This window comes from Bradyrhizobium sp. LHD-71 (assembly GCF_031157255.1).
Taxonomy (GTDB): domain Bacteria; phylum Pseudomonadota; class Alphaproteobacteria; order Rhizobiales; family Xanthobacteraceae; genus P52-10.
The window spans coordinates 1-56,194 of the sequence record NZ_JAVIFX010000020.1 but is presented as its reverse complement, the minus strand read 5'-3'; the positions used below and the strand labels follow the sequence as shown (position 1 = coordinate 56,194).

Genomic DNA, 56,194 nt, shown 5'->3' with positions numbered 1-56,194 from the left:
ACCTTCGAATACACCAGCGGAGTTCCGCTACAGACTTCATCCGGATTCATGACCGGCCGCTATCAGATGGTCACTGATGGCGGCGAGCGTTTCGAGATCGACATCCCGACATTCTCGCTGGACAGTCCGAGCGTGGCGCGAACGCTGAACTGACGCCGCCGTCGCTAGACCGCGCCAGCCTCTTCCGGCGTGAACTCATAGACGGAGGAGCAGAACTCGCAGGTCACCACAACCTTGCCGTTCTCGACCATATCGGCGCGGTCCTTGGGCGTGAAGCGCGCGAGCATCGCTGCGACCGCCTCGCGCGAGCAGGAGCATTTCGCTTGCACCGGCTGCTCTGCGAACACGCGCACCCCGCGCTCATGGAACAGGCGGAACAGCAAGCGCTCACCCGACAGATCCGGATCGATCAGTTCCACGTCCTCGACCGTCTGCATCAGCGACTGGCCCTCGACCCATGCATCGTCCTCACCAACGACGTGCGGCGCGGTGCCTTTCGGCGCATCGCCCGGATCGAGATCGGCCTGACGCGCGCGCTCCTGCGACTTGGGCAGGAACTGCAGCAACAGGCCCCCGGCCCTCCAGCGATGTCGCGGGCCGCCCTGTCCGCGCAGCTCCTCACCGACGGCGAGCCGCACACGTGTCGGGATCTGCTCGGAGCGCAGGAAGTACTCGTGCGCCGCAGCCTCGAAGTCGCCGCCATCGAGCGCCACCAATCCCTGGTAGCGGCTCATGTCCGCGCCCTGGTCGATGGTCATGGCCAGATGGCCCTTGCCCAGCAGTTCGCCCGAGGTTTGTCCGGGCTTCAGCCGGCTCGCATCGAACCGGGCATAGGCGCGCAGGCTGTCCGGCGCCGTGAAGTTGACGACGATCATCGAGACCGGACCGTCCGTCTGGGTCTGCAGGATGAAGCGCCCGGCGAACTTCAGCGACGATCCGAGCAGGGTCGTCAGCACAATCGCCTCGCCCAGCAGCTTGGAGACCTGCGTCGGATAGGCATGCTTCGCGAGAAGCTCGTCCAGCGCAGGGCCGAGCTTGATCAGCCGTCCCCGCAGATCGAGCGAAGCGACTTCAAACGGGAGCAGCGCGTCGTGCAGCGGGGCAGCCGACGGCGCTCGAACGATACTTTCATCAGCCATTACGGCATCGCCGCGTTAAGGCACCAGGCCAGAATACCCTTTTGCGCATGCAAGCGGTTTTCGGCCTCATCGAACACCACCGACTGCGGGCCGTCGATGACCTCGTCCGTCACCTCGTCACCACGATGCGCGGGAAGGCAATGCATGAACAGGGCCTCCGGTTTCGCCAGAGACATGAGCTGGGCGTTGACCTGGTAGCGTCGCAACAAATTGTGACGATGCTCGCCGTCCTTGTCGCCCATCGACACCCAGGTGTCGGTGACGACGCAGTCGGCGTCGCGCACCATCTTCTCCGGATCGGAATGCAGCTGCACCGGCGCATTGTTCAGCTTGATCCAGTCCTTCAACGGCTTCTTGGGCGCCAGTTCCGGCGGAGACGCGACGTTGAGCTGGAACTCGAACCGCTGGGCCGCATGCACCCAGGAGGCGAGCACGTTGTTGTCGTCGCCAGTCCAGGCAACGGTGCGGCCTTTGATCGGTCCGCGGTGCTCCTCGAAGGTCATCACGTCCGCCATCACCTGGCAGGGATGCGACAGCCGGGTCAGGCCGTTGATCACCGGCACGGTCGCGTGCTCGGCCAGTTCGAGCAGCGCGTCGTGGCTGAGGATACGGATCATGATCGCGTCGACGTAGCGCGAGAGCACGCGGGCGGTGTCGGCGATGGTTTCGCCGCGGCCGAGCTGCATCTCAGCGCCGGTCAGCATGATCGCCTCGCCGCCCAGCTGGCGCATGCCGACGTCGAACGAGACGCGCGTGCGCGTCGACGGCTTCTCGAAGATCATGGCAAGCGTCTTGCCGACCAGCGGCGGACGCTCCGCGGCACCGTTCGCATCCTTGCGCTTTTTTTTCAGCGCGATGCCGGCATCGAGCATCGTGCGCAGGTCGTTTGTCGGCAGCGCACTGATGTCGAGGAAATGGCGAAGCTGCGAGCTCACGTCAGGCTGCCCCTCGCTTCGTGGCCTTGCTCAGCCGCGCACAGGTCTGCTCGATCCGTTTCACAGCCTCGTCGATCTCCGCCTCGCTGACGATCAGCGGCGGCAGCATGCGTACGACGTTCTCGCCGGCCGCCACGGTCAGGAGCTTCTCGTCACGCAGGGCATTGGAAAGGTCCGCCGCCGGAATCACGGCCCTGAGGCCGATCAGCAACCCTTCGCCGCGCACCTCGCTGACGATGTCCGGGTAGCGATCGCAGACGCCGGCAAGCTTCTGCTTCAAAAGCAGCGACATGCGCTGGACATGCTCGATGAAGCCGGGAGCCAGCATCACGTCGAGCACAGCATTTGCCGCCGCCATCGCCAGCGGGTTGCCGCCGAAGGTCGAGCCATGCGTGCCTGCGGTCATGCCCTTCGCCGCCTCGGTCGTCGCGAGGCACGCGCCGATCGGAAAACCGCCGCCGAGCGCCTTTGCCAGCGGCATGATGTCCGGCGTGACGCCGGTCCGCTTGTAGGCGAACAGCTCACCGGTCCGGCCCATGCCGGTCTGCACCTCGTCGAACACCAGCAGCAGGCCGTGCTGGTCGCACAATTCGCGCAGAGCCTTGAAGAACTGGGGCTGCGGCGCGCGGACGCCGCCTTCGCCCTGCACCGGCTCGATCATGATGGCGGCGGTTTCAGGACCGATCGCCTTCTTCACCGCCTCGATGTCGCCGAGCGGCACCTGGTCGAAGCCCGCGACCGGCGGACCGAAGCCCTCGAGATATTTCGCCTGGCCGCCCGCGGCGATGGTGGCGAGCGTACGCCCGTGGAACGCGCCTTCGAACGTGATGATCCGATAACGCTCGCCCTTGCCGCTGGCGTACTGATACTTGCGCGCCATCTTGATCGCGCATTCCACCGCCTCGGCGCCGGAGTTCGCGAAGAACGCAACGTCGGCAAAACTCGCCTCGCAAAGGCGGCGGGCGAGCGTCTCGCCGTCCGGCATCTTGTAGAGGTTCGAGACGTGCCAGACCTTGCCGAGCTGCTCAGTCATCGCCTTGACGAGGTACGGATGGACATGGCCGAGCGCGTTGACGGCAACGCCGCTGCCGAAATCGAGATAGCGATCGCCATTGGTTGCGATCAGCCAGACGCCCTCACCGCGCTCGAACGCGACATCCGCCCTGGCGAATACGGGAAGCAGATGAGACTGGGAAATCTGGCTCATGGCGACCTGGCTTTGGTTTAGGGTTTCACGCGGGGCGCGCACCGCACGGCCGGCGCATCGATCGCGCCGGGTTTGGCGTATGCCGGAAATAAAAGTGCCGCCCTTCCAAGGCGGCACGTACAGGAACATTCTATTGGCGGCCCGCAAACTGTCAACACCGCGCGGCAGGGCCGCACCGATCCCACGGAGTCGCAGAAAAAGCCGATTTTACTGGTTTCTGCACAGATCATGTGGGAATTCACAGGTTCGGACTCTTGCGCCCGAGTCACGCCATATTGTAGCGTTTGCACCATCAGACACGACATCTCGTGCAGCGTTTCTGCCCCCTTTTTGTCGCTTGAGTCAGGCGTAACGTCCGGTTCGTCATCTAACGATTCCGGCGAGGGAGGAAGGATTCAGCCGCCGGGGCTGGCGAGTTAGGGAAGATTCATGACGATGAAAGATGAACTTTCGGGATGGACTGAGCCTCGCGTGGAGCAGCTGAAGAAGCTCTGGGAGGCCGGGCTTTCAGCAAGCCAGATCGCGGCGGAACTGGGCAACGTGACCCGCAACGCGGTCATCGGCAAAGTGCACCGGTTGGGACTCTCGGGCCGCGCGAAAAGCCCCTCCTCGTCGGTTCCGCGGCCACGTAAGGCGCGTCCGGCCCAGCACATCATGCGCATTTCCCGTCCGGTCTCGCGCGGCAACACCGCGCTGGCGCATGCATTCGAGATGGAAGTCGAGGCCGATCCCATCGCCTACGACAATGTCGTGCCGATGAGCCAGCGCAAGACGCTGCTGGAGCTCACGGAAAACACCTGCCACTGGCCGGTCGGCGATCCAGGCGGCGCGGACTTCTACTTCTGCGGCGGCAAGTCGCTATCCAGCCTGCCGTACTGCGCGCATCATTCGCGCATCGCCTATCAACCGGCGGGCGACCGCAGACGGAACCCGCCGAGGACTCGCTAAGGTCTCCGACTGCACCGTCCGTTCATTCAATTGTCAAACAGCCAAGTCTGAGCCCGCCGCAACCAGCTGCGCCGGATTGCTTTGTCGCAGCCGCCTCATGAGGGTGGTTTCAGATATTCTCGATCTTCAGCACCGATGCCGTCTCAGCGCGGATACGGCGGCAGGCATCAGCATCGGTCTTCAGGTCGATGCCGTAGGTCGGGATCATCCGTTTGAGCGTCGGCAGCCAGCCATCCTGGGTGAGGCGGTCCGCGAAGCAGGTCTGGAGCACCTCCATCGCGATGAAGGCGGCGGTCGAAGCGCCGGGCGAGGCGCCGAGCAGCGCGACCAGCGATTTGTCCGTGGCTGGTACGAGTTCGGTGCCGAACTCCAGGAAGCCACCTACCTCCTGATGATAGGGCTTGATGATCTGTACGCGCTGACCGGCAACGGCCTCTTTCCAATCGGAGCGCGATGCCTTCGGGAAGAACTGCTTCAGCGCAGCGAATTGATGGGACGAGCTTTGGAGCACCTGCCCGATCAGGTATTCGGTCAGCGCGATGTTGTTCTTTGCGACGTCGAGAAGCGGCAGGACGTTGTCGAAGGTGATCGATCGAAACAGATCGCTCAGGGATCCGTGTTTCAGGAATTTCGACGAAAAACCCGCATAAGGGCCGAAGAGCAGCGACTTCCTGCCGCCGACGATTCGCGTGTCGAGATGGGGGACGGACATGGGCGGCGAGCCGGTCGCGGCCTTGCCGTAGACCTTGGCTTCATGTCGTGACACGACCGCGTCGACATCGCAGCGTAGCCAGATGCCACTGACAGGAAAACCGCCATAGCCGCGCCCTTCGGGAATGCCGGACATCTGAAGGAGATCGATGGAATCGCCGCCGGCGCCGATGAAGACGAATTTCGCCGAGGTGCTCTGGCGCGTTCCGTCATCCGTGTCCTCGACGGTCACACGCCAGCGGCCGTTGACCTCGCGCTCGAGCCCGACGACCTGCCGGTTGTAACGCACCTGGAAGCCGGTCAGCCGAGAAAGCTGGGCGACGAGAAGATGCGTAAGCGCGCCATAGTCGACATCAGTGCCCGTGATGATGCGCGTCGCGGCAATCCGCTCGTCAGGGCCGCGCCCCTCGACGATCAACGGCGCCCATTGTGCGATCATCGCCGGATCCTCGCTGTACTCCATGCCATGGTAGCAGTGATGTGCCGACATCTCCTTGTGGCGCTCGCGGAGGAACGCGATATTGGCGTCGCCCCACACGAAGCTCATGTGCGGACAAGGATGGATGAAGGCGCGTGGATCCGGAATCGCGCCCTTGCGCACCAGATGCGCCCATAGTTGCCGGGAAGTATCGAACTCGGTGTTCACCTCCAGCGCCTTGGAGATATCGACGGTGCCGTCCGGGCGCTGCGGCGTATAGTTGAGTTCGCAGTTGGCGGCATGACCGGTGCCGGCATTGTTCCAGGACTGTGAACTTTCCTGCCCGCAATCGGCGAGACGCTCAAACATGAGGACCGAAAGCGACGGTTCAAGCTCCTTCAGAACGGAGCCGAGCGTTGCGCTCATGATGCCCGCGCCGATGAGCACGACGTCGGGATTCTCAACAAACTTCGTTGGCATAGAGGGGCTCCCGGCCATCAGCTTGCACGTTTGGAAGGGACAAAGCCGAGATCGGCGCCTTCCTCGTAGACGACATAGGCGCGCCGCCACGGATCATCGCCGATCAGGCGCCACTTGTGGCCGGAGCCGGTGTTGTCCTGGGCGATAAGGACGTCACCCGGGCGGATGGTGAAGGTCGCACCGGACCTGGTTTCAAATTCGAGAGTGCCCGAAAGGGTAATGACGAAGCGTGGGACCGGATCCTGGTGCCATTCGAACGAGCCGCCGGAAGCGGTCTCACGGAAGGAGATGTTCTTCGCCGCGGTCAGCTTGCCGATGAAATCGCCGCGCGCTCCCTCGGCGAGGGCAATGGTGCCTTCCTCAAAGACGGAGGAGCCGTCCTCGCCAGTCCACATTCTCACGCATCGGATCATGGTTTGCTCCCGTGTTTCACGCGCCGGCGAGACCGTGACCGACCATGGCAAGGGGTTTGATGGTCTTGTCGAAGAGCGCGGCGTCGACCTTGCCGGAGGCCAACGCTGCCTCGCGGAGCGTCGTACCTTCAGCGATCGCCTTCTCGGCGATATGAGCGGCGTTCTGGTAGCCGATGATCGGCGAGAGCGCCGTCACGAGCATTACGCTATCCTGGACATATTCATCGATCTTGTTGCGGTTCAGCTCGATGCCTTCGACCGAGAACTCGCGGAACCTCGCGCAGCCATCGGCAAGGATGCGTGCCGAATGCAGGAAGTTGCTGATGATCACCGGCCGCATCGCATTCAGCTCGAAATTGCCCTGGCTGCCGGCGAAACCGACGGCGGCGTCATTGCCCATGACCTGGATTGCGATCATCACGATGGCCTCGCACTGGGTCGGATTCACCTTTCCAGGCATGATCGAGGATCCGGGCTCGTTCGCAGGAAGCAGCAGTTCGGCGAAGCCGCAGCGCGGTCCTGAAGCCAGCCAACGTATGTCGTTGGCGATCTTCATCAGCGACACAGCAAGACCGCGCAGGGCGGCGTGCGCCCGCACCATCGGGTCCAGGGAGCCCTGGGCCGCGAACTTGTTCGGCGCCGTCACGAACGGCCTGCCGGTGAGTTCAGCGATCTTCGCAGCAACATCCTTGGCATAGCCGGCAGGCGCGTTGAGGCCGGTGCCCACGGCGGTGCCGCCCACCGCGAGTTCGTAGAGTCCCTTGCGGCTCACCTCGATGTCAGCAAGCGCTGCGCGGATCTGCCCAGCCCATCCGTACCACTCCTGTCCGACGGTCAGAGGCACGGCGTCCTCCAGATGAGTGCGGCCGATCTTGACCACGTCCATCCAGCCATCGGCTTTGCGCTCGATCGTCTCGGCGAGTCTCTTCACCTCGGGCACAAGCATTGTGTCGATTGCTTCGACCGAAGCCACGTGCATGGCGGTCGGAAACGTATCGTTAGACGACTGGCCCATGTTCACGTCGTCGTTCGGGCCTACGGGCTGCTGCGAGCCGAGCTTGGCACCGAGAAGCTGGATCGCGCGGTTCGAGATCACCTCGTTCACGTTCATGTTGGACTGCGTGCCCGATCCAGTCTGCCAGACGAAGAGCGGATAGTGGTCGTCGAGCTTTCCAGCGATCGTTTCCTCGGCCGCGTGGACGATCACGTCCCGCTTCCAGTCCGGCAGCCGTCCAGCTGCGGCGTTCACGAGAGCGCAGGCTTTCTTGACATAGCCGTAGGCGTGGTAGAGCTCTTTGGGCATCCGGTCGCCGCCGATATTGAAGTGGCGCAGCGACCGCTCAGTTTGCGCCCCCCAGTAGCGGTCCGCTGGAACGTCGACCTCGCCCATGGAATCGAACTCACGCCGAACGCCGGTGGCAGAGATTCCGATCGGCAAGTGAAGATTCGCGTGGGCGCTCAAGGCAGCGATTTGTGCCATTGGCGGTCTCTGCTCCGTTGTGGCCTCGGCTCAAGCCATCTCGCTGATCATCAGTCCAAACACAGGCGCAGACCATTAAGTTGGGAACTCGAAATTTAAACTTATAGCGCCTACTGCGATTGGCGCGTCGCGCACTGATGCGGCTGACACCAACACTTTTAATAGGATTTACTACGCGCCCGTCATCTATGAACGGCAATCGCATCGGCCCGCGACTCTTGGCAATTGAAGAAGTGCCGGCTCAACGTGTGCAGGTCGAACACGAGCATCCGAAGTGATCGGTGATAGGTTCAGTCGCCGATATTGTGCGCCTCAACGTCATGTCGATTCCGCGATGAGCTCATGGGTGCGACGAACGCTATGGACCCTGTCTGATCCGCGATCTGCGGGTTTGCGGACGCTTGATTAGAGACTAGCGTGACGCCCCGTGGCTCGTGTACGGCGGGACGTCACCGTCGACGTCAGCAACCATGTCACGAACATTGGTGGTTGCGGACTGCTACATCTTGAGGGGCGACGATGACTGAGATGAACTCGGGAAACGACCAGATCGTCGAACCGGCGAAGCCCGTCCCGACCGGCCGATGGCTTGAAGTCTTCGCCGTCTTCCTGCGGCTCGGCCTGACGTCGTTTGGCGGGCCTGTCGCGCACCTCGGCTATTTCCGCGATGAATTCGTGGTGCGACGGCGCTGGCTCAGCGACCGGGCTTACGCCGATCTCGTCGCGCTCTGCCAGTTTCTGCCTGGCCCGGCATCCAGTCAGGTCGGTCTCGCCATCGGCCTGTCCCGTGCCGGCTATCCGGGCGCGCTGGCAGCCTGGACTGGATTTACGCTGCCATCCGCCATCGCGCTTGTTCTGTTCGCTTATGGTGTGAGCGCCCTGGGCGACGTCTCAGGCGCGGGTTGGCTGCACGGCCTCAAAGTGGTCGCCGTCGCCGTTGTCGCGCAAGCCGTGCTCGGGATGATGCGCTCGCTGACGCCGGATCGCGAGCGCGCGACCATGGCGGTGATCGCCGCCGCCATCGTGCTTGCCGTGCCGAGCGCATGGGGTCAGATCGGCGCCATCATTCTTGGAGCCCTTGCCGGAATCACCCTGTTGCGTGCGGAGGCGCCGAGCGATCAGGCCTCGCTGCCCCTCAGCGTCAGCCAGCGCACCGGCTTCATCATGCTCGGTGTCTTCTTCGTGCTGCTGATAGGACTGCCGCTGCTCGCATCGGTCGTGCCGACGCAGAGCGTGAAGCTGTTCGATTCATTTTATCGAGCGGGCTCGCTCGTTTTCGGCGGCGGACATGTCGTGCTGCCGCTGCTTCAGGCATCTGTCGTCCCTCCGGGCTGGGTCACGAACGATGCGTTTCTCGCGGGATATGGCGCCGCTCAGGCGGTCCCCGGTCCGCTGTTCACGTTCGCAGCCTTTCTCGGCGCTTCGATGGGACCGGAGCCGAACGGCTGGATGGGAGCCGCCATCTGTCTCGTCGCCGTGTTCCTGCCGTCGTTTCTTCTGGTCGTGGGCGCGCTTCCGTTTTGGGAGGGCTTGCGACACCGCCCGACTGCGCAGGCCGCGCTCAGGGGCGTGAACGCTGCGGTCGTCGGCCTGTTGCTTGCGGCGCTTTACAATCCCGTTTGGACCGCAGGAATTCTCAACACCGGCGACTTCGCGCTCGCGGCCGCGGCATTCCTGCTGCTCGTCATGTGGCAGGTGCCGCCATGGTTGGTGGTCGTGCTGAGCGCCGCCGGCGGCGCGGCGCTCGCCATGGTCTAGAGCGCTTTCCGATTAGTTGAATCGGAAAGCGCTCTAGATTCGTTTGTTTGGTCGCATTTTCTGCGGAAAACCGGTGTCCACTTTTGCGGAAAATGCTCTAGAGGCGGCTCGCGCGGAGCTTAAGACTGCTCGACCTTGCCGAAGCGATCGTCGAGCGCGTAGCCGGCGCCCCGCACGGTGCGGATGGGATCGATCGCGCGGCCGGAGTTCAAGAGCTTGCGCAGGCGGCCGATATGCACATCGACCGTGCGCTCATCGATATAGATATCGCGCCCCCAGACGCTGTCGAGAAGCTGCTCACGGCTGAACACCCGTCCTGGATGCTCGAGGAAAAACTCCAGCAGCCGATACTCGGTCGGGCCGAGTTCGATCGGCGCACCGGCGCGCGACACCCGGCGCTTCTCCCGGTCGAGTTCGAGATCGCCCCACGACAGAACATTCGCCATTCGCTCCGGCGAGGCGCGGCGCAAGAGACCGCGCACGCGCGCGAGCAGCTCCGGCACCGAGAACGGCTTGACGATGTAGTCGTCGGCACCGGTCGCAAGGCCTCGCACGCGCTCGCTCTCTTCGCCGCGGGCAGTCAGCATGATGATCGGCAGTTGCCGGGTCTCCGGACGTGCTCGCAGACGGCGGCACAGCTCGATGCCTGAGAGGCCGGGCAGCATCCAGTCCAGCACGACCAGGTCTGGCACCCGCTCCTTCAGCCGCGTATCGGCCTCATCACCGCGCCCGACAGTCTCGACCTCGTAGCCTTCCGCATCGAGATTGTAGCGCAAGAGCGTCGTCAGCGCCTCTTCGTCCTCGACGACCAGAATCCGTGCGTTCATGGTTCTCCCGCAACTCTGTTTCAATTACCGGGCACGACCGTCGCAAAATTCGACGGCTCGCCGCGCGGGCGTGGGCTCTGAAGCTGCTGCCCTTCGATCATGTAGAAGACCGTCTCGGCGATATTGGTCGCGTGATCGCCGATCCGCTCGATGTTCTTGGCGCAGAACATCAGATGGATGCAGAACGAGATGTTGCGCGGATCCTCCATCATATAGGTGAGAAGCTCGCGAAACAGCGAGGTGCAGATCGCGTCCACTTCCTCGTCGCCCTTCCAGACGGTCATCGCCGCCGGCAGGTTGTGCGCCGCGTATGCGTCGAGCACGGACTTGACCTGGGACTGGACCAGCGTCGTCATATGCTGCAGGCCGCGGATCAGCTTGAGCGGGTTGAAATCACCGTCGAGCTGACCGACGCGCTTGCCGATGTTCTTGGCAAGGTCGCCGATCCGCTCCAGATCGGTCGCAACGCGCAAGGCGCCGACGATCTCGCGCAGATCGATCGCCATCGGCTGCCGCCGCGCAATGGTCAGCACTGCGCGCTCTTCGATCTGATGCTGCAGCTTGTCGATCTCCGCGTCGAGCGCCACCACCTGGCGTCCAAGCGTCACGTCGCGACGGACCAGCGCGTCGACCGAATCGACGATCTGCCGTTCCGCCAGGCCGCCCATCTCGGCGACCAGCCGGGAAAGCTCCTGCAGATCGACGTCGAATGCTTTAGCGGTGTGTTCTGAGGCCATTGCCGTATCTCTCCGGGAACGGGTCAGCCGAACCGGCCCGTAATATAGTCCTGCGTGCGCCGGTCTGACGGCGAGGTGAATATCTTGCTGGTCTGATCGAACTCGACCAGCTCGCCGAGGTACATGAACGCCGTCTGGTCCGACACGCGCGCGGCCTGTTGCATATTGTGCGTGACGATGGCGATCGTGTAGTCCTCTTTCAGCTCACTGATCAGTTCCTCGATCTTTGCGGTCGATATCGGATCGAGCGCCGAGCAGGGCTCGTCAAACAGGATGACCTCGGGTCGGACCGCAACGGTGCGCGCAATGCAAAGGCGTTGCTGCTGACCGCCGGACAGGCTCAAACCGCTCGCGTTGAGCTTGTCCTTCACCTCGTCCCACAGCGCGCCGCCGCGCAGCGCCTTCTCGACCCGCTCATCCATTTCGGACTTTGAGAGCTTCTCGTAAAGGCGAACGCCGAAGGCGATGTTCTCGTAGATGGTCATCGGGAACGGCGTCGGCTTCTGGAACACCATGCCGATGCGGGCGCGCAACAGGTTCAGATCCAGCTTCGGGTCGAGAATGTTGGTTTTGTCGAGCAGCACCTGGCCGTCGGCCCGCTGACCCGGATACAGGTCGTACATGCGGTTGAAGATGCGCAGCAGCGTGGACTTGCCGCAGCCCGACGGACCGATGAAGGCCGTCACCCGGTTGGTGCCAAGCGTCAGGTTGATGCTCTTCAGTGCCTTGCTTTGTCCGTAATAGAAATTCAGGTCGCGCACCGTGATTTTCGGCGGAGCATCCGGCATCGACAACGGCGGTGCCGAAGCGTGCGGAAGGTCGACGGAGACATTGAGATTGTTCATTTACTCGTCCTCTCGGCGCCGAGAATGCGCGCACCGATATTCAAGGCCAGAACTGCAAGCGTGATGATCAGCGCGCCGGCCCAGGCGAGCTGCTTCCAGTAATCGTATGGGCTCTGCACGAAATTGTTGATGGTGACCGGCAGGTTCGCCATCGTGCTCGTAAGGTCCAGGCTCCAGAACTGGTTGCTCAGCGCCGTGAACAGGAGCGGCGCGGTTTCACCGGCAACGCGGGCAGTGGCGAGCAGCATACCGGTAACGATCCCGGCGCGGGCAGCGCGATAGGCGACGCGACGGATCACCAGCGACCGCGGCAGGCCAAGCGCGGATGCGGCCTCGCGCAACGGGTTGGGTACGAGCAGCAACATGTCCTCGGTGGTGCGCACCACCACCGGAATGACGATCACGGCCAGCGCCAGCGAACCGGCAAGCGCCGAGAAGCCGCCCATCGGAACCACCACGGCACCATAGACGAACAGGCCGATGATGATCGAGGGCGCACTGAGCAGGATGTCATTGATGAAGCGCACGACGGAGGTCAGCCGGTCATACCGGCCGTACTCGGCCATATAGGTGCCTGCAAACATGCCGAGCGGTGCGCCGATGCCGACGCCGATGATCGTCATCAAGAGTGATCCGACGATCGCGTTCAACAGGCCACCGGAATTCGATCCGGGCGGCGGCGTCATCTCGGTAAAGACCTGCAGGCTGAGGCCGGCCAAGCCGTTCCAGAACAAGGTGAACAGGATCAGCGCGAGCCAGCTCACGCCGAACAGCGCGGCTCCCAAGCAGAGCACGCGGATGACGATATCCAAGCGGCGGCGCCGGGCATAGATTGGATTGACGGCAGGCATGTCAACGGCGAGTGTCGTCATGGCGTCACTTCCCGGCCTTGCGATCGAGCCGCATCAGCATCAGCCGCGCGGCAGCGAGCACGAAGAACGTAAGGATGAATAGCAACAGGCCAAGCAGGATCAGCGACGATTGATGCAAGCCGTCGCTTTCGGCGAACTCGCTGGCGATCGCCGCCGAAATGGTCGTGCCCGGCGCGAAGATCGACGAGGAGATGCGGAAAGAGTTGCCGATGATGAACGTGACCGCCATCGTCTCGCCCAGCGCCCGCCCGAGCGCCAGCATCACGCCACCGATGACGCCGACGCGCGTGTAGGGAATGACGACGCTGCGCACGACTTCCCAGGTGGTGCAACCGACACCATAGGCAGCCTCCTTCAGCACCGGAGGAACGGTGTCGAACACGTCGCGCGAGACCGCGGTAATGAACGGCAGCACCATGATCGCGAGTATGAGCGAGGCATTGAAAAGACTGAGATACGACGGAGGCCCGGCGAAGATATCGCCCAGCACAGGCACGCCTTCGAACAAACCGATCATCAGCGGCTGGAAGGTGTTGGCCAGGAACGGGCCCAGCACGAAGAAGCCCCACATGCCGTAGATGATCGAGGGAATGCCGGCGAGCAGTTCGATTGCAATGCCGATCGGGCGGCGGAGCCATTGCGGGCAAAGCTCGGTAAGAAAGATCGCAATGCCAAGACCGACCGGCACCGCGATCAGCATCGCGATAAACGACGTCACCAGAGTCCCGTAAATGGGACCCAGCGCGCCAAGTACGGGCTCGGGCTGCGCCGAAGGCGCCCAGCGCTGCGTCCACAGGAACTCGAAGCCGAAGGTCTTCATCGCCGGCCAGGCGCCGACGATCAGTGAAAGGATGATCCCGCCGAGAATGCCAAGCACCGAAAGTGCGGCGATGCGGGTCGTCCAATAAAACAGGTTATCGCTGAGCTTGAAGGCGCTGAGTGCACGAGCACGGTCAAATGGCCCGGACGCTTCCAACGACCCTCCTTGAACCACGATCTCTGCCACGCGATCTCCCACCCTTACATTCCCAAACTCGGCCGGCAACGGCCTGTTGCCTCGGGTATGCGTCGGAGGAGAGGACGGCCTCTCCTCCGACAACTCCTGATCCGGAGCGGATCAGCTCTTGATGTCCGCGCTCCAGGTCTTCTTGATCAGATCGACCACCGAAGTCGGCATCGGGATGTAGTCGAGCTCTTCGGCCGCCTTGTCGCCCTTTTCGAACGCCCAGGTGAAGAACTTGATCGCTTCGGCCGCGGCCGCTTTGTCTGTCGGCTGCTTATGCATCAGGATGAAGGTCGCCGCCGTAATCGGCCACGACTGGTCGCCCGGCTGGTCCGTGAGGATCACATGATAACCTGGCGCCTTCGCCCATTCGGCATTCGCGGCAGCGGCCTGGAACGACGCCATGGTCGGCTTGACGGTCTTTCCGGCCTTGTTGACCAGGGCGGTGTACGTCAGCTTGTTCTGCTTCGCATAAGCATATTCGACATAGCCGATCGCGTTCTTCGTCTGGCCAACGTTGCCCGCTACGCCCTCGTTACCCTTGGCGCCAACGCCGACCGGCCACTCGACCGCCGTACCAAAGCCGACTTTTGATTTCCAATCTGCGCTCGCCTTCGACAGGTAGTCGGTGAAGTTGAAGGTCGTGCCCGAACCGTCCGAGCGACGAACGACAGTGATGGCGCTCGACGGCAGCGTGACCGAAGGATTGAGCTTCTTGATCGCGGCGTCGTCCCACTTGGTGATCTTGCCGAGATAGATGTCGGCGAGCGTCTCGCCGGTGAGGACGAGCTCACCTGCCTTCACACCCTCGACGTTCACGACCGGAACGATCGCGCCCATCACCTGCGGCCATTGCACCAGACCGTCCTTCTCGAGCTGCTCAGCCTTCAGCGGGGCGTCGGTCGCACCGAATGTCACGGTCTTAGCCTGGATCTGCTTGATGCCAGCGCCGGAACCGATCGACTGATAGTTCAAGCCGTTACCGGTCTCCTTCTTGTAGGCATCAGCCCATTTCGAATAGATCGGGAACGGAAAGGTGGCACCGGCGCCGGTAATGTCGGCGGCGTGCGCACTGAGCGCTGTCGCGGCGAGGACGCCGGCAGCGAGGGTGGCTTTGAGGAATTTCACTGGCTCTCTCCATCATTGAAGCGCGCCGCCGCCCTCAGCGGTAGAACGCGCCGGCCGGGCGCCGAGTTGCCCACGATCAGGTTGCCCTAAGATCCTGAGTGTCCGATGCCGCCGACGGTTCCGGCGCCTTAAGAGGCCGTTAACGTCCGGTGGCGAGCCTCGTCTAGATCGCGCCCGTCATGGATTTATGAGAGTTTGATGACAGTCGGATGACAGCATTAAGTGATTGAAAAACAACAAGATTAGATTTTCTGGGGCGATGCCGCCCTGGGGAGAATGGCGGTGAATGTCGCCCCCTTCTCGAGCACGCTTTCAATCAGCAGACGACCGCGATGGCGATTGAGAATGTGCTTCACCAACGACAGTCCGAGACCGGTGCCGCCCTGCGCCCGGCTGTCGCCGACGTCGACCCGATAGAAGCGCTCAGTCAGGCGGGGCAGATGCTCCGGAGCGATGCCAGGACCATAGTCTCGCACCGTCACGCGCACCTCATTGAGGCTTTCCGACGCCGGCACCTCTGTCAGCGCCACATCAACCTTGCCGCCCGACGCGCCGTATTTCAGGCCGTTCTCGATCAGGTTCTCGAACAGCCGGAGCAATTCATCACGGTCACCGGGCACGATGACCGGCCCCTCCGGAATATCGACGGCGATAGCAACGCCGCGTTCACGCGCGAGCGGCTCGAGTCCATCCACCACCTGGTTCAGCAGCGGTATCAGATCGACTGGTTCGCTCGGGCGTACATGCGCACTGAGTTCGATCCGTGACAGCGACAGAAGGTCATCGATCAGGCGCGCCATCCGCGTCGCCTGAGCGCGCATGATGCCGAGAAACCGCTCGCGCGCGGCGGCATCCTCCTTTGCAGGCCCCTGCAGAGTGTCGATGAAGCCGGACAGCGCCGCCAGCGGCGTACGCAACTCATGGCTGGCATTGGCGACGAAATCGGCGCGCATTTCCTCGACCCGCCGCAACGGGGTCTGATCGTGAAACGTCATCAGCATGCACGTATCGGAACCGCCGAAGTGGGTCGGAACGGGGATCGGCGTGACTACAAGCTCCATCCATCGCTCGATCGGCGCGTGATCGACGTAGTTCGTCCGTTGCGGCTTGTTGATCGCAAGCGCCTGCCGCAGCGTCGCAACGATTTCCGGTGAGCGCAGCGCCGACTGCGCAAGCTCGCCGCGCCGAAGCGCAGGCGCGAGTTCCGCCGCTGCAGGATTGAAGTGCAGCACGCGGCCGGCACGATCGAGCAGGACCGAAGGATCCGGCAGTCCCGTCACGAGTGAGCGGACAACCGCCGCATCCACCGGATCGGCGCGCGGTTCGGCCTCGCGGGAATGGGCACCTTCGTGCAGCTGCCATGGAACGAGCGCCGCCGCGGCGATGCAGACAAAGGCGAAGATCCCGCGCGCCAGACTGAGATCCGTCAGAACGACGAGACCGCCCAGCACGAGCGCCGTGACGAGCAAAATGATTGCCGAGCGCTTGATGCGATCGGACCATGGCGCCGAAAGAGCAGAAGCATTCGCAGCCACGTTCGCCTCCGGCAAGACCGCACAAGACAGCAAGCAAATGGTGCCGCGTCAGGCGCGGCGTTCCTCCCGCATCACTGACCGCGTCTCGTCGGCCTCGTCAAGGCTTCCCGCGATGACATCGGTTGCCGCCGGCAGCACGTGTGACGTCTCTGCGACGGGAGCGATCGGAGGAGCGCGGCGTTGGAGCAGGATTTCCCGCACAGCCAGGATCATCAACGAGAGCACGAACGGCGTGATGTAATAAAGGACGCGGAAAAGCAGCATGCCCGCCAGCAGTTCCTCCTTGTCGAACTGCCACAGGCCGACCAGCATCGCCGCATCGAATACGCCTAACCCACCGGGCGAGTGACTGGCGAAGCCGAGCAGCGTCGCCGAGACGAAAATCACCGCGACTGTCACAAAATCGATATACGGCGTGTCGGGCACGAGCATGTACATGGCGAGCGCGCAGAAGCCGAGATCGACAATGCCGATGGCGATTTGCAGCAGCGTCAGCGGCCCACCCGGCAGTGTCACGGTCCACTGGCCGCGACCGACAACACGCGGCCGCACCCAGACCCAGGCGACATAGGCCGCAAGCACAACAAGAATGATGAAGGCCACGATCTGATTGAGCCAGACCGGCAGACGATCGATCTGGGAGGCAGCCTCCGGGTGATAGCTGATGCCGAGTCCCAGCACCGCTGCGTTGCCGAGCCAGAAGGTCAAACCGGCGACGAAGCAGATCTTGGCGACGTCGACCGCATTCAAGCCCCACGCGGAATAGACGCGATAGCGCACCGCGCCGCCGGTGAGCGCACTCGCACCGACGTTGTGGCCGATCGAATAGCTGGTGAAGCCAGCCAACGCCGCAGTCCGGTACGGCACATCACGCCGGCCGATCGTTCGCAGCGCGAATAGATCGTAGAATGTCAGTGTGAAGTAAGCGGCAGCGACGAACACCGTTGCAAGCACGATCGACCGCGCGGACTTGCCTTTGATCGCCGCGATGAGGTCGTCGAAGTCCAGATCGCGCAGCATGTCGTAGAGGACATAGCAGGCGATCGCGATGACCGTCAGGCTCAGCACGAGGCCGAGCTTGTGAAGCAGCTGCCTCCCGCGAAGAAGAGCGACCGTCTTGCGGATCGATCCCAGCATCGGCAATTCAGAACTCTGCGTGCCGGACATGCTCGGCCATTCCAACCTGCTCTTCCGTGTTCGAGCGTTAGTGCGCTGGATTTGACGTTCGTATCTGCATTGCCGCGAGTCTTGCGTACGAGCCTCAATCAAAAAGCGCAATTCACTTCAGTAAAGTTGCCAGTGTCCTCTTGGTTCTCACCGTCGCAGACGAGGTTGCCGCAATGTGATCGGTCGGCGCCGGAACACTAGCCGTTTGCGGTTCCTAGCAGAATGCTCAAATCTCCGCGAGCGTGGCAACGAGCCGCTGCCGGCGGAATACGGACAACTTGACACCGCCAAAGTCAGCTTTTCCAGCGCAAGCGCCTGCCGCCCGGCGGACACGATCAAGCCCCGCACATCGAAGCGTCGCACCGCGGCGTAAAGGTAGCCCGCTAACACTTGTCGGTGCCTTCAAGTTTCGGGTCTTTGAAGCCGGTGCGCTTTGAAGCTGAAGTTCGTGCCCGAGATTTCATCGGTCGAACTCGCCCGGATGATACCTCATGACGCCGAGCGATGATCTGCGACCACAAGCTCGCGCAACCAGGCGCCAATGGCACAACCGATAATATAGGCGGCGAACATCAGAAGCCCAAGGTCGAGCCAGTAACCGAACCGGCCGGGGACAATGCGCGCGAAGGCGCTGGCGGCTGCCAGCAAAAGAACCGCGGCGGCCCATTGCAGTCCGCGTCTGGACAGGCCGCCGCTGCGGTGCACGACGCCCACCCAGCCCATCAGGAGGCCGACGACGCCAGCCGCCGCGAGCCAGGCCCAGTGAAACTCTGCGAGAAACAGCATCGCTACCTCACCCTGAATTCGATGCGACGGTTCTGCGCCTTGCCCTCGGCGGTGTCGTTGGAGGCGACCGGCTGGGTCTGGCCGTAGCCGACCGCGTGCAGCCGATCGGCAGGCAATCCCGCACGCAGCATGTAATCAAGCACGGCCTGCGCTCGTCGCTCCGACAGGCGCATGTTTGTGGCCTCGTCGCCGTCGGAGTCGGTGTGACCGACGATCTCCAGGTTGGAGGTCGGACAGCGCAGCGCAATCTCCACCAGCCGGTCCATCAGGCCGCGCGAGTCATTGTCGATGTCGGCCTGTCCGGACACGAAGCGGATATGTCCGTGCCCCAAAAGTTCGGTGAACAGCTGTTCGCACACCGTGCCGTCAACCGCGCTTGCCGGCGGTCGGGTGGAGACCTCCGCTTCGGCGTGCCAGCCTTTCGGCAACTCGCCCGGAAGACCAGTGCGGATCTCGTCGGCGGCGACGTCGTAGAGGGCGTCGCCGGAGAGCTTGACCTTGCGATCCGACATCGTCAGCGATCCGGTCGACAGGCGCGACAGCGCACCGAGCGCGGCCGTAGCGGCATCGACAAAACCGGCCGGCGCACCGACGCTCGCCTTGAGATTGTCGACGATCTTCTCGTTCAGGAATTTCCGCTTGGCCGCTTCGATCAGGGCCACATGGGCGGCATTGTCCGGCACATAGCCACCCAGCGTCAGCGTCGCTGCGACTGGATCCTTGTTGACCTGGAAGATATAGGGCGGCGCCGCGACCGCGTTCTCGGCCACCGCATAGCCTTCCGGCAAGTTGCGAAGCGCGGCGGCGATTGCCTCGCGTCCGCCAAGCTCACGGGCGATACCGCTCAGCCGGACCGAGGTGTCCGACAAGGCGACCTTGCCGTCGCGCAGCCGGCCGAGTTGCTCGAGCAGCAACAACGCCGTTGCCTCAAAGCGCGGAGGCACGCCGCGCGCAAATGCCATCTGGTCTGCCACCTCGATGCCGCCGGCAATGCCGCGCGAAGCCTCGAGCAGCCGCGCCCGAACTGCCGGCAGCGGCACGTTGCCGGACAGCGTCAGGCGCGAAACATTACGCTCGGCAGCCCAGGTGAACGGCTTCGCCTCATCGACGATGCGGGTCTGGTCGTGCACCAACCGGACGCCGGGAACGGCTTCGGCGATGGCGATCGAGCTGCGCCGGCCATCCTCCGAAAACGCATCGGCACCGACCGTCAGGTCACGGCCCGCGGCTTCGATCCTGGTTTTGTCGAGGATGGTTTCGCGCAGCGAAAGCGCCGTTCGTCCGGCGAGGTTGGCCTCGAACGGAACGGTGCTGAACCATGCTGCCAGACCCCAAAGGATCGCCAAAGGTATTAAGCCGGGCCACCATTTGCGAACAACTCTCAGCAATGTGCGCATGAAGATCCTTAAACGGTCCTTTTTGACACAAAACAAACCCGCCGGAGGGTGTCAAATTGCAAATGAAAGGTTACTGCCGACGTCCCGATTTAGGGCAATAACTAACCGTTCCTTCAGCGCTTTCTGGCATTTTGGAGGTATTGGCGACCCGGTATTCTGCCGATCGCAGTCAACCCCTTTCAGGATGTAGTCAACCCCTCCAAGATCATGAGCCAGCTCCGCAGCAATATTGTCCGCGCCGGGCTCGAAGCACTTTATTTCAGCGGGGCGCACCACCTGCTGCGCCCCTTGCTGGCCGGCGTCGGCACGATCTTCATGCTGCACCGGGTGCGGCCGGTGCGGAAGGACGCGTTCCAACCGAACAGCCACCTGGAGATCACGCCCGATTTCCTGCGTGCTGTGCTTGCGCATGTACGCGAGCTGGACGTCGACATCGTCACGCTCGACGAGATGCACCGGCGGATGCGAGAGCGGAACTTCGCACGCCGCTTCGCCTGCTTCACCTTCGACGACGGCTATCGCGACAACCGCGATTTTGCACTGCCGGTGATGCGCGACTTCAGCGCGCCGTTCACAATCTATGTCCCCAGCGACTTCGCGTCGGGAACCGGCAAGCTCTGGTGGGTGGCGCTGGAACGGCTGATCGCCAAAGTCGACTTTCTTGATGTGCCGATGCACGGCGCGCAGATGCGCTTCGATTGCCGCGACACGGCCGCAAAGCGCGAGGCGTTTGTGACCGTGCATGACTGGTTGCGCGCACTGCCGGCCGACACCGACGTCAACCGCACCGTCTCTGATCTTTGCCGCCGCCACGGCCTGGATGACGGTCCGATCGCCCGTGAACTCTGCATGTCGTGGCAGGAATTGCAGACGTTCGCCGTCGATCCGCTGGTCACCATCGGCGGGCATACGCTGAGCCACTGCAATCTGGCCAAATGCACGTCGGACCTTGCCGAGCGCGAGATCGCCGCAAACCGCGCTGATATCGAAGCAAAGCTCGATCGGCCGGTCGCCCATTTCGCCTACCCTTATGGCGACAAGGCCGCAGCAGGCACCCGCGACTTCGCGATCGTGCGCAAGCTCGGCTTTCGTACGGCGGTGACAACCCGGCCCGGCATGCTGTTTCCCGAAAATGCGGAGCACATGACGGCGCTGCCGCGGCTGTCGCTGAACGGCAACTACCAGGACGAACGCCTGTTGAAGGTGTTGACGTCAGGCGCCCCGACAGCGGTATGGAACGGCTTCCGCCGCATCGACGCCGCGTGAACCTACGCGGCCTTCGCCGTGTAACGCGTTCCTTTGGCGGGCGGATCGTTCGGAGGTCCCGCAAAGCACTGCGCAATCGCCATCCAACGCTGCGCCGCCTCGCCTCTTACGGCGAGCTTCGTGTCTCCGATGTTGCGCGTCTGCGCGACCACCTGACAGAATTCCACCGCGTCGCCTTCGACCGAGGTGCCGCTCGCGGGATCGTTCCATTCCCAAATTGCGCCGGACGGTCCCGTGACACGCACATACGGAACGTCCGCGGGCACCGGCAACTTGCGGTTTGTGAAGGTCCAGCCGAACGTCTTCACGCCGATGACGGCGATGTTCTTCAACCGATCGTGGAAGAGGCGGTCCTTACCCATCACGTCATAGATTTCCTGGCCGTGCGCCCAGGTCTCCATCTGCCGCGCGGTAGTGAACATCCGCACGCCCATGCCCGGACCGGCCCAGTTCAGGCGCGCGGACGGATCTTTTGCACCGAGCAGTTCGCACAGCCGTTCCACCTGATCCCACCACCGCGTCAGCAGCGCCTCGCCGTGCAGGTCCGGGAAGCGCCGGCGAGATTCCTCGATCATCGACAGCCCGCCCTTGCGCGCCTCCGCGATCTGCGCGCGAAGAGCCTCGTATTCGGCGGCATCACGCACCGAGGCCGCGGCGGAGATGTCGCTGCAATGCAAGTGCAGCACCACGTCGTTGACGGTCCAATCCTTGAACAAGGTCCGGCGCTGCCAGTCCGGCGCCTCCAGCGTCTCGAGCAGCCCGCGCAGCTCGTTGGCCTCGTCGTGGAAATCGTTGATTTCTTGCAGCAATGTGATGCTCCAGGGGCGGTGGCGCGTAGTGAGTAACCAGCGCTGTTAGTATCCTACTCACTCTTCGGCTATTCACAGATCGACCACCACGTAGTCGTCCTCGACGGAGACCGCGAGCGTCTCGGCGACGTAGGGCCCCTTCACCACGCGCGCGCCCGGCTCGACGTTGACGTCGTAGGCACGGACGCGAAACTTCTTCGGATCGCAGTACGACTGCCCGGTGCGGATGTCGAACTCCCAGCCGTGCCACGGGCACCGCAGGATCTCACCGCGGCGGGTGTACCTGATGTCACCGGGGGTCTCCGCTTCGGCGAGCCCGATCAGCGGCCCCTCGCACAGCGAGGCGCCCTGATGCGGGCACCGATTCAACAGGCCGAAGAACTCGCCCTTGATATTGAAGATTGCGATCGGACGTTCGTCGATCGTCAGAAACTTCCGCGAACCCGGTGGCAGTTCGTCCACCGGGGCAACAACGTGACGCGTCATGCGGCGATCCCGAACACCTGGCGCGCATTGCCAAGGAAGAAGGCGTCGCGGTTCTCCTTGGAGACGCCGGCGGGAAGCACGCGGGACGGTTCGTCAAAATCCCAGTGCGGATAGTCGGTGGCGAACATCAAACGATCCCAGCCGATCCACTCGATCACGTCGAGCAGATGCTGGCGTTCATCCGGCTCTTCCATCGGCTGGGTCGACCACCACACATGCTCGCGGATGTACTCGGAAGGCTTCTTCTTCAGATGCGGCAGCTCGCTGCGCAGCCGGTCGAAATGCTTGTCCAGCCGCCACGCAAGCGACGGCGCCCAGCCGAAGCCGGCCTCGATCGAGATCACCTTCAGCCGGGGGAAGCGCTCGAAGACGCCTTCCAGCACCAGGCTCGCGAGCGCCGACTGCTGGCACTGCGAATGGCCGACCATCTCCTCGATGTAATAGCTCGGCCAACCGCCCGGCGTGATCGGGTGGCCGCTGTTGCCGAAGGCGTGAATGCCGATCGGCAATCCGGCCTCTTCCGCGGCCTGATAGATCGGCCAGTAGCGGCGCTGACCTAGCGGCTCGGTGTTGCGGCTCATCAACAGCACTTGCGCAAAGTTCTTGTCGCCGGCGCGCGCTCGAATTTCCCGCGCCGAGGCTTCACCATCCTCGTTGGCGACAACCACGGATGCACGCAGACGGCTGTCCTGGCCGGACCACTCAGCGACCTGCCAGTCATTGGTCGCCCGTGCCAGGGCCGCGCCGAGGTCGAGGTTGCGAAAACCCTGCAGACTGAGCGGGCACATGATGCCGAGCGCGACATTGTTCGGATCAAGATGCTGCTGCTGCATGAACTTCAGCGACGAACCCTGCACGCCTCCTTCCGGCGGAACCGCATCGCGGCGCGAAGCGTTCGGCTGGCCCTTCGGATAAAGCGGGCCAACGACCATGCCCTGGTACACAAGCGCGCCATAGGCATCGAGGTGGTCGCGCCAGCGCTTCTCCAGATATGGATAAAGGCCCTTCGGGTCCTTACGCGTCGGGTGGATGTCACAGTCGGCGATGGCCTGCTTGACGACCGCCTCGGTGCCCTTCTGCTCGCCGGGTCGAAACTGCATGTTCATGGCGGTCTCCTTCAGCAGGAATTCAAGCGTTCAGGCGCGGATAGGTCGCAAGCGGGTTGTCGATCATGATCTTGCGCACCAAGTCCGAAGAAATCCCTTCCGGCAGCACCCTTTCGCCGTCGAATTGCCAATGCGGATAATCTGTCGAGAATAGAAGCAATTCGTCGGACTGCATATGGTCAATAACGCGCTCCAGCATCGCGGGGTCCGGCGGGGCGTCGATCGGCTGCAGCGAAAAACGGACGTTGCTCCGCACAATTTCCTGCGGCGCCCGGTCCACCCAGGGCGTTTCCATGCGCACGCCGCGCCAGAACTTCTGCAGTCGCCAAAGATAGGTCGGAAGCCAGGTGAAGCCGGACTCGAGCATCACCACCTTCAGGTTCGGATACTTCGCGAACACCCCCTCGACGATCAGGCTGGTCAACTGGGTTTGAAACGCTTGGGCTTGGCCGACGTAATCCTCGGTGTGATAGGAACCCCAGCCGACGGCGAGCGGGGCATTGTGGTAGTTGCTGCCTGCGTGCACACCGAGCGCAAGCCCGTGCCGCTCGCAGGCTTCGTAGATCGGCCAATAGACGCGTCGGCCGAGCGGGTTGTCGTTGGACACCAGCATCAGCACCTGCACGAACCGCCTGTCCGCCGCGCAACGCTCGATTTCGACGACGGCCTTCTCGGTGCTTTGCACCGGGATCACGATCGAACCGCGCAGGCGCGCATCCTTGTCCAACCATTCCTTTGCCAGCCAGTCGTTCAGCGCGGAACAGAACGCCGTCGCCATGTCCTCAGAGAACACCATCTGCACGCCATAGAGCGGGTTGCAGATGCCGAACCTGGTGCCATAGGGATCGAGCGCATGCCTGGTCAGCTCGGCGACCACGGAGCCGGCCTTGCCCGCCTTCGGCCGCCAGTCGGGCCGCGCCGTGATCGGCGAATTGAGCGGATAGGAGGCCGACACCAGATCAACCATGCCGCGATTGGTGACCTGGTCGCTCCAATAGTCGCTAAGATAGGGAAGCAGGTTGTGGATGCCGGGCAGCGCGGGATGCAGATCGCAGTCGATGCCGTCTGGAATGACCGAGGCCATGACCTGAAGCGCCCTCCGATGAGCCCGCAACTCTGAGGCTATCATTTTGTTCTGGAAGGAACCTTAGCTTTGCCGAACCGCGCCCGCAATCGAGCGTGGCTGCACGGGACTCATGCGCTCATTGCACGCAATGCCGTCCAAATCGGACTTGCGAGAAAATCTTCGGTTCCCCATGTCACACGGCCGGAGTTCGCTCGTCTTGGATGCATACGGCCCCGAGGCCGGTCCATCTAGGAGTTTGACATGAAACCGAGACTTGACCCGCACAAGGCGGCTCCAGGTGTGTTGAAGGCAATGCTGGACCTGCAGAACCGCGTCGACAATTCCGGGCTCGAACACAGCCTGCAGGAATTGGTGAAGACCCGTGCGTCGCAAATCAATGGCTGTGCGTTCTGCCTGCATATGCATACGCGCGATGCGCGCGCAGCCGGCGAAATCGAAGAGCGCCTCTACCTGCTCAACGCCTGGCGCGAATCGCCGCTCTACACCGAGCGCGAACGGGCGGCGCTCGCCTGGACAGAAGCGCTGACGCGGCTTTCTGAAACCGCCGACGTACCGGATGATGTCTATCAAGCGCTGAAAGCCAGCTTCACCGAGGAGGAAATGGTGGAATTGACGCTGCTCGTCAACGTGATCAACGCCTGGAACAGGGTTAACGTCGCTTTTCGCGCTGTTCATCCGATGAAGGCAAAGAATGCAGCGGCCTGACGACGCCGCCGCGACGTTTGCGCCCCTGCGCCCGCGACTGACCCGCATCGCTTATCGCATGCTGGGCTCGGTCGCGGAGGCGGAGGACATCGTGCAGGACGCCTACCTGCGCTGGCATGGCGCGGACCGCAGCGCCGTCACCGATGCGTCGGCGTTTCTGTCGAAGACGGTAACGCGGCTCTGTCTCGACCACCTGAAATCTGCACGCGTCAAGCGCGAAACGTATATCGGCCCGTGGGTGCCTGAACCGATGATCGAGCCGAACGACGACGACCAGGCCGACGACATCACGCTGACGCTGATGATGGCGCTGGAGCGCCTGTCACCGCTGGAGCGCGCTGCTTTCCTGCTGCACGATGTATTCGGCCAGAACTTCGACGTCGTCGCGCAAGCGATCGACCGCGATGCCGCAGCCTGCCGCCAACTCGCTAGCCGCGCCCGCGAGCATGTGCGCTCGGCAAAGCCGCGCTTTCCCGTCTCGCCATCGCAGGGCGCCGACATAGCCAAGGCGTTCTTCGATGCATCACGCACAGGCGAAGTCGGGACGTTGCAGGCCCTGCTGGCAAAGGATGTGGTTCTCTACTCGGACGGCGGCGGCAAGCGGATCGCCGCGCTCCATCCGATCCACGGCGACCTCAACGTCGCGCGCTTCGTCGCTGGCGTCACACAAAAGGGATTTGGGGTACCGGGGTTCACGTGTCGCGCCGAAACCGTCGACGGCCTGCCCGGCCTCGTCATGGCCGAGAACGGCGAAGTCCAGCAGACCATGGCGTTCGAGATCGACGACGGACAGATCACGGCGATCTACGTGGTACGCAATCCGGACAAGCTGAAGCATGTAAGCGCAGGACCGGCCACGCCCTCGCTGCATTAGGGCTGAAGCGTGATGAAATCAGATTAGGTTAGGTCGTAACCACACTCTCGGTGTGTCCTCGCGAAAGCGAGGACACATATTGCAGAGCGTCAGAGATCAATCGCTGTCGGATCCCTGCGTTTCGCAGGGATGACGCCGAGTATTTTGTGGTCTCGGCATTCAACCTACACTCATCATGCTTTAGGCGTAGCCATAGGCGAGCGAAGCGACGCCGTTCTTCGAACGGCTACGGCGAGCGAAGCGACCCCGGGGGCCTGCGGAGAGTCAGCCCCCGCATCGCGCTTCGCTTATGCGGACTGCAGGTCAAAGGCTGCGGCGACGGCCGGATCAGTCACACCTTGCGCTCATGCCGCCGTCGAGCACGATCTCCGTGCCGGTCACCCAGCGCGATTCATCAGAGGCGAGATAGAGGGCGGCGTTGGCGGTGTCGCGGCCGTCGCCCATGAAGCCGAGCGGAATCCGCGCCTGACGCTGCGCCAGGAGCTTCTCCACGTCGCCGCCGGCGCGGGTCTTCGCCAGCCGCACCTCGACCATCGGCGTGTGCAGCTGACCGGGCACGATCGTGTTCACGCGGATGTTCTTCGGCGCATATTGCACGGCGACGACCTTCGAGAACTGGATCACGCCGGCCTTCGACGCGGCATAGGCGACCTGTGCGGCACCCGTCCAGCGGATGCCGGAAGCGGACGCGGTGTTGATGATCGAGCCGCCGCCCTGCGCCTCCATCACCGGAATGACATGCTTGCAGGTGAGGAAGATGCTCTTCAGGTTGAGGTCGATCTGTGCATCCCAGGCTTCCTCGGCCATCTCCACCGGACCGCCCGGCGCCGAGCCGCCGACATTGTTCACCAGCGCGTCGATACGGCCGAACCTCTCCTTGCAGGCCTGCACCATTGCCGCGACGGACGCTTGCTGCGTCACGTCGCACAGGTGCGTGGCGATCTCGCCGCCGGCCTCCCTCACCCGCGCGACGGTCTCTTCCATGGGCGCCATGTCGCGGTCGACAGCGAAGACCTTGGCGCCTTCCTGCGCGAACAGTACGCAGGCAGCGCGGCCGTTGCCCCAGCCCGGCCCGACGCATCCCGCGCCGACGATCAGCGCGGTCTTTCCCTGCAGACGTCCGGCCATCTACTTTGCTCCCGCGGGCGCGTGAGCATCGATCCACGATCTGGCCTTGGCCGCAACGAGCGCGGGCGTCTGCACATGCATGAAGTGACCGCTGTCGATCTCCTCGAACCCTGCGTCCTTCGCCTTGTCCGCCAGCACCTTGATGATCGCTGGCGTCCGCAGCGGATCATGCGTGCCGGCGAGAAACTGCACCGGCACCCTGAGCTCACCCAGGCGATCCTCAAGATGCGCATTGATCAGCGCATAGTTGCAATAGGCCCAGCCGCGCGGATCGGACCTGAGCATCGTGTCGCGGAAGCGCTCGAACCTGGCTTTGTCGTGGCGCACGACCTCAGGATAGGATTTCAACAGTGCGGCGTCGGTAACGACCGCCATGCCCTTCTCCATGGCGAGCTTGGTGCGGTCGAACATCTCCTGCTTACGCGCCGGATCGGTGACGCCGAGCGCAGCCGCCAGCAGCGTGAGCGACGCGACCTCGTCCGGGTATTTCAGCGCGAACGTCACCGCGATCATCGCACCGGCTGCCGCGCCGACGAAGTGATACGGCGGCTTGAGGCCGGTCGCCTTCAACAGCTCCAACAGGTCGGCGAGATGACCGTTTTCGACGGAATACTCGGCCGGCGGCACTTCGGACTGACCCGCACCGCGCAGGTCGTAGCGCAGGACGCGAAAGTCCTTCTCGAAGGCTGGGACGACGCCGTCCCAGCTGTCCATACTGCCGCCGAGTTCGTGCAACAGCACGAGGCTTGGTCCCGTCGTTCCATCGACGGTGTAACGGAGCTTGACCGCTCCCTGATGCCAGCTTGCCATTCGTTGAACGCCTATAGCTCGAGCTTCACGCCGGATGCGCGGATCACCTCGCCCCACTTCTTAGTTTCGTCGTCGATCATCTTCGCAAACGCCTCCGGCGTCGAGCCCTCGGCGTCGACTCCTTGCACGGCGAGCTTGTCGATCACGTCCTTCGACTTCGCGGCCTCATTGGCGGCACGATTGAGCTTGGCAATGATATCCTTCGGTGTACCGGCCGGCGCGATCAACCCGTACCAGTTGTCGGCGAGAACGTCCGGCAGCCCCTGCTCGGCAAACGTCTTCAGGTCAGGCAGCGCCGGCGACCGCTTGGTGGAGCCGATGCCGAGCGCCTTGAATGTGCCGGCTTTCACATGCGGCAGCAGCACCGGAATGTCGGCGAACATCCACTGCACTTGGCTGCCCAGCAGATCGTTCACGGCAGGCGCCGCGCCGCGATAGGGCACATGCTGCGACTTCACCCCGGATTTCAGCTTGAACAGCTCGGCCGCAAGGTGCGGCATGCTGCCCGCGCCCGTGGATGCGAAGTTGATGTCCTGGGCCTTGCTGAGCGCCAAGAGCTCCGCGACCGTCGAGGCCTTCACGTTCGGCGCAACGACCAGGATTTCGGGCACCCGCACGACCAGGCCGATCGGCGCCAGATCCTTCTGGACATTGTAGGGCATGCTGGTTTGCGCGCTTGGATTGATCGCCAGCGCGCCAGGACTTGAAATGCCGATGGTGTAGCCGTTCGGCTCCGCCTTGGCGACCGCGTCGACACCGGTGATGCCGCCCGCACCGCCACGGTTGTCGATAATGACCGGTTGACCGAGGAGCTCCTGCATGCGCTGGGCATACACGCGCGCGATGGTGTCGGCAGGCCCCCCGGCCGGGAACGGTACGATCAGCTTGATCGGGCGCGTGGGATAGTCCTGGGCGAAACCCATCGCCGGCAGCAGCACTGCGGCGAGACAGAGCCACGCAAGGCGTGACAACTTCAACATTGCAAAAATCTCCCTATGGCCATTCGAAGAATGGCGTCGTTTCGCTCGCCTATGGAAACCGGTCGCTTGTGAAAAACCGGTCGTTGCAGCGCCGGCGATTGGCGCTTCCATTTTCGGCTACCGGGCATGCCGTTGACAAAAACCTTTGTGCAATGGCTTCCTATGCCGGAACGGCATAGGACCACAGAATGGACTTCCGGGAAATCCGCTATTTCGCCCAGGTCGCCACTGCGGGAAGCTTCAGCCTCGCAGCCAAGGAACTGCGCGTTGCCCAGCCGGCGCTGAGCCGGCAGATCCGCAAGCTCGAACAGGAACTCGGGGTCGACCTCCTGGTGCGACACGGACGCGGCGTCCGGCTCACCGGCGCCGGCTCGGTTCTGCTCGAACGTGCCGAGCAGATGATCCACCTGTTGCGCAACACCGGCGACGAAGTCAGGGCCAATGCGAACGCGATCTCCGGGCACGTATCGCTTGGTCTGCCGCCCGCGGCGGGCCTGCTGCTGGCGTCGCCGATCGTGCGCACATTCCAGCGTGACTGGCCGCTGGTGGCGCTGCATGTCCGCGACGGCATCAGCAACCTGCTGCAGGAGTGGCTCCTAGACGGCCGCGTCGACGTCGCGGTGCTCTACAATCCGCCGGCGATGGATGCGCTGGAAAGCGAAGTCATCATGCACGAGCACATGGTGGTCGTCGAACCGCCCGACCATCCGGGCCGGCCGCGGCGCGGCAAGCCTCAGATCGGCACCTGCCGCATTCGCGACCTCGCCGACATGCCGCTGATCATGCCCGGCCTGCCGCACAACAACCGCCGCATCGCCGAGCAGGCGGCGATCCAGCACGGCGTCCGCCTGCGGGTGCGCCTGGAAGTCGACAGCGTGACGCTGGCGAAGGCGATGGTGAAGAACGGCCTCGGCTGCACGATCCTCGCCTACGCGGCGGTGCACGAGGAAGTCACGCGCGGCGAACTGAAGGTGCGCGTGATCGAGCGGCCGGCGCTGGTCTCAACCGTGGCGGTGGCGATGCTGCGCGAGCGCCGCGCGCACCGGCTGCCGAACGAGCTGCGCCGGACAGTGGTGGCGGAGGTGAACAAGCTCGTCACCGACGGCGTCTGGCGGCGGTTTGCGACGCAGTAAGCGTCATTGCGAGGCATAGCCGCTCGAAGAACGGCTTCGCTTCGCTCGCAATGACGCCGATTGTTCACTCACTTCGCCGCGGCGCGCGCACGCATCGCAGCCGAAACGTCCTTGCCGAGAGCCAGCCCTTCTTCAAACGACAGCTCGGTCATCCGGTAGAACATGTTCTTGGTTGCCGCGAGTTGTGCCGCATCGTTTTCGGTCCAGGCCTTTGCGATCTCGATCGCCGTCGGCAGCACCGCCTCCGGCGCCACCACGCGATTGGCCAGCCCGAGACGCAGCACGTCGTCGGCGCTGAAATTGGCGCCGAGGCTGACCATTTCGAAAGCCGCCTTCGGGCCGACTTGCTTGAGCAGGCTGGTCAGCACGCCGGTCGGCGTCAGGTGATGCTTCAGCTCCGGGTAGCCGAACTTCAAATTGGTGCCGACCACGACCATGTCGCAGCAGATAGCGAAGGCGGCGCCGCCGCCGATCGCCGCGCCATGCACGGCTGCGACCACAGGCTTCGACAGGCTCCGCAGCATCACCTGAATACCCGACATCAGACTCGAGCGCAGCGCGTTGCGCTTGAGTTGGTCCGGCGTCGCCTCGCCGCGGAACTCGCTCAGGTCCGCACCGGCCGAAAACCCGCGGCCCTCGCCGGTCAGCACCAGCGCGCGCACTGCATCGTCCTGATCCGCCGAGGCAAGCGCATCGCGCAACGCCACGAGCAGCGCAGTGTTCAACGCATTCAGCTTGTCCGGCCGGTTCATGGTGAGGACGCGCACCGCGCCGTGGTTATCGGTACGCAGCACCTCACTGCTCGTCATATTGTCCTCGGCCATATCGTCCCTCTGTCTTTCAGCACCGTTCGCGGTGCCACTTCCCGGCACATGATCGCAAAGCATCGGGCGGGCCACACCTCTTGCAGGCGCATTGCAGACATTCGGGCCCAAAACGCCCTTGCGGGCGGGCCGCATAAGGCAGAAAAACGTCAGCAAGAACAAGCAGAAGATGCTGCGACACGGACGAGAAACGCTTGAAGGACGGACGCCTGGACCGCAAACGCCTGGATCGCAGACGCTTGCAAGCCGACGACGCGCGATGACACCTGCGGCGGTCTACGCGCAGCCCAACCTGCTCCGGTTCATCTGCACGCGGATGCTGATCGTCATGGCGATGCAGGTGCAGGCCGTCGCGCTCGGCTGGTTCGTCTACGCACAGACCGGCAGCGCGCTGAGCCTCGGCCTGATCGGTCTTGCCCAGTTCCTGCCCTCGATCCCGCTGCTGGCGATCGCCGGCTATGCCGCCGATCATTACGATCGCCGCAAGGTGGTGATGGCCTCGCAGTCCGTGCAGGCGATCGGCGCGCTCGGCCTCTATGCCTGCGTGCACCTGATGCCGGCGCAGATGCTGCCGATCTATCTGATGGCAATGCTGATTGCCGGCGCGCGGTCGTTCTCGCTGCCGGCGACCGCGTCGCTGCTGCCGAACATCGTGACGCGCGAACAATTCCCGCAAGCGGTCGCGTTCTCATCGTCGTCGATGCAGTTCGCCGCGATGGTCGGACCGGCCATCGGCGGCTTCCTTTATGCGGGCATCGGCGAAGATATTTTCCTGGCGCTGGTGGCGCTGCCCGTCTGTGCTGCAGTGCTGATCTTTACTGTGAAGGCGCCGCCCGCCGTCGAGGCGGCCGATCACGGCTCCGCCTGGAAGAAGGCGGTTGCCGGCTTCAGCTATGTGCGGCACCATCAGCTGATCCTCGGCGCGATGTCGCTGGATCTGTTCGCCGTGCTGCTCGGCGGCGTCACCGCGCTGTTGCCGATCTTCGCCCAGGACATCTTGCATGTCGGCCCCGGTGAACTCGGCATCCTGCGCAGTGGGCCGACATTCGGCGCGCTGCTGGTCGGCATCGCGCTGATGTGGCTGCCGGTCAATCGCCGCGCCGGCGGAACCATGCTCTGGTCGGTGGTCGTCTTCGGCATCGCGACGATCGTATTCGGCCTTTCGACCGACTTTCTCGTTTCGCTCGCGGCCCTGATCGTGATCGGCGGATCGGACATGGTGAGCCTCGTCATCCGCCAGACCATGATCCAGATGGCCACGCCGGACGCGATGCGCGGCCGCGTCAGTGCAGTCAACTCGGTGTTCGTCGGCGCATCGAACCAGCTCGGCAGTTTCGAGGCGGGTGTCATGGCGAGCCTGCTCGGCGCTGCCGCCGCAGCGGTCGTCGGCGGCTTCGGAACGCTGCTCGTGGTGGCCGCGATCGCGTTCTATTTTCCGGACTTGAGGAAGGCCGACCGGCTGCACGGCGGTGAAAAGCCAAGCGTCCCCATCAATGAAAACGAAATTGCGTCGATCTCCGGCGAAGCCGAGCCGATGGCGGCAACCGAGCAGCGCCCCGAGGAAGGCGAACGAAACTCAAGAGATGAAGTGCGCGCATGCGTATCTGCGCCAGAGGCAGGCCGTTCCGCTGGACCTAAGGCTTTGCCTCAGTGAATAATTCCACTAACAAGACACGACCAACATTGAACAGCATCAGGGGGAGACTGCTTAGATGCCCGAACCGCAACGCGCGCGTCCGAAAGCGACGCCAGAGACCCAGCACTTCTGGGACGGCACACAGGCGGGCGAACTGCGCCTGCAGCGCTGCAACAAGTGCTCGAAGGCCTATTTCCCACCGCGCCCGTTCTGCCCCGAATGCGGCAACCGCGAGGTGACCGTTTTCAAGGCAAGCGGCAAGGGCTTCCTTTACAGCTACGTCATCCATCACCGTCCGGTGCCCGGCTTCACGCCGCCCTACTCGATCGCCGTGGTCGAGCTCGAAGAGGGGCCGCGCATGATGACCAACATCGTCGACTGCCCGCAGACGCCGGAAGCGCTGCAGCTCGACATGAAGGTCCAGGTCAAATTCGAGAAGCTTGACGACAAGATCACGCTTCCCCTGTTCGTTCCCGCGAAAGGCTGACCACATGCGCAGAAACCAGGTGGCCGTCGTTGGCGCGGCCGAAACGACCAAGCTCGGCGTCATCCCCGACATGTCGCAGATCCAGTTGCACGCCGATGCGGCGCTCAACGCCATCGCCGACGCAGGCCTGACGATCAAGGACATCGACGGCTTTGCGACTGCCGTCGAGCAGCCGCAGCAGGTCTGTCATTATCTTGGCATCAAGCCGACCTGGGTGGACAACACCTCCGTCGGCGGCTGCTCGTTCATGCTCCATGTCCGCCATGCGGCTGCCGCGATCGAGGCCGGCCTCTGCAAGACCGTGCTCATTACCCATGCCGAGAGCGGCAAATCGAACATCGGCCGCCCGCCGCGCGCAGTGGGCGCCGACAGCCTCAACGGTCAGTTCGAGATGCCGTTCGGCGTAGCGGGCCCGCCCAGCATGTTCACCATTCCTGTGCTGCGCTTCCTGAAGACGCACGGCATCACGCAGGAACAGATGGCGATGGTGTCTGTGGTGCAGCGCGAATGGGCCGCAAAGAACCCGCGGGCGACCATGAAGGACCCGCTCACCGTCGACGACGTGCTCAACTCGCGCATGATCGCCTATCCGTTCCGCATCCTGGAGTGCTGCCTCGTCACCGACGGCGGCGGCGCGCTGATCCTGACCAGCGCCGACCGCGCCAAGGACTTCCCGCAGAAGCCGGTCTACATCCTCGGTACCGGCGAGAGCGTGGAGACGCCGATGGTCAGCCAGATGGAGACCTTCAACTCCTCGCGTGCGTTCAAGGTGGCCGGCCCGCTCGCCTTTCAGGAGGCAGGCATCGCCCATAAGGATGTCGATCACCTGATGATCTACGACGCATTTGCTCACCTGCCGCTGTATGGGCTGGGCGATCTCGGCTTCATGCCGCACGAGGAAACGGGCAAGTTCATCGCCGACGGCAACACGCGTCCCGGTGGCAAGCTGCCATTGAACACCAACGGCGGCGGGCTCTCGTACATGCACTCGGGCATGTACGGCATGTACGCGCTGCAGGAGAGCGTGCGGCAGATGCGCGGCATTGCGCCGGCGCAAGTGCCGAATGCGAAGATCTCGGTGTGTCACGGCGTCGGCGGCATGTTCGCCGCATCGGGCACAGTCATCTTCACCAACCAGCGTTGACGGTCGGAAAAAAGGGGAAGCGCATCGCTTCCCCTTTTGTCTTTGACATGCGAGATCAGGCCCGGAAAATCATTTCCGGGTATTCTTTTTGAGGAATCCAGAACAATGGCCGAGGGGCTTTTCGCCGGACTGAGGGTGATCGATTGCGCGAGCTTCATCGCCGCGCCCGCTGCCGCGACGATTTTCTCCGATTTCGGTGCCGACGTGATCAAGATCGAGCCGCCGGGCGAAGGCGATCTCTATCGCACGCTGCATGTTCGTCCCGGCTCGCCGAAGACGAGCCGCGACTACGCCTGGATCCTCGACAACCGCAACAAGCGCGGCCTTGCCCTCGACCTGAAATCCGAACGCGGCCACGAAGTGCTGTGCCGGTTGGTGGAAAAGGCCGACGTCTTCATCACCAACATGCCGTTCCCTGTGCGGCGCAAGCTGAAGACGGGCTACAACGACCTTAAAGACGTCAATCCGCGGCTGATCTACGCCTCGTTCACCGCTTACGGCGAAGCCGGCCCTGAAGCCGAAAAGACCGGCTTCGACTCCACCGCCTACTGGGCGCGCTCGGGCCTGATGGACATGGTGCGGCCGGACGCGGAGGCGACGCCGGCCCGCTCGTCGCCGGGGATGGGCGACCATCCCAGCGCGGTGGCGCTGTTCAGCGCGATCATGACCGCGCTGTGGCGGCGCGAACGCACCGGGCGCGGCGGCCAGGTCAGTTCATCGCTGGTTGCGAACGGCCTGTGGTCGAACAGCTATCTCGTGCAGGCCAGGCTGATCGGCGCGGAATTTCCACCGCGGCCGAAACGCACGCATGTGCTGAACCCGCTCAGCAACTCCTATCGCTGCAAGGACGGGCGCTGGTTCATCCTGTCGATGGTCAACGAAGCGCGGCAATACGCCCCCTTCATGGCGGCGATCGGATTGTCACACCTGACCGAGAAGTACGCCGCGCAGGCGGATCGGCAGAAAAATTCGCCTGAGCTGATCGAAATCTACGACAAGGTGTTTTCCGAAAAGACGCTTGAGGAGTGGCGCAAGATCCTCGATAGCGCCGGCATCACCTTCGGCATCGTCAACACCCTGGACGATCTTGTCGACGACGAACAGGCGCGGCATGCAGGCGCCATCGTTCCATTCGCCGACGGCTCGGGATTGACGATTTCGAGCCCGTTCAATGTCGACGGCGAGACCAAGCGGCAACCCGCCACAGCTCCCTCGATCGGCCAACACAGCGACGAGATCCTGCGCGAACATGGATACGACGACGCAGACATCAGGAAGCTGCGCGACACGAAGGCCGTCGGCTGACACCGCGGCCCGAGGCGTTCGCTGTTGCATCGAGAACGACTGAAGAAAAGGACGTCAGCTAGAACGCGAGGCAGGGAGGAAGCGAGGCCATGACGGAGCAGCTCTTTGCAGGGTTGAAAGTGATTGACTGTGCGAGCTTCATTGCCGCTCCAGCCGCCGCCACCGTGCTGTCGGACTTCGGCGCCGACGTGATCAAGATCGAGCCGCCGGGCGAAGGCGACGCCTATCGCACGCTGCACGCGGTGCCTGGAACGCCGAAGAGCAACGTCGACTACGCCTGGCTGCATGGCGCACGCAACAAGCGCAGCATCGCGCTCAACCTGAAGACGCCGCAGGGTCTCGAGGTGCTGCACCGGCTGGTGGCCAAGGCCGACGTGTTCGTCACAAACCTGCCGCTGCCCGTCCGCCGACGCATGATGATCTCGTATGAGGATCTCAGCTCCCGCAATGCGCAGCTGATTTACGCGTCGTTCACCGCCTATGGCGAAAAGGGCGTCGAGGCCGACAAGACGGGCTTCGATTCCACCGCCTACTGGGCGCGCTCCGGCTTGATGGATCAGGTCCGCCCCGATTCGATGTCGCCACCGGCTCGTTCGGTTGCAGGCATGGGCGACCATCCCTGCAGCATCGCGCTTTATGCGGCGATCGTGACCGGGCTCTATCGCCGCCAACTCACCGGCAAGGGCGGGCTGGTGTCGTCGTCGCTGCTGGCGAACGGGCTGTGGTCCAACGCGTTCCTGGTGCAGGCGCGCCTGACCGGCGCGACCATCCCGCCGCGGCCGCCGCGCTCGCAGTCGCTGAGCGCGACCACCAACATGTATCGCACGCGCGACAATCGCTGGTTCAACCTGGCGATGGTCAATGACGTGAAGCAGTATCCTCTCCTCGTCGCCACACTCGGTCGCCCCGAGCTTGCCGCCGATCCGCGCTTTGCCACCGCGGACGCCCGCCGCGCCAATGTCCCGGCGCTGATGGCGGAGTTCGACGACCTGTTCGCCCGCTTCGATCTCGCCGATCTACGCACGACACTCGACGCCGCCGGCATCACCTTCGGCTTCGTCGGCACCATCGACGAAGCGCTGGACGATCAACAGATGCGCGACGCCGGCGCGATCGTACCGCTGGCCGACGGCTCGTTTGAAACCATCTCCAGCCCATTCCACGTCGAAGGCGCACCGAAGACGCCGCCACGACAGGCGCCGGGCGTGGGTGAGCATTCCGACGACGTGTTGCGCGAATACGGCTACAGCGCCGAGGAGATCTCAAGGATGCGCGCGGCGAAGGCGGTTGCCTGAGGCTGAGGCATTCTCGCGTGCTGCACAGTAGAATGTTTGACTGCATTTTCAGCTAATGCCTGGAGCGCCGCGCAGAGCATTGCTGCCCTGACTCCCGCGCCGATTGCCTGATGCAGCGCCGCGTGTTGTTCTTGATCTATTCGAATCCCGTCGCGCGATGCTTCGATGGGAAGGAGAGGATAGGGAAAGACTTGAGGGAACGGCCTCGCGCACGCAGATGAACTACCGATTTGTCGTTCCCATGATGGCGACTGCCTTTTTCGAGCTGTCGGTCATCTCGATCGTGCGGGTCACCACCTCCTATCGCGCCATCGAACTCGGCCTGTCCGCCGCCTGGATCGGCATCCTCACGGCGGCGTTTGCCATACTGCCCGTCCTGCTGGCGCTGAAGGTCGGCCGCGCGATCGACCGCGGCAATGACGTGAAGATGGTCTGGGCCGGCACTGCGCTGCTGGTCGCCGGCTGTGCCGGCATCGCCCTGTTTCCGTCGATCTACGCCCTGCTGTTCTTCACCGCCACGCTCGGCATCGGCCACCTGTTTCTGAGCATCGGGCTGCAGGTGCTGTGCGCGCAGCAGCCGGGACCCGGGGTGATGGAGCGCATGCTCGGCAACTACATGGTGGCGACCGCGATCGGACAGGGCGCGGGTCCTGCGGTGGTCGGCTGGGTCGGCGGTTCTGCCGCGATCCCGCCGACGCAGCCGCTGTTCTGGATCGGCGTTGCGACTGCGGTGCTCGCTTTCCTCTCCAGCCTGCCGCTACGCTCCGGCCACAAGCGCGCGCTGCATGCAGATGGTGCTGCACCCGTCCCGGTGCGCGAGATCGTCCGCAGCCCGGGTTTCCTGGTTGTCTTTTCGGTCAGCGTCGTCGCCGTCGTCGCGCAGGATCTGATCGTGGTGTACCTGCCGTTGATGGGCACGGAACGAAACATCGCCGTCGATGTGATCGGCTCACTCCTGGCTGTCCGCGCCTTCGCTGCAGTGGTCTCGCGCCTGTTCTTTGCCAGGCTCAGCGCCTGGCTCGGCAGCACCACGCTGATGGTCACAAGCACGATCGCCGGCGCCCTGGCCTTCGGCGCGATGGCCGCGCCGATCTCCCTACCCCTGATGTATGTGGCAATCGCGATCCTTGGCGGCGCACTCGGCATTGCGGTGACGACGGCCATTTCCAGCCTGCTCGGGCTGGTCTCGAGCGACGTGCGCGGCACCGCCAACTCGCTGCGCACCGGCGGCACGCGGCTGGGACAGGTCGTGATTCCGTTCGCTGCGGGATTGCTCGCGGCCGCAATGGGCGTTGCGAGTGTGTTCCTCGTGCTCGGTGCCAGCCTTGCGATGGCCGCAACGGCAGTGCAGTTTACGCGGACAAAGTCGTCGTCCGGCTAGACCACCAACAAGAGGCGTCATTGCGAGCGAAGCGAAGCAATCCAGTCTGAGTCTGACGCAAATTCAGCGCTGGATTGCTTCGTCGCTTCGCTCCTCGCAATGACGGTCGTCAGATGCCACGCTTCGCTGCCAATCTGAACTGGATGTTCCAGGAATGGCCGCTGCTCGACCGGTTCGAGGCGGCCGCGCAGGCCGGCTTCAACGCGGTGGAAATTCTGTTTCCCTACGAGCATCCGCCCGACGTCATCGCCGAGCGCTTGCGCCGCAACAATCTCACGCCGGCACTGTTCAACATGGCCTCGGGAAACACCGCGGCCGGCGACCGCGGCCTCGCCGCGCTGCCGGAGCGCTTTGCCGAGCTGCAGCAGGCGGTGATGACGGCGCGCACATACGCGCGCGAGACCGGCGTCAGGCGATTTCACCTAGTGGCGGGCAAGGCCGATCGCAACGATCCGCGTGCCGTTGCCGCCTTCAAGAAGTCCGTCGCCTTCGCGGCGGAAATACTCGGTGCAGACGGCATCGAGGTGATGCTCGAGCCGATCAACCCGCGTGACATCCCGGGTCTCTTCCTCAACGACTTCGATCTTGCCGAGCAGCTGATCCAAGAGCTCAAGTTGCCGAATGTCTGGCTGCAATTCGACATCTACCACCGGCAGATCATCCACGGCGACGTGACGAAGGCGCTGGAGCGGCTGATGCCGATGACGCGGCACATCCAGATCGCCAGCGTTCCGTCGCGTAACGAGCCCGACGGCGAGGAATTGAACTTTCCGTTCCTGTTCGGCGAACTCGACAGGCTCGGCTATGACGGTTTCGTCGGCTGCGAGTATCGTCCGCGCGGCAAGACCATGGACGGGCTCGGCTGGTTCGAGACGTGCAGAAAGAGGAGCGCTTCATGACCGACCTACCATCCGCACAGCAGACCGAGCCGGCCGTCTCCGACATCGTGATGATGGACGCGCTGCCGCTCGGCCGCGCGCTGCGGGCACGGCAATTGTCCTGCGTCGAGGTCATGAAAGCCTATCTCGATCACATCGAGCGCTTCAATCCGAAGGTCAACGCGATCATCTCGCTGCGCGAGCGGGGCGAGCTGATCGCCGAGGCCGGCATACGCGACGACCAGCTCAAGCGCGGCGAAGACATGGGTCCGCTGCACGGCATGCCGCAGGCGATCAAGGATCTCGCGGCGACCAAAGGACTTCGTACCACCCAAGGCTCGCCGCTCTACAAGGACACAGTGCCGGACGCCGACGCGCTGTTCGTCGAGCGCATGCGCAATGCCGGCGCGATCATCATCGGCAAGACCAACACGCCGGAATTCGGCCTTGGTTCGCAGACTTACAATCCGTTGTTCGGGCTGACACGCAACGCCTACGACCAGACGAGGACGTCCGGCGGATCGAGCGGGGGTGCCGCGGTCGCGCTGGCACTGCGCATGCTGCCCGTCGCCGACGGCAGCGACCACGGCGGCTCGCTGCGCAACCCGGCCGCGTTCAACAATGTGCTGGGCTTCCGCACCTCCTACGGCCGGGTACCGCATCATAACGAGGACGTCTTCCTGACCGGGCTGAGCGTCAAGGGACCGATGGCACGAACGGTCGAGGACCTGCAGATGCTGCTGTCGGTGCAGGCGGGCTACGACGACCGCGTGCCACTATCGATTGCCGACCCGCATTCCTATGTGGTTGAGCAGCTGAAATGCGATGTCAAAGGCAAACGCATCGGCTGGATCGGCGAGTTCGGCAATCTGCCCATGGAGGCCGGCGTTCGCGAGCTGTGCCGGGGTGCGCTACGCACCTTCGAAAGCATGGGCTGCATCGTTGAGGACGTGACGCCCGACTTCGATCCGGAAGCGATCTGGCAGGCCTGGCTGGTGCTGCGCGCCTGGCTCACCGGATCGAAGCTGCGTGTGCACTACGACAATCCTGCGTCGCGGACGCACATGAAGCCGGAGGCGCAATGGGAGGTCGAGGAAGCGTACAAGCTTTCCGCATTCGACCTCGCAGCGGCATCGGAGGTTCGCAATGCCTGGTACCGTGAGGTCCGCCGCCTGTTCCAGCGCTACGACTATCTGACGCTGCCGAGCGCGGCGGTCTTCCCCTTCCCCGTCGAAACGCACTGGCCGCAGGAAATCGCCGGCAAGAAGATGGATACCTACCATCGCTGGATGCAGGTGGTGATCCCGATCACCATGTCCGGCTGTCCGTCGCTTGGCATGCCTGTCGGCCTCAACGCCGCAGGACTGCCGATGGGAATGCAGGTTGTCGGCCCCAGTCGCGCCGAGCACGCCGTGATGCGGCTCGCCAACGCCTATGAGGAGGCGACGGGCTGGACGCGGAAGGTGTTGCCGCCCCTCCTGGGCAGGTGACCGCGCTCGAAAGCAACGACGCGGCAGGACCTCCCGTCGGCGCGCAAGACGCAGGCGGCAACGCTGCGCTGGTGGCGCAGGCGGAGGATTCGACAAGTATTGCAGCAAGTCATCGTATTCAGCGATCGAATGCATCTTGTTTCTCTATTGGTCTTTTGCCGTATCAACATGGACACTCCCGCATGCATCAAGAACGTGGGAGCGAGCTGATGTCGCAAGCAATTCCGGTCGAGATCGCCCGACTCGACCACGTCAACATCCAGACGCCAGTCGTCGAGGAGACCTGCGCCTTCTTCGAAGGCATCATTGGCTTGAAGCGAGGCTTTCGTCCGGACTTCCCATTCCCCGGCGCATGGCTCTATGTCGGCGACAAGGCAGTCGTGCACGTGATCGGGCTGAGCGATGACAAGGCCGGCGCCGCGGGCTCCGGTCGCGTCAACCACGTCGGGTTCATAGCCGTAGGTTACGCGACATTGCTCGAGCGCGTGCGCAAGGCGGGGATTACGCATGAGGTCCGCGACGTTCCCGGCGTCGGTCAGCGCCAAGTGTTTATGAAGGATCCGAACGGCGTGTCGGTCGAGCTTGCTTTTGATGCATCCGAGGCGACAGACGGGCCTGCGGGGGTCTACCAGCCGTAGAGATCAGAATTCCGGCCTTCACCATCACCTCCACCTCTTCCTGCACGGCTTTCGCCAGCGCCTGCGTGATGCGGCTGACGGGTCGTCCCGTCGGCAAGGCGAGGCCGCGATGGGTTGTGATGCCGTGCAACAGCGCTGCCTTGAATTCTCCCGAGGCGAGCTCCTCGCGGATGGTCCAGCTCGGCACCACGCCGAAACCAAGCCCGCCGCGCACCATCTGCTTCATGCAGTTCATGCTGACGACTTCCACACGCGGCCACAGCTTGTAAATGCGCTCGCCGAGCGACGGCTGCAGCCGTGGCAGCCACGGCATGCCGGTCGGCACCACCAGCGGAAGTCCCAGCAGCACCTCGGCATGCACCTCGCCGGAGGGCAGATCTCGCGAGTCAGTCGGCCCGAACACGCAGAGGTTTTCCAGAAACAGCGGCGTAAACGCGATGCCCTCGCTCGAGGTCGGACGCGTCACGATCGCAAGATCGAGCGCGCCATTCATCAGGCTCGTCAATGGATCGGGCGTAATCGCCTCGATCAACTGCAGGCGCACGCGCGGAAAGCGCAGCAAGAAGCGCGCGGTCAGCGGCTGATAGAGCAACTCACCGACGCTCGGAGTTGAGCCAAGCCGGATAGTGCCGCGTGGATTGGCATTCTCGGCTTGAACCTCGCTGCGCGCCTCCTCCACCTGCTGCAGCAGAAATGACGCACGCTGCAGCAGCACCCGACCCGACGGCGTCAACACGACGCCGTTGACGCCGCGCTCGAACAGCGCACCGCCGCACTCCGCCTCGAGCAAACTGACCTGGCGCGACAGGGCCGACTGCGCGATGCGCAGCACCACCGCCGCAGCAGAGAAGCCGCCGCTATCGGCAACGGCCTTGAAGTAACGGAGCTGCCGCAGATCCATGAGAGCCATCTCACGATGTGATCGCTCAGATATGCCTATTCTATTTGTGCGATGGCCTCAAGCGGCGCACGATACGCACGCTGAATGGCGGGGTCCGGAATGAACGACACTTCGATCTTCATCGTCGGCGGCGGTCCGGTGGGTTTAGCGATGGGCCTGCTGCTGCACCGCTTCGGCATCCCTTGCGTTGTCGTCGAGCGCAGCGAGGGCACCACCACTCATCCCAAATCTCGCGGCTGCTTCGTCCGCAGCATGGAGCTGTTCCGGCAGTGGGGTGTCGAAGAACCGATCCGCGAACGCGGCCTGCCGCCCTATGCCGACGTCTGGGTGTGCGCAAAAACCTTCGCCGGTGAGGAGCTCGGCCGCACCACGCCCGAGCCGAATGTCGGCCACAGTCCAAGCTGGAAGAGCATGGTCTCGCAGGACGCGGTCGAAGAGGAGATCCTGCGCAAGCTCGAAGGATCGCCCACCACCACGATCCTCTACGGCACCGAGGCCTTCGACATCCAGGAGGATGGGCGCGGCGTCACCGCGCGCACCCGCAACGTCGCAACCGGCGAGGAAAAATCCTGGCGTGCGACCTATCTGATCGCCGCCGACGGCGCGGCAAGCCAGACACGCCGCGACGTCGGCCTCTCGATGGTCGGCCCGGCCAGCATCGCAGTGATGTCGAACGACTACTGGCATGGCGACATGTCGCAGGTGCCGCGCGCGCGGGACATCGCCGGCTGCCGCTGCTTCGTCGACGAACCCGGGATTCCGGCGAGCACCATTCTCAACACCAACGGCCGCGACCGCTGGCTGAGCGTCACCCAGATCGGCGGTCCTGACGATGAGCGGCGCGAATTGCCCGACGAGGCGAGCACCATCGACCGCATCCGCAAGCAGACGGGTATTCCCGGCCTGCCGATCAAGATGATCAGCCGTTCGATCTGGCGCGTGAGCCGCCAGGTCGCGGAGAAATTCCGCAAGGGCCGCGTGTTTCTTGTCGGCGATTCCGCGCATCGCTTTCCGCCGACCGGCGGCTACGGCCTGAACTCGGGCGTGCAGGACGCGCACAATCTCGCCTGGAAGCTCGCCTTCGTCCTGCGCGGCCGGGTCAGCGCTCGATTGCTCGACAGCTACGACGTGGAGCGCCGCCCCATCGCACAATCGAATGCCGACTTCAGCATGGGCAATCGCACGCGAATCGAGACCATGGAGAAGGCGATGCGCTCGGGCAACCGGGATTGGATCGCCTTCTGGATGAAGGATTACGACAACCACCTGCACAGCATCGGCCAGTCGCTGGGATTCCGCTACGAGAGCGGCGCACTGCTGCCGGACGGGACAGCGGCAACGCCGGTACAGCCGCGCGTCTACACGCCGAGCGACCGCCCCGGCGGGCGCTTTCCACACATCTGGCTCGATCCCGCGCGCCAGCATTCGACACTCGACTGGTTCGATACCGAGATGACATTGGTGACCGGCCCTGCGGGTCAGGAGTGGCTGGAAGTCGGTCGAAACCTCGCGCAGAGCAGCCGCGTGCCGCTGCGGGTTTGCCAGCTTCCGCATGACGGCCGCGATGCCGGCATTCACATGGGCCCGCGCGGCGCCGTGCTGGTTCGGCCCGACGGGCACGTGGCATGGCGCATCCCCTACCTGCCGGTGGACCCGGTACGGCATTTGCAGAAAGCCATGCAAGGATTGTTCGCCTGATGCCGCACGTGGCGCACAACGGAATCGAGACGTTCTATGCCGCACACGGCGACGGCCCCCCGATCATGCTGATCCACGGCGCGGAAGCGGACCACGGAATGTTCGACCGGCTGGCGCCGCATCTTGCGTCCGGCTTCCGCTGCATCGCCTGCGACCAGCGTGACTCCGGCAGCACGCGCAACCCAGCGGATGAATACCCCATCGAGCAGCTCGCCGACGACGTCGCGGGCTTCATCACAGCGCTCGGCCTTTCACGCGCGCATGTCTTCGGCACCTCGCTTGGCAGCGTCATCGCCCAGCATCTCGCGGTGCGCCACCCACAGCGAGTCGACCGGCTGGTGCTATCGAGCGCGATCCGCGCCGGACAGGTGATGACGGATTTTGCACCGGAGACCGCCGCCCGTCTGGCGACGTTGCGTGCCGACCCGATAGCGAACACCGATGCACTTGCGGCGCATTTCTTTCCCGCCGCGTACTTGAAGGATCATCCCGGAATCTTCGCCTCGCTGCGCAGCCCGCGCACACCGGAGCAGTCGGCGCGGCGCGCCAGCCTGCTGCGCCGCCGCTACGAACTCGATCTGAGCACAATCGCGAGCCCGACACTCGTCCTCGTCGGCGCGGAGGACGGACTAATCCCGCCGGCGCACAGCCTGTCGATCGCGGACGCAATCCCAGGCGCCACGTCCCGCGTGCTCGACGGTGTCGGCCACGTCGGCAGTGTGCAGGCGCCTACCGAGACCGCACGCATCATTCAGGAGTTTCTCAAATAGCGGAGGCAGCGGCAGATGAGAGTTTCTCGACGCAGATTTCTTGCTTCCATTTCGGCCGCCTCCGTGGCGGTCACTACAGGATCGACGTGGGCGCAGGATGACGCCTATCCAAGGCGCTTCGTGCGGCTGCTCGTCCCTTACCCTGCCAGCGGCACGGCGCCCGACCTGCATGCGCGGATTTTCGCCGAGCCGATGAGTGCTAGGCTTGGGCAACGGGTCGTCGTGGAAAACCGGCCCGGTGCCGGCGGCACGATCGGCGCCGCAGCCGCAGCGAAGGCCGCGCCGGACGGCTACACGATCCTGTGGGCGGCAGGCAGCCTGTTCGCCTGCAACCCTTTTCTCTACAAGAACCTGCAATATGCCTTTGAGGATTTCACGCCGATCGGCTGCTTCTCCGATTGCAGCTTCGTGCTGTTCGTCCGCCGCGGCCTTGGCATCAAAACATTGGCCGCACTCCTCGACAGGATGCGCGCGGAGCCCGGCGGCGTCCGTTTCGCCAATGGCGGGATCGGCAGCCAGTTGCACCTGACCTGGGAGCGGCTGATGCGGCTGGCAAGGGTGCAGGGCATGAACGTGCCGTTCCAGACCGGCGGCACACTGCAGGCGCTGCTCGGCGATACGGTAGACGTCGGTTGTTCGGTACTCGATCCCGGCTTGATCCAGTATTTTTCATCGGGCGATCTGGTGCCGCTCGCCATCACGAGCCCGACGCGCCGGCCGCAGCTCCCGAACGTCCCGACCTTCATCGAATGCGGGTTTCCAGGGTTCACGGCCAGCGGCGGTTATGCGGCGCTCGTTCCGCGCGACACGCCCGACGCCATTGCCGCGAAGCTGCGAACGGAGTTCGACCGGGTGACGAGCGACCCGGCAATCGTCGCAAAGCTCGACCAGCTGGCGGCCGAAGTACCGCAGTGGCGGCGTGCGGATGACTACAAGGCGTGGTTCGCCGGCGATCGCGAGCTCTGGCGAAAGCTCATCGAGGAAACCGGCATTACGCTCGGCTGAAATCGCGCTTTCACAGAAACGACCAGACGTTCAGCGCGAAGCAGCGCTGTCGCCGACACCCCAGAACTTGCGCTGATAGTGCACCATGCCGTGCCCCGGATCGCCCAGAAGGCTCTGGGTGACTTCGCCGACGATGATGACGTGGTCCCCGCCGGGGAAATGCTCTGACTTCCTGCAGATCAGCGTCGCCAGCGCATCCTTGACCACCGGCAGGTTGTGGTGGGAATCGACAAAATGGCCTTCGATGAACTTCTCAGCGCCGCGCTTGGCGAAGCGCTCGGCAAGTTCCTGATGATGCGGCCGCAGAATGCTGATCGCGAATTTGTCGGCCGTCGCAAAGACCGGATAGCACTCGGCCGTCAGATTGAGGCAGGCCAGCACCAGCGGCGGATTGGCCGACACCGACGTGAACGAACTCGCGGTGAAGCCCTTCGCAGTACCGTCGGCGTCGCGCGTGGTGACGATGACGACGCCGCTCGGGTAGCGGGAGAAGACTTCCTTGAATTCAGCAATGTTCGACATGGGCCGCTTTTGGCTCCTGACCTTTTTGGTGTTCCGACCGGAACCGTACACCAATCCCCGCTGGTGCGGTGAATTTGAAATTCCTGCCAACCTTGCGGCAAGTCCAGCGCAGGAATTTCAAATTCAAAAACCGCACTAGAAACATAACGTTGCCAGTGCTCCCTACGTTTCCGAAGTTCGCATGGACAGGGTACCGCAAGGACGCGAACTTCGGAAACGGAGCACTGGTTGCGCCAGATAAAGACGCTTAAGGGCGCTCCGCAATGCCAGCAACGAGATGGCTGCATTGACCTGTCGCGCAGCGATCAAGGGCGGTTTGGGCTGCGGCGACGCGCGGAAACACTATTTCCCTGCGGCCTTGCGCAGCGCCTCGTTTATTCTGTCTTGCCACCCGGGCCCGCCCTCACGGAAGTGCTCCAGCACATCCTGATCGATCCTGAGGGTGACCTGCTCCTTCGCGCCTGGAATCGCCGGCCTCACGGAGGGCGTTTCGACGCGCGGCGCCGTCACCGCTTTGAACGCGGCTTCGGCAGCGCTGCGGGCATCGGTCGTGGTTTTGGGTCGTCTCGGCGGCTGTGACATATCAAGCACCCCTGCGATTCGGCGCGACGGCATCATATACTGCTGCATCTTTCGGCGGCACTACGGTCCGTCGGCCTGATGGTTGCGCAAAAAAATCCACATGGCCGACGCTCAGGGTCAGCTGGCCCGCCTCCACCGCCTCGCGACGGCGCGTGAACCAGCCTTCCAGGGCACCAGGCGGCATCTCGCCCATTTCATCGGCAGCCTGCCGCCAACCGTCCAGCAACTCGACCAAAAAACGGGTGTCTGAGGCTTCCGCGATCCAGTCGGATTGCCCCTGCAGGAACGAGTAACCGAACGCCCGGAAAATCCTTTCTGCAGACGTTGCAGCGCCCGGACCAAGCGCCAGACCAAAGCCCTTGTTCCTGCGCTGATGCGCGTTGACGGCGGAGATGACCTGCGCATCGACCGGATCGAAAGCACTGAAGCCGACCCGACCGTCATAGGTGAGCGCAACATAGACCGGCAGTGATCGGGCGGCCACCGCCGCCGCTAAATTCGCCAGCCAAGGCTCCGAGACCAGATCCATCAGCGCCGACGCCGTGACCAGATCGACACCGTCGAGCAAAGAACCCACGTCGCCATTGAGGTCGAACTCTTGCGTCTCGACTGACACGCCTGCAGGCGCGGTCGCAAAAGCTTCCGCGAGCAGCACCGGATCATCGTCAACGAGCTTCCACCTTTGCTGCTTCGGAAGCCGCCCGCTCAGTGTGCGCACGGTCGCGCCGGTACCACTGCCGAGATCGACGATCGCAAGCTCGGGCCGGTCTTGAAAAGCCGCGGCGACCGCATTCAGCACGCTCCGATTTCGCGCCCGCAGATCGAGCGGTTCGCGCAAGGCCAGCCACTCGGCCGAGAAGCCGCTCATGTCACCGCCTCGAGCACCTGCGCAAATTGCAGCGCAGACTGCCGCCATTCGGGAAGGCCCCGCGACGCGGTTCGCGCCGACTCGGCCATCCGCAGGCGCAGGTCTGCATCCGCAATCACACGTCGCAGCGCCTCCTGCAAAGCAGGCACATCGCCAGGCGTCACAAGGACGCCGGCGTCGGCCGGCACGATGTCCTTTGCGACGCCAACGGCGGTCGCAACCACCGGCAGGCCGTACGCGATCGCCTCGGCGAATACCATGCCGTAGCCTTCGAACAGGGAGGCCAGCACGAACACATCCGCGCCGGCATAAAGTGCGTTGAGCGGGGGACCTGTCACAGCGCCGGCGATGACGACGCGATCCTGCAATTGCAGCCGCGCGGTGTCGGCTTCGAGCCGCGCAGACGCCGCAGCATCGCGGGTCGTGTCGCCGACGATCGTCAGCTGCCATGGCATGGCGTCCAGACCCGCAAGCGCCTCGATCAGAATGTCGTAACCCTTGCGCGGAACGATCGATCCGACTGCGAGCAGACGGACGGCGCCGCCCGCTCCCACCGTTGACCGTTTGGTCAACGGCCCACGATCAACGCCGGGGCAAATGACGGCCACGCGCTCTGCCGGCACCGCGTAGTCGCGAGTCACGATCGTTGCCGTCGGCTGGCTGGTGACGATGACGAAGCGCGCGCAGCTCAGCGCCTCGCGCTCGCTGTCGCGCAACGCCCGCACCTTTCCCGTCGGGATGCCTGTCTCCAGCGCCAGCGGATGATGCACCAGCGCCACCAGGGGGTTGCGCGCGCAAAGTTGTGCCGCCTCGTCGGCCATCACACCGAAGGCGAGACCGTCGACCACGAGCGGCTCCCCCTCGTTAAGGGCAAGAAGCTTCGCCCGCGCAAGTTCGCGCGCGGCCCGATCGGGGTTCGGAAACGAGTTACCCAGGTCGACCACGTCGACCTGCCAGCCGAGCGCACGCAATTCGGTAATGATGCGCTTGTCATAGGCATAGCCGCCGGTCGGCGTGTCGAGGCTTCCGGGGACCGCGAACGCCGCGCGCTTCACGACAGGGGCGCCTCGTACCAGGCGCGCGCCACATGCGATTCGGAAATCGTCACCCGGATCGCGTTCAGTTCGCCCGCATTGCGGCCAAGCCGGCCGCCTCTGGCGGCAGCGGCCAGCCCGTCAAACACGTACCGAGTGAGAAATTCGGTGGTGGTGTTCACGCCCTTGAATTCCGGCACCTCGTCGAGGTTGCGATAGTTCAGCGGCATGAGAACCTCCTTCAGCACTTCATGCGCAAGGCCGATATCGACGACGATGCCGTTGTCATCGAGCGTCTCGGCGATGAATGCCGCATCGATGACGAACGTCGCACCATGCAGCGCCTGCGCCGGGCCAAAGACCTTCCCGCGGAATGAATGGGCGATCATGACGTGATCGCGAACCTCGACTGCGAACAAGTGAGCCTCTTCAGTAGTTGACAATCTGGCAGAGCACGCCGCTGCCCGGCTTGAGGATTCGCGGCAACTGTGCGGGCAGATCGTTGAAAGCGATAGGCGGCGCGAGCAACACATCGAGCTTCGGATCAGCCAGCAGCGCAAGCGCTGCGGCCAGTCTCCGCTTATGCGTCCAGCGCGGCCGACGCGACGGCGACACCTGCCCCACTTGGCTGGACATCAACTTCAGCCGCCGGCTGTGAAACGCGCCGCCGAGCGGAAGTCCTACCGCACCCGATCCGTACCAGCTCATTTCGATGATCGTTGCCTCATTGCCCGCAAGTTCGATAGCTGTCGCGAGACCCTGCGCGTTGCCGCTGGTATGAAAGACCGCGTCGCAGTCGCGCGGCGCTCGAGCTGGCGCCGCAAATTTGATGCCCAGCGCCTGTGCAATGCCGGCACGCGACGGATCAATGTCGATGAGCGTTACATCGGCACCCACGATTCCGCCGCAGAGATAGCTCACGAGCGCGCCGACAACGCCTGCACCAATGACCGCGATACGATCCGCAGGACCGACGCTCGAATCCCAGACTGCGTTCAGCGCCGTCTCCATATTGGCCGCCAGCACGGCGCGCGACGGTGTGACATCGTCAGGCAATGGCACCGCCGCTTCGACGGCCACATTGAATGCGGACTGGTGCGGATGCAACGCGAACACGGTCCTGTCCAGAAGGTCGGCCGGGCCGGTTTCGACGCGGCCAACCGACGCGTAGCCATATTTGACCGGGAACGGGAACGTTCCCGCCATCGCCGGCGCGCGCATGCGTTCATATTCGCTTTCGGGGACGCGCCCGGCCTGAACCAGCGCCTCGGTGCCGCGGCTGACTGCGCTGTGCAGCGTGCGAACACGCACCTCTCCGGCGGCAGGCGGCGGCAGCGCCTCCTCGCGGATCTCCGCACGACCGGGCTCCACATACCAGAGGCCGCGCGCAATATCTTTCACCTGACTCGGCACACGCACGCCCTAACATTCCGATTCTGACGTTCGCATCACTTTACGGCAACCTCATCTGTGAACGTTAGAACCAAGAGAGACCCTAGCAAATTTGTGAAGTGAGCTGCGCCTTTTTCGGATTTGATGCCAAGCACTTGGCTGATGCCGGTAGGAACGTCGAATCCGGCGCACTAGATTGGACTCAGAGGCGGACAGCCCGATATACGTGGATCCCGACGCTCACTGGACCTGACAAGCGTGCTCGAACGTTCACCCTCGGATATAGCAGTAACCGGCCATGTCCGGGAAGCCATTGCCGGGCGGCGTGCACTATTCGGCCTGCTCGTCGGCGCGACCATCCTTGCCCTGCTCTGGCTGGCTTTCCTCGCATTGTCTCCGGCCGGCTTCGGTCCTGCGGATGCCGTGCTGCTTTTCTGCTTTGCCTTGACGCTGCCTTGGATGGTGGTCGGGTTCTGGAATGCGGCGCTGGGTTTTCTGATCGCGCGGTTCGCAGCCGATCCGTTGCAAACGACCATTCCATGCGCGGCGCATGTTCCGCAGCATATGCCGATTATCGCCTCCACTGCGATCCTGCTGTGCATCCGCAATGAAGAGCCGCAGCGGCTGGTGCGCAACCTGCAGGCGATGATGTCAGATCTCGCAGCGAGCGGGTATGCTAACCGCTTTCACGTCCATGTGCTGAGCGACACTTCCGATGCTTCCGTCGCAAGGATGGAAGCGACGGCGTTCGCAGACCTTGCATTGCGGTGGAAGGGCCGGCTGCCACTGACCTACCGGCGACGCGAAACCAACACCGGCTACAAAGCGGGCAACATCGGCGACTTCTGTGCGCGATGGGGCGACGATCACGAATTCGCACTGGTGCTCGATGCTGATAGTTTCATGTCAGCGCGCGCGATCCTGCGCCTTGTCCGTATCGCCCAAGGCGAGCCGCAGATCGGTATCCTGCAAAGTCTCGTCGTTGGGCTGCCGTCCACAAGCGCCTTCGCCCGCATCTTCCAGTTCGGCATGCGCCTTGGCATGCGCTCCTACACGCTCGGCAGTGCCTGGTGGCAGGGCGATTGCGGCCCCTATTGGGGCCACAACGCGCTGTTGCGTTTGAAGCCGTTCTTGCAGCACGCGCAGCTGCCGCTGCCGAAGAGCGACGAGGACCACATCCTCAGCCACGACCAGATCGAAGCCGTCCTGATGCGGCGCGGCGGCTACGACGTCCACGTCGTTCCGGAAGAACACGAAAGCTGGGAGGAGAACCCACCGAGCCTGCCCGAGTTCATTGGACGCGACCTACGCTGGTGCCGTGGCAATCTGCAATATTGGCGGTTTCTTGCCATGCCGGGCCTGAAGTTCGTCAGCCGATGCCAGCTTCTGTTCGCGATTTTGATGTTCTTGGGTTCGCCCGGCTGGATCGGCCTCCTGATCGTCGGCACGCTTGCGCTCGCCTTCACGGATACGCCCGCAAATTTCATCCGCGCCGATGCCGGCCTTGCGATCTTCGTTGCGGTGCTCGTCATGTGGTTCGCACCGAAAATTGCAACGGTGATCGATATCTTCACGCGCGCCGACGCCCGCAACATCTTTGGCGGATCGCTCCGTTTCGGGGCGAGCGTCGCGACCGAGATGATTTTCTTCGTCCTGCTGTCACAGATCATGTGGTTCGGCCATGCGTTGCTTATCGCAAGCCTGCCGTTCGGTCGTCCGATCGAGTGGGCCGGACAGGTTCGGGACGATCATTCAGTCTCGATCGCGCAGGCCGTCGGCGCATTCTGGCCGCATACGCTGCTTGGCGTCAGCACGCTCGCGCTGTTGGCCGCGACCCATCCGCAAACGCTCCCATACGCCCTGTTTCTCGCCGGCGGTCTGGCGCTGTCGATCCCGCTTGCAGTCGTGACGGCCAAATCCGCCGTCGGGCGGCGGCTGACGCGATGGGGCATCGGCCGTCTGCCTGAAGAGACGACACCTCCCGCCTGCCTGCAGGCGCTTGCATTACCTGCCCTTGACGGCGCGCGGCGCCCGCAAGCGCCCATCGCCGGCTCATGATCGAAGCCTGGCGAGCCGCGCGCGGCGTGTTGCGCTCGATGCGCATCTATAACGCCGACCGGACGCATGCCGCGGCGATGGATCGGCTTTATGGAGGTTTCATCCGGCGCGGCGACCTGGCGTTCGACGTGGGCGCGCATGTCGGCGATCGCGTCGCCTGCTTTCGCCGGCTGGGTGCCCGGGTCATTGCGATCGAACCGCAGCCGGCCCTTGCAATGTCTCTTCGTGTGCGGTTCGGCTTCCGTCCAGGTATCACAATCGAACGAGCTGCCGTCGCCTGCGCGCCCGGTGACATCGAACTGATGGTCAACGTCGACAACCCAACCGTTTCCACCGCTTCGAAGGACTTCATTCGCGCTGCCGAGGACGCATCCGGCTGGCGCGAACAGCGCTGGACAAAATCGATCCGCGTGCGAGCGACGACGCTCGATGCGTTGATCGCACGATACGGCGAGCCGTCGTTCATCAAGATCGACGTCGAAGGCTTCGAGGCTCAGGCGCTCGCCGGCCTTACGCGACCGGTTGCAGCCTTGTCGTTCGAGTTCACGACCATTCAGCGCGATGTCGCGCTCGCGGCCCTTTTTCGCTGCGAGGCGCTCGGCTACAAGCGTTTCAACGCGGCGCTGGGCGAAAGCCAAACTCTTGTGCACCCCGAATGGGTCGCAGCCAGAACGCTGAAACAATGGTTCCTCGCGCTCCCATATGCGGCGAACTCGGGAGACGTCTATGCCCGTCTCGCCTGAAACGGCGACAACACCGACACGACCAACCGCGCTCGTCCTCCCGGCCCTGCTCACCGCCGCGGGCTTCGCGCTGACCCTTCATGTCTTCTATCCGGGCATCATGAACTACGACGCCCGGTACGTTTATCTCGACAGTCTCAAGAGTTTCTATGGCGACTGGCAATCGCCGGTCATGACCTGGCTCTGGAAGACGATCGATCCGATCGCGCCCGGCGCCGCCAGCATGTTTCTTCTGATCGCGACGCTCTACTGGCTCGGAATCGGCACACTGTCGTTCACTCTGGCTCGACGCTCGCGCGTGCTCGCTGCGGCACTGCCACTGCTCGCACTCACGCCGCCGCTGTTTGCACTCGTCGGCGTGATCTGGCGCGACGTGCTGATGGCGTCCTGCTGGCTGCTTGCTGCAGCGCTCGTATTCGCCACCGATCGCAAGGAGGGCCGCATCGTCGCGCAGGCGGTGGCGCTCGGGCTGATCACGCTCGGCGTCCTGATCCGACCGAACGCGCTGGCGGCCGCACCGTTGCTGATCGCCTACGCTGTCTGGCCGCGACAATTCAACTGGCGGCGCACGGCGCTGCTGTTTGTTCCGGCGATGCTTGGCCTCTACGCCCTCATGCAGCTTGTCTACTACGGCACGCTCGGCGCTGCGCGGCAGAATCCGCTGCACTCGATTGCCGTGTTCGACCTCGGTGGCATCACCTACTTCTCCGGCCAGAACCAGTTTCCGGCCACCTGGTCCCCCGACGAGACCGCGGCGCTGCAGGGCCGCTGCTACGATCCGTCCTATTGGAACGGCTACTGGAATGGTGACTGCAAATTCGTCATGGCGAAGCTCGAACATGAGCAGAAGATCTTCGGAACGGGAACGCTCACGCGCGCCTGGGTGGAAGCGGTCGCGGCACATCCGATCGCCTATCTTCAGCACCGCCTGGCGTTCTTCCGGACCTTCCTGTTCGACTCGCAGCTCGCCATGTGGACCTTGAACATCGACGACCCTCCAAAGACGGTCTTCGCGGATCGACCGGCGTTCACGGCGCTGAAGATCATCCATGATCGTCTGCAACCAACGCCGCTGTTCCGCATCGGCACGTGGCTGCTCGTTAGCATCCTGCTCTGCGCTCTTGCGTGGCGCCGCCGAACGACGTCCGATGGCGCCTTCGTGATCGGCGTTTGCGGTTCGGCGGTCGTCTATATCCTGAGCTACCTGCCGCTCGGCGTCGCAGCCGAATACCGCTACGGCTACTGGACGGTGCTGGCGAGCGCCGCCGGCGCTATGGTGGTTCTGGCGCCGGACGCGCGCCACGAACGACGCTAAAGCATTTCCGGACAGGGTAGATATCCGGCTCTCGGCAAAGAATGTCCACCAAAGGAATCTATCGAGAGCGTATTCCGTCTGACCTGAACCGAATCTAGAATTGCCAACATTGGACATGACCGGATCATGACGAACACGGACGCCAACGTGCAGCCTGCAACGCTTTCCACGCTGCTGAATGGATTCGGCATTCGTCAGCTCCGCCTCGTCACCGGCTGCGTTCTGTTCGCCTTTCTCGTCAGTCATTTCCTCAACCACGCACTCGGCAACATTTCTCTGGATGCGATGGAGGAGGCGCTCAACACCCACCACAGGATCTGGGGCGAGCAGCCCGGCAAGGCGATCTTCTATCTCGCAGCGTTCGTGCACGCGGCGCTCGGCATCTGGATGCTGTATGAGCGTCGGCAGTTTCGCTACCGCGCCACGGAAGCAACCCAGCTCCTGCTGGGCCTCAGCATTCCGGTGCTGATCATCGCCCACATTGCCGGTTTGCGGTTGGCCTACGATCTGTTCGGCAACGAGAAGTACTATTCGCAGGTGTTGGCACTGTACACCACGACGCATACGCACATGTTCATCGTGCAATATCTGGTGATGGTGGTCGCGTGGGTGCACGGATGCATCGGGCTCTATTTCTGGTTTCGTCTACGGCCGCTGTTTCGCAAGATCGCTCCCGCACTGTTGGCACTTGCGGTTCTGCTGCCGGTCATGGCCGCGCTCGGCGTCTATCAAGGGGCCAAGTCGGTACAGCAACTCACCCTGTCGGAGCAATGGCGCGCGGAGAAGCTCTCCGTGCAACATATCGGCACGGTGGAGCACCGCGCTGCGCTTGACCGCATCACGCAAGGCTTCCTGTTCGGCTATGTCGGGCTGCTCGTGCTGGTCCTGGCTGCGCGAGGGTTGCGATCCTTGCGCGAACGCCGCGCAGGGTTGATCAGGCTTTCCTATGGTGACGGTAAGACCGTGCGCGTGCCGAAGGATCTGACGGTGCTGGAGGCGAGCCTATTGCACAACGTGCCGCATGCCAGCGTCTGCGGCGGACGCGCGCGCTGCTCCACCTGCCGCATCCGCATCGTTGGCGATTGCAGCATGCTGCCCGAACCATCGCGGCGCGAGGCATTCGTTCTGGAGCGCGTCGGCACGGGGGCGGATCCCGCCGTGCGCCTCGCCTGCCAGCTGCGGCCGCAACGCGACCTGTCGTTCTTCCGCATTTTCCCGCCGCAGACCTCGGTCTCGTTGCTGCGCGCAGGGATTCCGGCACGTAACGGGCAGGAGCGTTATCTGGTCAGCATGTTCGTCGACATGCGAGGCTCGACGAAACTTGCCGAAACTCGGCTGCCGTTCGACACCGTGTTCATCATCAATCGCTTCTTGGCCGCAGTTTCGCAGGCAGTGGTCGCCAGCGGCGGCCAGCCGAACCAGTTTGTCGGCGATGGCCAGCTCGCACTGTTTGGATTGGCCAGCGATCCGGCCACCGCGTGCCGTCAGGCCATCGTTGCCGCGGGTCGCATCGCGCGAAACGTCGCCGAACTGAACGAGTTCCTGGCCGACGACCTGAAGGAACCGCTGCGCTTCGGTATCGGCATCCACGGCGGCGAAGTCATCATCGGCGACATTGGCTCGCCGGGACACGTCGTATTCACGGCACTCGGTGATCCGGTGAATGTGACCGCGCGGCTGCAGGACATGACAAAGACGCTGTCATGTGAAGTCGTCCTGTCGGACGAGGTCCGCACTCGCGCGGGCCTCCTGAACGACAGGCTGCCGTCAACCGAAGTGACGATCCGCGGTCGTAGCGAGCCGATGCTGATCCGCACCGTCGCCGATGCGGCAACGCTATCGACCATTTTCAACGACGCGAAATCCGTCGCCGCATGACACCTCGTTCCGGTTCGCCCCTCAGCGCATCGTCGGGATCGTGAACTCGGCACCGTCCTTGGTGCCGGACGGCCAGCGCGAGGTGACGGTCTTGGTCTTGGTGTAGAAGCGGATCGAATCCGGCCCGTGCTGGTTGAGGTCGCCGAAGCCGGACGCCTTCCAGCCACCGAAGGTGTGGTA

54 protein-coding genes and 1 pseudogene (1 of these 55 cut by a window edge) are annotated in these 56,194 nt (G+C 63.6%); 23 read left to right on the top strand and 32 right to left on the bottom strand.

The window, feature by feature from the left end; all coding sequences use genetic code 11:
• On the top strand, positions 1-153 hold the 3' end of the coding sequence (gene apaG / locus RCO31_RS21575) for a Co2+/Mg2+ efflux protein ApaG (RefSeq protein ID WP_308970563.1). It extends 240 nt beyond the left edge of the window; the window shows 153 of its 393 coding nt (coding positions 241-393); its start codon lies off the left edge, out of view; its stop codon occupies positions 151-153.
• An 11-nt stretch (positions 154-164) separates the two neighbouring features.
• On the opposite strand, the gene RCO31_RS21570 is transcribed toward apaG, so the two are convergent.
• The 3 genes from RCO31_RS21570 to RCO31_RS21560 are packed head-to-tail and all read right to left on the bottom strand — an operon-like array spanning position 165 to position 3,281.
• Positions 165-1,139: an Hsp33 family molecular chaperone gene (locus RCO31_RS21570; RefSeq protein WP_308970562.1), complete on the bottom strand. Its 975-nt coding sequence runs from the start codon at positions 1,137-1,139 to the stop codon at positions 165-167.
• On the bottom strand, positions 1,139-2,074 hold the full coding sequence (gene argF / locus RCO31_RS21565) for an ornithine carbamoyltransferase (protein ID WP_308970561.1): 936 nt from the start codon (positions 2,072-2,074) through the stop codon (positions 1,139-1,141). Before argF ends, RCO31_RS21570 begins: the two co-directional genes overlap by 1 nt.
• Before the next feature lies 1 nt (position 2,075).
• A complete protein-coding gene (locus RCO31_RS21560) occupies positions 2,076-3,281 on the bottom strand; it encodes an aspartate aminotransferase family protein (RefSeq protein WP_308970560.1) in 1,206 nt (401 codons plus the stop codon).
• Positions 3,282-3,716: 435 nt separating this feature from the next.
• Between RCO31_RS21560 and RCO31_RS21555 the strand changes: the two genes are divergently transcribed.
• Complete coding sequence (locus tag RCO31_RS21555; protein WP_374991523.1) at positions 3,717-4,229, top strand: GcrA family cell cycle regulator; 513 nt, start codon at positions 3,717-3,719, stop codon at positions 4,227-4,229.
• 109 nt (positions 4,230-4,338) lie between these two features.
• On the opposite strand, the gene mqo is transcribed toward RCO31_RS21555, so the two are convergent.
• The 3 genes from mqo to fumC are packed head-to-tail and all read right to left on the bottom strand — an operon-like array spanning position 4,339 to position 7,731.
• On the bottom strand, positions 4,339-5,838 hold the full coding sequence (gene mqo, locus RCO31_RS21550) for a malate dehydrogenase (quinone) (protein ID WP_308970558.1): 1,500 nt from the start codon (positions 5,836-5,838) through the stop codon (positions 4,339-4,341).
• A gap of 17 nt (positions 5,839-5,855) precedes the next feature.
• Positions 5,856-6,233: a cupin domain-containing protein gene (locus RCO31_RS21545; protein WP_308970654.1), complete on the bottom strand. Its 378-nt coding sequence runs from the start codon at positions 6,231-6,233 to the stop codon at positions 5,856-5,858.
• A gap of 34 nt (positions 6,234-6,267) precedes the next feature.
• On the bottom strand, positions 6,268-7,731 hold the full coding sequence (gene fumC / locus RCO31_RS21540; protein WP_308970557.1) for a class II fumarate hydratase: 1,464 nt from the start codon (positions 7,729-7,731) through the stop codon (positions 6,268-6,270).
• Between the two features lie 528 nt (positions 7,732-8,259).
• Here fumC and chrA point away from each other — a divergent pair.
• Complete coding sequence (gene chrA / locus RCO31_RS21535; RefSeq protein ID WP_374991522.1) at positions 8,260-9,489, top strand: chromate efflux transporter; 1,230 nt, start codon at positions 8,260-8,262, stop codon at positions 9,487-9,489.
• Positions 9,490-9,608: 119 nt separating this feature from the next.
• On the opposite strand, the gene phoB is transcribed toward chrA, so the two are convergent.
• From phoB to RCO31_RS21485, 10 genes are all read right to left on the bottom strand, one after another.
• Positions 9,609-10,316 carry a phosphate regulon transcriptional regulator PhoB gene (phoB, locus tag RCO31_RS21530; protein ID WP_308970555.1) on the bottom strand — a complete coding sequence of 236 codons (708 nt, stop codon included), beginning with the start codon at positions 10,314-10,316 and terminating at the stop codon, positions 9,609-9,611.
• 20 nt (positions 10,317-10,336) lie between these two features.
• Positions 10,337-11,053 (bottom strand): phosphate signaling complex protein PhoU, encoded by a 717-nt coding sequence (gene phoU / locus RCO31_RS21525; RefSeq protein WP_308970554.1) that lies wholly within the window; start codon positions 11,051-11,053, stop codon positions 10,337-10,339.
• A 23-nt stretch (positions 11,054-11,076) separates the two neighbouring features.
• Positions 11,077-11,898, bottom strand: a complete 822-nt coding sequence (pstB, locus tag RCO31_RS21520; protein WP_308970553.1) for a phosphate ABC transporter ATP-binding protein PstB — start codon at positions 11,896-11,898, stop codon at positions 11,077-11,079.
• Positions 11,895-12,770 carry a phosphate ABC transporter permease PstA gene (pstA, locus tag RCO31_RS21515; RefSeq protein ID WP_308970552.1) on the bottom strand — a complete coding sequence of 292 codons (876 nt, stop codon included), beginning with the start codon at positions 12,768-12,770 and terminating at the stop codon, positions 11,895-11,897. Before pstA ends, pstB begins: the two co-directional genes overlap by 4 nt.
• A 4-nt stretch (positions 12,771-12,774) precedes the next feature.
• On the bottom strand, positions 12,775-13,767 hold the full coding sequence (gene pstC, locus RCO31_RS21510) for a phosphate ABC transporter permease subunit PstC (RefSeq protein ID WP_374991521.1): 993 nt from the start codon (positions 13,765-13,767) through the stop codon (positions 12,775-12,777).
• Between the two features lie 120 nt (positions 13,768-13,887).
• The gene (gene pstS / locus RCO31_RS21505) at positions 13,888-14,901 is read right to left on the bottom strand and encodes a phosphate ABC transporter substrate-binding protein PstS (RefSeq protein ID WP_308970550.1); all 1,014 of its coding nucleotides are present in this window, start codon (positions 14,899-14,901) and stop codon (positions 13,888-13,890) included.
• A 242-nt stretch (positions 14,902-15,143) separates the two neighbouring features.
• A complete protein-coding gene (locus RCO31_RS21500) occupies positions 15,144-16,436 on the bottom strand; it encodes an ATP-binding protein (RefSeq protein ID WP_308970549.1) in 1,293 nt (430 codons plus the stop codon).
• A gap of 48 nt (positions 16,437-16,484) precedes the next feature.
• Entirely contained in the window at positions 16,485-17,573 is a 1,089-nt protein-coding gene (locus tag RCO31_RS21495) for a lysylphosphatidylglycerol synthase domain-containing protein (protein WP_308970653.1), read from the bottom strand.
• Between the two features lie 519 nt (positions 17,574-18,092).
• On the bottom strand, positions 18,093-18,389 hold the full coding sequence (locus RCO31_RS21490; protein WP_308970548.1) for a hypothetical protein: 297 nt from the start codon (positions 18,387-18,389) through the stop codon (positions 18,093-18,095).
• A gap of 2 nt (positions 18,390-18,391) precedes the next feature.
• Positions 18,392-19,786, bottom strand: a complete 1,395-nt coding sequence (locus RCO31_RS21485) for an OmpA family protein (RefSeq protein ID WP_308970547.1) — start codon at positions 19,784-19,786, stop codon at positions 18,392-18,394.
• Between the two features lie 207 nt (positions 19,787-19,993).
• On the opposite strand from RCO31_RS21485, the gene RCO31_RS21480 reads away from it, so the two are divergent.
• Complete coding sequence (locus RCO31_RS21480; RefSeq protein ID WP_308970546.1) at positions 19,994-21,052, top strand: polysaccharide deacetylase family protein; 1,059 nt, start codon at positions 19,994-19,996, stop codon at positions 21,050-21,052.
• A 2-nt stretch (positions 21,053-21,054) separates the two neighbouring features.
• On the opposite strand, the gene RCO31_RS21475 is transcribed toward RCO31_RS21480, so the two are convergent.
• The 4 genes from RCO31_RS21475 to RCO31_RS21460 form a co-directional block, all read right to left on the bottom strand.
• Positions 21,055-21,861, bottom strand: coding sequence for a TIGR03084 family metal-binding protein (locus RCO31_RS21475; protein WP_308970545.1), 807 nt, complete (start codon positions 21,859-21,861; stop codon positions 21,055-21,057).
• 72 nt (positions 21,862-21,933) lie between these two features.
• Positions 21,934-22,347, bottom strand: coding sequence for a Rieske (2Fe-2S) protein (locus RCO31_RS21470; protein WP_308970544.1), 414 nt, complete (start codon positions 22,345-22,347; stop codon positions 21,934-21,936).
• On the bottom strand, positions 22,344-23,453 hold the full coding sequence (locus tag RCO31_RS21465; RefSeq protein ID WP_308970543.1) for an amidohydrolase family protein: 1,110 nt from the start codon (positions 23,451-23,453) through the stop codon (positions 22,344-22,346). Before RCO31_RS21465 ends, RCO31_RS21470 begins: the two co-directional genes overlap by 4 nt.
• 22 nt (positions 23,454-23,475) lie before the next feature.
• On the bottom strand, positions 23,476-24,537 hold the full coding sequence (locus tag RCO31_RS21460) for an amidohydrolase family protein (RefSeq protein ID WP_308970542.1): 1,062 nt from the start codon (positions 24,535-24,537) through the stop codon (positions 23,476-23,478).
• A gap of 243 nt (positions 24,538-24,780) precedes the next feature.
• Between RCO31_RS21460 and RCO31_RS21455 the strand changes: the two genes are divergently transcribed.
• Positions 24,781-25,245, top strand: a complete 465-nt coding sequence (locus RCO31_RS21455) for a carboxymuconolactone decarboxylase family protein (RefSeq protein ID WP_308970541.1) — start codon at positions 24,781-24,783, stop codon at positions 25,243-25,245.
• Entirely contained in the window at positions 25,232-26,119 is an 888-nt protein-coding gene (locus RCO31_RS21450) for a sigma-70 family RNA polymerase sigma factor (RefSeq protein WP_308970539.1), read from the top strand. Before RCO31_RS21455 ends, RCO31_RS21450 begins: the two co-directional genes overlap by 14 nt.
• 327 nt (positions 26,120-26,446) lie before the next feature.
• Here the strand turns inward: RCO31_RS21450 and RCO31_RS21445 are convergent, their stop codons facing one another.
• The 3 genes from RCO31_RS21445 to RCO31_RS21435 are packed head-to-tail and all read right to left on the bottom strand — an operon-like array spanning position 26,447 to position 29,037.
• Positions 26,447-27,247, bottom strand: a complete 801-nt coding sequence (locus RCO31_RS21445) for an SDR family NAD(P)-dependent oxidoreductase (RefSeq protein WP_308970537.1) — start codon at positions 27,245-27,247, stop codon at positions 26,447-26,449.
• Positions 27,248-28,057: an alpha/beta hydrolase gene (locus RCO31_RS21440; RefSeq protein WP_308970536.1), complete on the bottom strand. Its 810-nt coding sequence runs from the start codon at positions 28,055-28,057 to the stop codon at positions 27,248-27,250.
• A gap of 11 nt (positions 28,058-28,068) precedes the next feature.
• Positions 28,069-29,037 carry a tripartite tricarboxylate transporter substrate binding protein gene (locus RCO31_RS21435; protein ID WP_308970534.1) on the bottom strand — a complete coding sequence of 323 codons (969 nt, stop codon included), beginning with the start codon at positions 29,035-29,037 and terminating at the stop codon, positions 28,069-28,071.
• Positions 29,038-29,225: 188 nt separating this feature from the next.
• On the opposite strand from RCO31_RS21435, the gene RCO31_RS21430 reads away from it, so the two are divergent.
• Positions 29,226-30,170, top strand: coding sequence for a LysR family transcriptional regulator (locus RCO31_RS21430; protein ID WP_308970532.1), 945 nt, complete (start codon positions 29,226-29,228; stop codon positions 30,168-30,170).
• A 68-nt stretch (positions 30,171-30,238) separates the two neighbouring features.
• Here the strand turns inward: RCO31_RS21430 and RCO31_RS21425 are convergent, their stop codons facing one another.
• Positions 30,239-30,994: an enoyl-CoA hydratase/isomerase family protein gene (locus RCO31_RS21425; protein WP_308970531.1), complete on the bottom strand. Its 756-nt coding sequence runs from the start codon at positions 30,992-30,994 to the stop codon at positions 30,239-30,241.
• Between the two features lie 259 nt (positions 30,995-31,253).
• Between RCO31_RS21425 and RCO31_RS21420 the strand changes: the two genes are divergently transcribed.
• The 9 genes from RCO31_RS21420 to RCO31_RS21380 all read left to right on the top strand — a co-directional run bounded on the left by RCO31_RS21420 (position 31,254) and on the right by RCO31_RS21380 (position 41,248).
• On the top strand, positions 31,254-32,648 hold the full coding sequence (locus tag RCO31_RS21420; RefSeq protein WP_308970530.1) for an MFS transporter: 1,395 nt from the start codon (positions 31,254-31,256) through the stop codon (positions 32,646-32,648).
• Positions 32,649-32,706: 58 nt separating this feature from the next.
• Positions 32,707-33,117 (top strand): Zn-ribbon domain-containing OB-fold protein, encoded by a 411-nt coding sequence (locus tag RCO31_RS21415; protein WP_308970528.1) that lies wholly within the window; start codon positions 32,707-32,709, stop codon positions 33,115-33,117.
• 4 nt (positions 33,118-33,121) lie between these two features.
• Positions 33,122-34,261, top strand: a complete 1,140-nt coding sequence (locus RCO31_RS21410; RefSeq protein WP_308970526.1) for a thiolase — start codon at positions 33,122-33,124, stop codon at positions 34,259-34,261.
• A 105-nt stretch (positions 34,262-34,366) separates the two neighbouring features.
• Positions 34,367-35,566, top strand: a complete 1,200-nt coding sequence (locus tag RCO31_RS21405) for a CoA transferase (protein ID WP_308970525.1) — start codon at positions 34,367-34,369, stop codon at positions 35,564-35,566.
• A gap of 89 nt (positions 35,567-35,655) precedes the next feature.
• A complete protein-coding gene (locus RCO31_RS21400) occupies positions 35,656-36,861 on the top strand; it encodes a CoA transferase (RefSeq protein WP_308970523.1) in 1,206 nt (401 codons plus the stop codon).
• Positions 36,862-37,078: 217 nt separating this feature from the next.
• Entirely contained in the window at positions 37,079-38,242 is a 1,164-nt protein-coding gene (locus tag RCO31_RS21395; protein ID WP_308970522.1) for an MFS transporter, read from the top strand.
• 113 nt (positions 38,243-38,355) lie between these two features.
• Positions 38,356-39,141: a 2-oxo-tetronate isomerase gene (gene otnI, locus RCO31_RS21390; RefSeq protein WP_308970521.1), complete on the top strand. Its 786-nt coding sequence runs from the start codon at positions 38,356-38,358 to the stop codon at positions 39,139-39,141.
• The gene (locus RCO31_RS21385; protein WP_308970520.1) at positions 39,138-40,610 is read left to right on the top strand and encodes an amidase; all 1,473 of its coding nucleotides are present in this window, start codon (positions 39,138-39,140) and stop codon (positions 40,608-40,610) included. The genes otnI and RCO31_RS21385 overlap by 4 nt, the downstream gene beginning before the upstream one ends.
• Before the next feature lie 209 nt (positions 40,611-40,819).
• Positions 40,820-41,248, top strand: coding sequence for a VOC family protein (locus tag RCO31_RS21380; protein WP_308970518.1), 429 nt, complete (start codon positions 40,820-40,822; stop codon positions 41,246-41,248).
• On the opposite strand, the gene RCO31_RS21375 is transcribed toward RCO31_RS21380, so the two are convergent.
• Entirely contained in the window at positions 41,160-42,149 is a 990-nt protein-coding gene (locus RCO31_RS21375) for a LysR family transcriptional regulator (protein ID WP_308970517.1), read from the bottom strand. The genes RCO31_RS21380 and RCO31_RS21375 overlap by 89 nt on opposite strands.
• A 99-nt stretch (positions 42,150-42,248) precedes the next feature.
• Between RCO31_RS21375 and RCO31_RS21370 the strand changes: the two genes are divergently transcribed.
• Genes RCO31_RS21370 through RCO31_RS21360 form a run of 3 tightly spaced genes read left to right on the top strand, consistent with a single transcriptional unit; the run spans position 42,249 to position 45,622 of the window.
• Positions 42,249-43,847 (top strand): FAD-dependent monooxygenase, encoded by a 1,599-nt coding sequence (locus RCO31_RS21370; RefSeq protein ID WP_308970516.1) that lies wholly within the window; start codon positions 42,249-42,251, stop codon positions 43,845-43,847.
• Positions 43,847-44,617: an alpha/beta fold hydrolase gene (locus RCO31_RS21365; protein ID WP_308970515.1), complete on the top strand. Its 771-nt coding sequence runs from the start codon at positions 43,847-43,849 to the stop codon at positions 44,615-44,617. Before RCO31_RS21370 ends, RCO31_RS21365 begins: the two co-directional genes overlap by 1 nt.
• A gap of 15 nt (positions 44,618-44,632) precedes the next feature.
• On the top strand, positions 44,633-45,622 hold the full coding sequence (locus RCO31_RS21360) for a tripartite tricarboxylate transporter substrate binding protein (protein WP_308970514.1): 990 nt from the start codon (positions 44,633-44,635) through the stop codon (positions 45,620-45,622).
• 30 nt (positions 45,623-45,652) lie between these two features.
• Here the strand turns inward: RCO31_RS21360 and RCO31_RS21355 are convergent, their stop codons facing one another.
• The 6 genes from RCO31_RS21355 to RCO31_RS21330 form a co-directional block, all read right to left on the bottom strand.
• A complete protein-coding gene (locus tag RCO31_RS21355) occupies positions 45,653-46,144 on the bottom strand; it encodes a flavin reductase family protein (protein ID WP_308970513.1) in 492 nt (163 codons plus the stop codon).
• A 342-nt stretch (positions 46,145-46,486) separates the two neighbouring features.
• Entirely contained in the window at positions 46,487-46,726 is a 240-nt protein-coding gene (locus RCO31_RS21350) for a BrnA antitoxin family protein (RefSeq protein ID WP_308970512.1), read from the bottom strand.
• A gap of 1 nt (position 46,727) precedes the next feature.
• On the bottom strand, positions 46,728-47,594 hold the full coding sequence (locus RCO31_RS21345) for an SAM-dependent methyltransferase (RefSeq protein ID WP_308970510.1): 867 nt from the start codon (positions 47,592-47,594) through the stop codon (positions 46,728-46,730).
• Entirely contained in the window at positions 47,591-48,649 is a 1,059-nt protein-coding gene (locus RCO31_RS21340; protein ID WP_308970508.1) for a glycosyltransferase family 4 protein, read from the bottom strand. The genes RCO31_RS21345 and RCO31_RS21340 overlap by 4 nt, the downstream gene beginning before the upstream one ends.
• Positions 48,646-49,047, bottom strand: a complete 402-nt coding sequence (locus RCO31_RS21335; RefSeq protein WP_308970506.1) for a 6-carboxytetrahydropterin synthase — start codon at positions 49,045-49,047, stop codon at positions 48,646-48,648. Before RCO31_RS21335 ends, RCO31_RS21340 begins: the two co-directional genes overlap by 4 nt.
• Positions 49,048-49,057: 10 nt before the next feature.
• Positions 49,058-50,047: a zinc-binding alcohol dehydrogenase gene (locus RCO31_RS21330; RefSeq protein ID WP_308970505.1), complete on the bottom strand. Its 990-nt coding sequence runs from the start codon at positions 50,045-50,047 to the stop codon at positions 49,058-49,060.
• Positions 50,048-50,278: 231 nt separating this feature from the next.
• On the opposite strand from RCO31_RS21330, the gene mdoH reads away from it, so the two are divergent.
• The 4 genes from mdoH (at position 50,279) to RCO31_RS21310 (ending at position 56,014) form a co-directional block, all read left to right on the top strand.
• Complete coding sequence (gene mdoH, locus RCO31_RS21325; RefSeq protein ID WP_308970504.1) at positions 50,279-52,078, top strand: glucans biosynthesis glucosyltransferase MdoH; 1,800 nt, start codon at positions 50,279-50,281, stop codon at positions 52,076-52,078.
• Complete coding sequence (locus RCO31_RS21320) at positions 52,075-52,821, top strand: FkbM family methyltransferase (protein ID WP_308970502.1); 747 nt, start codon at positions 52,075-52,077, stop codon at positions 52,819-52,821. The genes mdoH and RCO31_RS21320 overlap by 4 nt, the downstream gene beginning before the upstream one ends.
• On the top strand, positions 52,805-54,136 hold the full coding sequence (locus RCO31_RS21315; protein ID WP_308970501.1) for a hypothetical protein: 1,332 nt from the start codon (positions 52,805-52,807) through the stop codon (positions 54,134-54,136). The genes RCO31_RS21320 and RCO31_RS21315 overlap by 17 nt, the downstream gene beginning before the upstream one ends.
• A 126-nt stretch (positions 54,137-54,262) precedes the next feature.
• Positions 54,263-56,014, top strand: a complete 1,752-nt coding sequence (locus RCO31_RS21310; RefSeq protein WP_308970500.1) for an adenylate/guanylate cyclase domain-containing protein — start codon at positions 54,263-54,265, stop codon at positions 56,012-56,014.
• A gap of 21 nt (positions 56,015-56,035) precedes the next feature.
• Here RCO31_RS21310 and RCO31_RS21305 read toward each other — a convergent pair.
• A pseudogene (locus tag RCO31_RS21305) lies at positions 56,036-56,194 on the bottom strand (methylmalonate-semialdehyde dehydrogenase (CoA acylating)); the annotation flags it as partial.

Bases quoted from the DNA above. Each gene is read 5' to 3' on its own strand.
- RCO31_RS21420 (WP_308970530.1), top strand. From the start codon at position 31,254: ATGACACCTGCGGCGGTCTACGCGCAGCCCAACCTGCTCCGGTTCATC.
- RCO31_RS21345 (WP_308970510.1), bottom strand. From the start codon at position 47,594: ATGAGCGGCTTCTCGGCCGAGTGGCTGGCCTTGCGCGAACCGCTCGAT.
- RCO31_RS21570 (WP_308970562.1), bottom strand. From the start codon at position 1,139: ATGGCTGATGAAAGTATCGTTCGAGCGCCGTCGGCTGCCCCGCTGCAC.
- RCO31_RS21545 (WP_308970654.1), bottom strand. From the start codon at position 6,233: ATGTGGACTGGCGAGGACGGCTCCTCCGTCTTTGAGGAAGGCACCATT.
- RCO31_RS21430 (WP_308970532.1), top strand. From the start codon at position 29,226: ATGGACTTCCGGGAAATCCGCTATTTCGCCCAGGTCGCCACTGCGGGA.
- RCO31_RS21395 (WP_308970522.1), top strand. From the start codon at position 37,079: ATGAACTACCGATTTGTCGTTCCCATGATGGCGACTGCCTTTTTCGAG.
- RCO31_RS21435 (WP_308970534.1), bottom strand. From the start codon at position 29,037: ATGTTGAAGTTGTCACGCCTTGCGTGGCTCTGTCTCGCCGCAGTGCTG.
- RCO31_RS21470 (WP_308970544.1), bottom strand. From the start codon at position 22,347: ATGACGCGTCACGTTGTTGCCCCGGTGGACGAACTGCCACCGGGTTCG.
- RCO31_RS21485 (WP_308970547.1), bottom strand. From the start codon at position 19,786: ATGCGCACATTGCTGAGAGTTGTTCGCAAATGGTGGCCCGGCTTAATA.
- RCO31_RS21465 (WP_308970543.1), bottom strand. From the start codon at position 23,453: ATGAACATGCAGTTTCGACCCGGCGAGCAGAAGGGCACCGAGGCGGTC.
- RCO31_RS21310 (WP_308970500.1), top strand. From the start codon at position 54,263: ATGACGAACACGGACGCCAACGTGCAGCCTGCAACGCTTTCCACGCTG.
- RCO31_RS21350 (WP_308970512.1), bottom strand. From the start codon at position 46,726: ATGTCACAGCCGCCGAGACGACCCAAAACCACGACCGATGCCCGCAGC.
- RCO31_RS21450 (WP_308970539.1), top strand. From the start codon at position 25,232: ATGCAGCGGCCTGACGACGCCGCCGCGACGTTTGCGCCCCTGCGCCCG.
- RCO31_RS21320 (WP_308970502.1), top strand. From the start codon at position 52,075: ATGATCGAAGCCTGGCGAGCCGCGCGCGGCGTGTTGCGCTCGATGCGC.
- RCO31_RS21440 (WP_308970536.1), bottom strand. From the start codon at position 28,057: ATGGCAAGCTGGCATCAGGGAGCGGTCAAGCTCCGTTACACCGTCGAT.
- RCO31_RS21560 (WP_308970560.1), bottom strand. From the start codon at position 3,281: ATGAGCCAGATTTCCCAGTCTCATCTGCTTCCCGTATTCGCCAGGGCG.
- RCO31_RS21480 (WP_308970546.1), top strand. From the start codon at position 19,994: ATGAGCCAGCTCCGCAGCAATATTGTCCGCGCCGGGCTCGAAGCACTT.
- RCO31_RS21355 (WP_308970513.1), bottom strand. From the start codon at position 46,144: ATGTCGAACATTGCTGAATTCAAGGAAGTCTTCTCCCGCTACCCGAGC.
- RCO31_RS21410 (WP_308970526.1), top strand. From the start codon at position 33,122: ATGCGCAGAAACCAGGTGGCCGTCGTTGGCGCGGCCGAAACGACCAAG.
- RCO31_RS21370 (WP_308970516.1), top strand. From the start codon at position 42,249: ATGAACGACACTTCGATCTTCATCGTCGGCGGCGGTCCGGTGGGTTTA.
- RCO31_RS21415 (WP_308970528.1), top strand. From the start codon at position 32,707: ATGCCCGAACCGCAACGCGCGCGTCCGAAAGCGACGCCAGAGACCCAG.
- phoB (WP_308970555.1), bottom strand. From the start codon at position 10,316: ATGAACGCACGGATTCTGGTCGTCGAGGACGAAGAGGCGCTGACGACG.
- RCO31_RS21375 (WP_308970517.1), bottom strand. From the start codon at position 42,149: ATGGATCTGCGGCAGCTCCGTTACTTCAAGGCCGTTGCCGATAGCGGC.
- RCO31_RS21455 (WP_308970541.1), top strand. From the start codon at position 24,781: ATGAAACCGAGACTTGACCCGCACAAGGCGGCTCCAGGTGTGTTGAAG.
- pstA (WP_308970552.1), bottom strand. From the start codon at position 12,770: ATGACGACACTCGCCGTTGACATGCCTGCCGTCAATCCAATCTATGCC.
- phoU (WP_308970554.1), bottom strand. From the start codon at position 11,053: ATGGCCTCAGAACACACCGCTAAAGCATTCGACGTCGATCTGCAGGAG.
- RCO31_RS21495 (WP_308970653.1), bottom strand. From the start codon at position 17,573: ATGCTGGGATCGATCCGCAAGACGGTCGCTCTTCTTCGCGGGAGGCAG.
- RCO31_RS21555 (WP_374991523.1), top strand. From the start codon at position 3,717: ATGAAAGATGAACTTTCGGGATGGACTGAGCCTCGCGTGGAGCAGCTG.
- pstB (WP_308970553.1), bottom strand. From the start codon at position 11,898: ATGAACAATCTCAATGTCTCCGTCGACCTTCCGCACGCTTCGGCACCG.
- fumC (WP_308970557.1), bottom strand. From the start codon at position 7,731: ATGGCACAAATCGCTGCCTTGAGCGCCCACGCGAATCTTCACTTGCCG.
- RCO31_RS21490 (WP_308970548.1), bottom strand. From the start codon at position 18,389: ATGCTGTTTCTCGCAGAGTTTCACTGGGCCTGGCTCGCGGCGGCTGGC.
- RCO31_RS21400 (WP_308970523.1), top strand. From the start codon at position 35,656: ATGACGGAGCAGCTCTTTGCAGGGTTGAAAGTGATTGACTGTGCGAGC.
- RCO31_RS21360 (WP_308970514.1), top strand. From the start codon at position 44,633: ATGAGAGTTTCTCGACGCAGATTTCTTGCTTCCATTTCGGCCGCCTCC.
- RCO31_RS21365 (WP_308970515.1), top strand. From the start codon at position 43,847: ATGCCGCACGTGGCGCACAACGGAATCGAGACGTTCTATGCCGCACAC.
- RCO31_RS21315 (WP_308970501.1), top strand. From the start codon at position 52,805: ATGCCCGTCTCGCCTGAAACGGCGACAACACCGACACGACCAACCGCG.
- chrA (WP_374991522.1), top strand. From the start codon at position 8,260: ATGAACTCGGGAAACGACCAGATCGTCGAACCGGCGAAGCCCGTCCCG.
- RCO31_RS21460 (WP_308970542.1), bottom strand. From the start codon at position 24,537: ATGGCCTCGGTCATTCCAGACGGCATCGACTGCGATCTGCATCCCGCG.
- RCO31_RS21385 (WP_308970520.1), top strand. From the start codon at position 39,138: ATGACCGACCTACCATCCGCACAGCAGACCGAGCCGGCCGTCTCCGAC.
- RCO31_RS21380 (WP_308970518.1), top strand. From the start codon at position 40,820: ATGTCGCAAGCAATTCCGGTCGAGATCGCCCGACTCGACCACGTCAAC.
- RCO31_RS21405 (WP_308970525.1), top strand. From the start codon at position 34,367: ATGGCCGAGGGGCTTTTCGCCGGACTGAGGGTGATCGATTGCGCGAGC.
- otnI (WP_308970521.1), top strand. From the start codon at position 38,356: ATGCCACGCTTCGCTGCCAATCTGAACTGGATGTTCCAGGAATGGCCG.
- mqo (WP_308970558.1), bottom strand. From the start codon at position 5,838: ATGCCAACGAAGTTTGTTGAGAATCCCGACGTCGTGCTCATCGGCGCG.
- RCO31_RS21425 (WP_308970531.1), bottom strand. From the start codon at position 30,994: ATGGCCGAGGACAATATGACGAGCAGTGAGGTGCTGCGTACCGATAAC.
- RCO31_RS21445 (WP_308970537.1), bottom strand. From the start codon at position 27,247: ATGGCCGGACGTCTGCAGGGAAAGACCGCGCTGATCGTCGGCGCGGGA.